This window comes from Roseimarinus sediminis (assembly GCF_050433125.1).
Classification (GTDB): Bacteria; Bacteroidota; Bacteroidia; order Bacteroidales; family Prolixibacteraceae; genus Roseimarinus; species Roseimarinus sediminis.
Window position 1 is genome coordinate 385,223 of record NZ_JBNPXV010000002.1, and the last position, 45,154, is coordinate 430,376.

The 45,154-nt window shown below is 44.3% G+C and carries 37 protein-coding genes (1 of these 37 only partly in view); 11 read left to right on the top strand and 26 right to left on the bottom strand.

What is annotated here, in order from left to right; genetic code table 11:
- The 9 genes from FHS86_RS04415 to FHS86_RS04455 form a co-directional block, all read left to right on the top strand.
- Positions 1 to 558: the end of a DUF4249 domain-containing protein gene (locus FHS86_RS04415; protein WP_429411552.1), read on the top strand. It extends 606 nt beyond the left edge of the window; only the last 558 of its 1,164 coding nucleotides appear in the window; the start codon falls outside the window, past its left edge; the stop codon is at positions 556 to 558.
- 103 nt (positions 559 to 661) lie between these two features.
- A complete protein-coding gene (locus FHS86_RS04420; protein ID WP_429411554.1) occupies positions 662 to 2,239 on the top strand; it encodes a hypothetical protein in 1,578 nt (525 codons plus the stop codon).
- A 353-nt stretch (positions 2,240 to 2,592) separates the two neighbouring features.
- Positions 2,593 to 5,181: an ATP-dependent chaperone ClpB gene (gene clpB / locus FHS86_RS04425; RefSeq protein ID WP_429411556.1), complete on the top strand. Its 2,589-nt coding sequence runs from the start codon at positions 2,593 to 2,595 to the stop codon at positions 5,179 to 5,181.
- Between the two features lie 88 nt (positions 5,182 to 5,269).
- Complete coding sequence (locus FHS86_RS04430) at positions 5,270 to 5,521, top strand: hypothetical protein (RefSeq protein WP_429411558.1); 252 nt, start codon at positions 5,270 to 5,272, stop codon at positions 5,519 to 5,521.
- 236 nt (positions 5,522 to 5,757) lie between these two features.
- On the top strand, positions 5,758 to 6,990 hold the full coding sequence (locus FHS86_RS04435; RefSeq protein WP_429411560.1) for a PAS domain S-box protein: 1,233 nt from the start codon (positions 5,758 to 5,760) through the stop codon (positions 6,988 to 6,990).
- 33 nt (positions 6,991 to 7,023) lie between these two features.
- The gene (locus tag FHS86_RS04440) at positions 7,024 to 7,698 is read left to right on the top strand and encodes a sensor histidine kinase (protein ID WP_429411625.1); all 675 of its coding nucleotides are present in this window, start codon (positions 7,024 to 7,026) and stop codon (positions 7,696 to 7,698) included.
- 96 nt (positions 7,699 to 7,794) lie between these two features.
- Positions 7,795 to 9,276 (top strand): Gfo/Idh/MocA family oxidoreductase, encoded by a 1,482-nt coding sequence (locus FHS86_RS04445; RefSeq protein WP_429411563.1) that lies wholly within the window; start codon positions 7,795 to 7,797, stop codon positions 9,274 to 9,276.
- 71 nt (positions 9,277 to 9,347) lie between these two features.
- The gene (locus tag FHS86_RS04450) at positions 9,348 to 10,379 is read left to right on the top strand and encodes a DHH family phosphoesterase (protein ID WP_429411565.1); all 1,032 of its coding nucleotides are present in this window, start codon (positions 9,348 to 9,350) and stop codon (positions 10,377 to 10,379) included.
- A 9-nt stretch (positions 10,380 to 10,388) separates the two neighbouring features.
- On the top strand, positions 10,389 to 11,471 hold the full coding sequence (locus tag FHS86_RS04455) for a septation protein IspZ (RefSeq protein WP_429411567.1): 1,083 nt from the start codon (positions 10,389 to 10,391) through the stop codon (positions 11,469 to 11,471).
- Between the two features lie 208 nt (positions 11,472 to 11,679).
- Here FHS86_RS04455 and FHS86_RS04460 read toward each other — a convergent pair whose 3' ends face one another.
- Positions 11,680 to 12,399 carry an SAM-dependent methyltransferase gene (locus FHS86_RS04460; RefSeq protein ID WP_429411569.1) on the bottom strand — a complete coding sequence of 240 codons (720 nt, stop codon included), beginning with the start codon at positions 12,397 to 12,399 and terminating at the stop codon, positions 11,680 to 11,682.
- 10 nt (positions 12,400 to 12,409) lie between these two features.
- Complete coding sequence (locus FHS86_RS04465; protein ID WP_429411571.1) at positions 12,410 to 12,598, bottom strand: hypothetical protein; 189 nt, start codon at positions 12,596 to 12,598, stop codon at positions 12,410 to 12,412.
- A gap of 102 nt (positions 12,599 to 12,700) precedes the next feature.
- Between FHS86_RS04465 and FHS86_RS04470 the strand changes: the two genes are divergently transcribed.
- The gene (locus FHS86_RS04470) at positions 12,701 to 13,468 is read left to right on the top strand and encodes an MBL fold metallo-hydrolase (protein WP_429411573.1); all 768 of its coding nucleotides are present in this window, start codon (positions 12,701 to 12,703) and stop codon (positions 13,466 to 13,468) included.
- Here FHS86_RS04470 and FHS86_RS04475 read toward each other — a convergent pair.
- From FHS86_RS04475 to FHS86_RS04565, 19 genes are all read right to left on the bottom strand, one after another.
- Complete coding sequence (locus tag FHS86_RS04475) at positions 13,435 to 14,622, bottom strand: MFS transporter (RefSeq protein WP_429411575.1); 1,188 nt, start codon at positions 14,620 to 14,622, stop codon at positions 13,435 to 13,437. The genes FHS86_RS04470 and FHS86_RS04475 overlap by 34 nt on opposite strands.
- A gap of 1,695 nt (positions 14,623 to 16,317) precedes the next feature.
- On the bottom strand, positions 16,318 to 18,486 hold the full coding sequence (locus tag FHS86_RS04480) for a peptidase domain-containing ABC transporter (protein WP_429411577.1): 2,169 nt from the start codon (positions 18,484 to 18,486) through the stop codon (positions 16,318 to 16,320).
- Between the two features lie 61 nt (positions 18,487 to 18,547).
- On the bottom strand, positions 18,548 to 19,753 hold the full coding sequence (locus FHS86_RS04485; RefSeq protein ID WP_429411580.1) for an HlyD family efflux transporter periplasmic adaptor subunit: 1,206 nt from the start codon (positions 19,751 to 19,753) through the stop codon (positions 18,548 to 18,550).
- 384 nt (positions 19,754 to 20,137) lie between these two features.
- Positions 20,138 to 20,317 carry a hypothetical protein gene (locus FHS86_RS04490; protein WP_429411583.1) on the bottom strand — a complete coding sequence of 60 codons (180 nt, stop codon included), beginning with the start codon at positions 20,315 to 20,317 and terminating at the stop codon, positions 20,138 to 20,140.
- Positions 20,318 to 20,325: 8 nt separating this feature from the next.
- The gene (locus tag FHS86_RS04495; RefSeq protein WP_429411585.1) at positions 20,326 to 20,502 is read right to left on the bottom strand and encodes a hypothetical protein; all 177 of its coding nucleotides are present in this window, start codon (positions 20,500 to 20,502) and stop codon (positions 20,326 to 20,328) included.
- A 270-nt stretch (positions 20,503 to 20,772) separates the two neighbouring features.
- Entirely contained in the window at positions 20,773 to 21,108 is a 336-nt protein-coding gene (locus FHS86_RS04500; RefSeq protein WP_429411587.1) for a hypothetical protein, read from the bottom strand.
- A 336-nt stretch (positions 21,109 to 21,444) separates the two neighbouring features.
- Complete coding sequence (locus FHS86_RS04505; protein WP_429411589.1) at positions 21,445 to 23,619, bottom strand: peptidase domain-containing ABC transporter; 2,175 nt, start codon at positions 23,617 to 23,619, stop codon at positions 21,445 to 21,447.
- 23 nt (positions 23,620 to 23,642) lie between these two features.
- Entirely contained in the window at positions 23,643 to 24,056 is a 414-nt protein-coding gene (locus FHS86_RS04510; RefSeq protein ID WP_429411590.1) for a peroxiredoxin family protein, read from the bottom strand.
- Between the two features lie 122 nt (positions 24,057 to 24,178).
- Positions 24,179 to 24,811, bottom strand: a complete 633-nt coding sequence (locus tag FHS86_RS04515) for a hypothetical protein (RefSeq protein WP_429411592.1) — start codon at positions 24,809 to 24,811, stop codon at positions 24,179 to 24,181.
- Positions 24,812 to 25,322: 511 nt separating this feature from the next.
- Complete coding sequence (locus FHS86_RS04520) at positions 25,323 to 25,523, bottom strand: hypothetical protein (RefSeq protein WP_429411594.1); 201 nt, start codon at positions 25,521 to 25,523, stop codon at positions 25,323 to 25,325.
- A 902-nt stretch (positions 25,524 to 26,425) separates the two neighbouring features.
- A complete protein-coding gene (locus FHS86_RS04525) occupies positions 26,426 to 26,821 on the bottom strand; it encodes a hypothetical protein (protein ID WP_429411596.1) in 396 nt (131 codons plus the stop codon).
- A gap of 19 nt (positions 26,822 to 26,840) precedes the next feature.
- Positions 26,841 to 27,035: a hypothetical protein gene (locus tag FHS86_RS04530; protein WP_429411598.1), complete on the bottom strand. Its 195-nt coding sequence runs from the start codon at positions 27,033 to 27,035 to the stop codon at positions 26,841 to 26,843.
- Positions 27,036 to 27,566: 531 nt separating this feature from the next.
- A complete protein-coding gene (locus tag FHS86_RS04535; protein WP_429411599.1) occupies positions 27,567 to 27,782 on the bottom strand; it encodes a hypothetical protein in 216 nt (71 codons plus the stop codon).
- 32 nt (positions 27,783 to 27,814) lie between these two features.
- On the bottom strand, positions 27,815 to 28,819 hold the full coding sequence (locus FHS86_RS04540) for an efflux RND transporter periplasmic adaptor subunit (RefSeq protein WP_429411601.1): 1,005 nt from the start codon (positions 28,817 to 28,819) through the stop codon (positions 27,815 to 27,817).
- A gap of 102 nt (positions 28,820 to 28,921) precedes the next feature.
- Positions 28,922 to 30,166 (bottom strand): ABC transporter permease, encoded by a 1,245-nt coding sequence (locus FHS86_RS04545; protein ID WP_429411603.1) that lies wholly within the window; start codon positions 30,164 to 30,166, stop codon positions 28,922 to 28,924.
- A gap of 289 nt (positions 30,167 to 30,455) precedes the next feature.
- Positions 30,456 to 30,791 carry a hypothetical protein gene (locus FHS86_RS04550; RefSeq protein WP_429411605.1) on the bottom strand — a complete coding sequence of 112 codons (336 nt, stop codon included), beginning with the start codon at positions 30,789 to 30,791 and terminating at the stop codon, positions 30,456 to 30,458.
- Positions 30,792 to 31,120: 329 nt separating this feature from the next.
- Complete coding sequence (locus FHS86_RS04555; RefSeq protein WP_429411607.1) at positions 31,121 to 32,497, bottom strand: capsule assembly Wzi family protein; 1,377 nt, start codon at positions 32,495 to 32,497, stop codon at positions 31,121 to 31,123.
- 66 nt (positions 32,498 to 32,563) lie between these two features.
- Entirely contained in the window at positions 32,564 to 33,688 is a 1,125-nt protein-coding gene (locus FHS86_RS04560; protein ID WP_429411609.1) for a glycosyltransferase family 4 protein, read from the bottom strand.
- Positions 33,689 to 34,121: 433 nt separating this feature from the next.
- Positions 34,122 to 34,340 (bottom strand): YgaP family membrane protein, encoded by a 219-nt coding sequence (locus FHS86_RS04565; protein ID WP_429411612.1) that lies wholly within the window; start codon positions 34,338 to 34,340, stop codon positions 34,122 to 34,124.
- 213 nt (positions 34,341 to 34,553) lie between these two features.
- Here FHS86_RS04565 and FHS86_RS04570 point away from each other — a divergent pair, with 213 nt between their 5' ends.
- On the top strand, positions 34,554 to 36,947 hold the full coding sequence (locus FHS86_RS04570) for a glucan 1,4-alpha-glucosidase (protein WP_429411614.1): 2,394 nt from the start codon (positions 34,554 to 34,556) through the stop codon (positions 36,945 to 36,947).
- An 8-nt stretch (positions 36,948 to 36,955) separates the two neighbouring features.
- Here FHS86_RS04570 and FHS86_RS04575 read toward each other — a convergent pair whose 3' ends face one another.
- The 5 genes from FHS86_RS04575 to FHS86_RS04595 form a co-directional block, all read right to left on the bottom strand.
- Positions 36,956 to 37,717, bottom strand: coding sequence for a LytR/AlgR family response regulator transcription factor (locus tag FHS86_RS04575; RefSeq protein ID WP_429411616.1), 762 nt, complete (start codon positions 37,715 to 37,717; stop codon positions 36,956 to 36,958).
- A 26-nt stretch (positions 37,718 to 37,743) separates the two neighbouring features.
- Positions 37,744 to 38,781, bottom strand: coding sequence for a sensor histidine kinase (locus tag FHS86_RS04580; protein ID WP_429411618.1), 1,038 nt, complete (start codon positions 38,779 to 38,781; stop codon positions 37,744 to 37,746).
- 139 nt (positions 38,782 to 38,920) lie between these two features.
- Positions 38,921 to 40,324 carry a TolC family protein gene (locus FHS86_RS04585; protein ID WP_429411619.1) on the bottom strand — a complete coding sequence of 468 codons (1,404 nt, stop codon included), beginning with the start codon at positions 40,322 to 40,324 and terminating at the stop codon, positions 38,921 to 38,923.
- A 26-nt stretch (positions 40,325 to 40,350) separates the two neighbouring features.
- A complete protein-coding gene (locus tag FHS86_RS04590) occupies positions 40,351 to 43,500 on the bottom strand; it encodes an efflux RND transporter permease subunit (RefSeq protein WP_429411621.1) in 3,150 nt (1,049 codons plus the stop codon).
- On the bottom strand, positions 43,500 to 44,564 hold the full coding sequence (locus FHS86_RS04595) for an efflux RND transporter periplasmic adaptor subunit (protein WP_429411623.1): 1,065 nt from the start codon (positions 44,562 to 44,564) through the stop codon (positions 43,500 to 43,502). Before FHS86_RS04595 ends, FHS86_RS04590 begins: the two co-directional genes overlap by 1 nt.
- Between the last annotated feature and the right edge of the window lie 590 nt (positions 44,565 to 45,154).

Genomic DNA, 45,154 nt, shown 5'->3' on the forward strand with positions numbered 1-45,154 from the left:
TATTCTACCTATACCTGTTATAAAACCAATACGGTGGATGAACTGTTTACCCTTTCGACCGAAGCTCTGAGTGATAAGATTTACCGCAAAAAGCCGCTGCATTTTGTGAGCGACTATACCCAGCGCCTGATGTACAATTACAGCATTCTGGTGCGGCAACAGTCGCTGAGCAAAGCAGCTTATCAATATTGGGAAAACATACGAAAAAACAACAAGGAGGCCGACGGCCTTTTTACCACCCAGCCGGCCATGGTAAGGGGAAATATACGGAACGAAAGCGATTCTTCCGAAATCGTTTTAGGTTACTTTGGTGTAGCTTCGGAAGCTACCCGACGATTGACCATCAAAGGCGGTTTCAGCAATTTCGAATACCTGAATGTTCGGTATTGTAATCCCATTATCATCGAGATGGTCATTCCTTCGGAACCCCGTCCGCTTTACCTGATTGAAGTGGACGATCCAAGCGGTATAGGCAAGGCCTGGGCCTGGGCACCCACCGAGTGCTTCGATTGCACCCTGACCGGCGGCGTACTCGAAAAACCCGATTTTTTTGAATGAGGCAACAAGAAGAAGTATGAAAGCGTTTCAAATCTTATTAATTATCCTGTTTGGCTGTGGCTGCTTTTGGGCAGAGGGGCAAAATTCCGCTTCAGCGCTTGAAATGAAAGAAGCATGTCTTGTTGTATCCGATCGTTCGGTCTACATGGTCAATGAAACAATTCATTTCAGGGTTTATAATACAAGCAGGCTGCACGTGAAAAATACCGGCCTGAGCAAGGTGGTTTATGTTGAATTGGTAAGTCCCGATGGTCAGTCGCTGAGTCGTGGTAAATACGCTTTTAACGAACAGGGTGCAGCCGGAAGTATCCAACTGCCCGCACACCTGCTTAGCGGAAACTATTACCTGAGAGCCTATACCCGCTGGATGCGCAACTGGTCGCCATTGCCCGCTTCGTACCGCCTGATCACCGTAATTAATCCCTTTGTTGAAGAACAACTGGGATCTTCCGGAGCAGGAAGCGACAGCGCGCGTTTGCAGTCAATTGAAACAAAGCCACTGCTCCGGATAAGTACACTTCCGGCAACAGTAAAAACGAACAGTTCCTTTGTTTTTGATATGGAGAATGAGCGTGATGAAGAAATCGATGTGAGTGTTTCGCTGGTAAAAAGTGGCAGTGCCAATGGCAGGCGGATGTTTTATCCCGATGCAATGATGAAGCCCGATACGCTGCGTTTTATTCCCGAAACACGGGGGGTAAGTATTTCGGGAAAGGTAATCAGCAAAGACGATGCACAGCCCCTGGCTTATTCAAAGGTGTGGATGACCATGATGGACGGGGAAAGAACATCGGCCGAAGTTTTAAGCAGGGAAGATGGTGCCTTCTATATTGATCTGGGAAACAAAAGTGGAGTAGCTGATTTGTTTCTCGATGTGAGCTCCCGGGATTATCTTCAAACAGCAGGCTTACTGATCGATAACGATTTTGAACATCGTCCTTTGAATCTGCCCTTTGTTCCCCTTGATCTTTCGGCCGACACGCTTGCCTGGTACAACGACCTGATCATGAGGGCACAGCTCCAATCGATTTACTATAGCGATACAGCCGCAGTGAATGCGACCGAAGCAGTGCAAGACAGCAGTTTCTTTTACGGCACTCCGGCTTATGTTAAAAGTTTTGACGATTTTATTGAACTGCCACGCATTATCGATTACATTGAAGAATTATTGCCGAATGTCAGGGTTCGGAATACAAGCAAGGGACCTGAACTGTCGGTTTACAGTAACTACACCGAAATGCAAAGCTACGAAGCCCTGGTGATGATCGACGGGGTGAAAGTGAGCGATGTGGGCAGTCTGCTCAAAGTGAATCCGCGAAAGATCAGCCGGGTGGAAGTGCTCGATCTGCCTTATTACCGGGGCAACATGCTTTATGGCGGAGTGGTGCATTTCATTTCCAAAGCAAACGACATGGGAGAGATGACCTTCCCCGACGAAAGTATTTTTCTTTCCTATCAGCTCCTCGGAAAAGAGGAACAAGCACCCTTTTCTTCAGCACAACAGCAGGCGCCTGCCAACTGCCTGTACTGGAATCCGTCGCTGGTACTCGAAGCCGGAAAGCCTGTGACACTGACACTGAATAGCGGTATTGAACCCGGCAGCTACGATCTGAAAATTGAAGGCCCCGATCAGGATGGAAGCCCTTTTGTGATCCTTCGTACCATTGTCGTACAACGCTGATCTGTCTTTTCCAATAACAGATTTTTTTAAGCTCCTCCAAAGCTTACAGTCTTTCATTGCTGGTTTTCTGTTGTCCGGTAAAAATAATTAAGATTGGGATAAATCCCTTGTAATAGAAGGTTTTCAATAGCCCCGGGCTTCAGCCCGGGCTAACTGATCGTGATTGATGAATTTGGGCTTCAGCCCAATCTGGTAATTCAAAAAGTAAAGTTCTGTTTCTGCCGAAATGCCAGTTTTTCAGCTGCTTTGCTGAAATTATGGCGCTTGTCGGCTGCTGCTGGCTGACTAATTTTCAGTTTTTACCCATTGGAAACATTTTTGAAGCCGGCACGGTTGAATATAAAAACTGAAACATGAACTTAAATAATTTTACCATAAAAGGGCGCGATACCATCAATCAGGCAGCCCAGATTGCCGCGTCGAAAGGACAACAGGCCATCGAAACAGCTCATATACTGAAGGCACTGCAGCAGGTGGCCGACAATGTGAGCAACTATCTTTTCAACAAAACGGGCATCAACACGCAAAACATGAACATGGTGCTCGATCAGCTCATCGATCGTTATCCCAAAGTGAGCGGCGGACAGCCCTTTTTGTCGAACGCGGCCAACAAGGCCGTACAAAAAGCCATTCAACATGCTTCCGACATGGGCGACCAATATGTGTCGGTGGAGCACCTCTTACTGGGACTGCTCGAAGCCGGCGACGAAGTGGCCCGCATGATGAAGGACAGTGGTTTTGCGGTGAAGGAATTAAAGGCAGCCATCGATGAGTTGCGCAAAGGAGCCAAAGTAGACAGCGAATCGGCCGAAGACCAATTCAATTCGCTGGGACGTTTTGCCATCAACCTGGTTGAGCAGGCCCGGCAGGGAAAACTCGACCCGGTAATCGGGCGCGATGACGAAATAAGGCGTTTGCTGCAAATCCTGTCGAGGCGAACCAAAAACAACCCCATATTGATTGGTGAACCCGGTACCGGAAAAACGGCCATTGCCGAAGGACTGGCCCAGCGAATTTTCAAGGGCGATGTGCCCGAGAACCTGAAATCGAAGCTGATTTTCTCACTCGACATGGGAGCGCTGATTGCCGGTGCCAAATACAAGGGTGAATTCGAAGAACGGTTAAAATCGGTCGTCAACGAAGTGGTGAAAGCCAATGGCGAGATCATCCTTTTTATCGATGAAATACATACCCTGGTGGGGGCCGGCAAAAGCGAGGGTGCCATGGATGCCGCCAACATACTGAAACCTGCTCTGGCAAGGGGCGACTTGCGTGCCATTGGTGCCACCACCCTGAATGAATACCAGAAGTATTTCGAAAAGGACAAAGCCCTCGAACGCCGCTTTCAGCATGTAATGGTCGATGAGCCCGATACGCTGAGTGCCATTGCCATCTTGCGCGGTTTGAAGGAGCGCTATGAAAACCACCACAAGGTGCGCATCAAGGATGAAGCCCTGATCACGGCGGTTGAACTTTCGCAGCGCTACATTACCGAACGCTTTTTGCCCGACAAGGCCATCGACCTGATCGATGAGGCCGCCTCGAAACTGCGCCTCGAAATGGATTCGGTGCCTCAGCAGCTCGACGAAATTGAACGCCGCATCATGCAGCTCGAAATCGAACGCGAGGCCATTAAGCGTGAAAATGATCATTCGAAATTAAAGGAACTCGAAGAACAATTGGCCAATCTGCAGGAAGAACGCAGCCGTTACCGTGCCGAATGGGAAAGCGAAAAGGAACTGATCGATGGCATTCAGAAAATGAAACAGCACATCGAAGAATACCGCATTCAGGCCGAACAGGCCGAAAGAAGCGGCGACTATGGCAAGGTGGCTGAAATAAGGTACGGACTCATCAAAAATGCTGAAGAAGAAATTGTACGGCAGGAGCAGGAACTCGAAAAGAAGCAGAAGAAGAGCTCGCTGATTAAACAGGAGGTCGATGCCGACGACATTGCCGGTGTGGTGAGCCGTTGGACCGGCATTCCCGTATCAAAAATGATGGAAAGTGAACGGGTGAAACTGCTTCAGCTCGATGAAGAACTGGCTAAAAGGGTGGTGGGACAGAAGGAAGCCATCCATGCCGTGGCCGATGCTGTTCGGCGCAGTCGGGCGGGTATCCAGGATGAAAAACGTCCCATCGGTTCTTTCATTTTCATGGGAACCACCGGAGTGGGAAAAACCGAGCTGGCCAAAGCGCTGGCCGAATACCTTTTCGACGACGAAAACATGATCACCCGCATCGACATGAGCGAGTACCAGGAGAAATTCTCGGTAACCCGCCTCATTGGATCTCCTCCGGGATATGTGGGCTACGACGAAGGAGGCCAGCTCACCGAGGCGGTGCGACGCAAACCTTATTCGGTAGTGCTCTTCGATGAGATTGAAAAGGCACACCCCGACGTGTTCAACGTACTGCTGCAAGTGCTCGACGATGGCCGTCTGACCGATAACAAAGGGCGTTTGGTCAATTTCACCAACACCATCATTATCATGACTTCAAACATCGGTTCTCAGCTGATTCAGAAAAGCTTTGAAGGAATCAACGAAGAAAACCGCTATGAGAAATACGAGCAGGCACGCATGCAGGTATTCGATTTGCTGAAGAAAACCATAAGGCCTGAGTTCCTGAACCGCATCGACGACACCATTATGTTCCTGCCATTGGGAAGGAAGGAGATTCGAAACATTGTGCAGCTTCAGTTTGAGCGCATTGCCGGCCGCATGAAGAAGCAGGGCATACAAATTGAGATAAGCGAACAGGCCATCGACTGGATGGCAGCGCTTGGCTTCGATCCACAATACGGTGCACGCCCCGTAAAAAGGGTACTGCAGCAACATGTGCTCAACGATCTTTCGAAGCAAATCCTGGGCGGAACCATCAACAGGGAGCAGCCGGTAGTGGTCGATGTTGTTGATCAGGAGCTGGTATTTCGAAATTAAAAATTCAGGATATAATATTGAAAAAGGCGCAAACTATTAAATGGCTTGCGCCTTTATTCTTATTTATGGAGAACGCAATAGCCGCCGAATGAGGGCTTATCATCGCCTCGATCTGGGTCTAAGGAAAGAAACACTTACCAAAAAAGGTCGGCGGACACAATGGAATTTTTCGGTTTATAATGCTTACAACCGAAAAAATCCAAGTGCCATATATTATAGTACCGATCCCAACGATATTGAAGTAAACAAAGCAGGTGAAGCCTACGAAGCACTTCAACTTTACCAGCTTAGTTTTTTCCCTTTGATACCAACTGCTTCGTACAAAGTCTTTTTTGAATAAGTCCATCGAAGTGCTTGTTTGATTTCCATCTCTCAAAGGAGAATATCAAGCTGTATTTTCTATTTAACAATCAAGGGCCGAACACTACATTTTTATAGTTTTCACCGGTCAATAATGAATTTTCAGCTACTTATTGTGCCCCGTACTGGATTTGCAACGAAATATACCCTAATTTGATGCACCTCAATGGGCGAAGGTCATATAAACGAGAAATCATCATTTAAACAGAAAAGACATTGAACGTATTATCAGGCAAAATCAAGGGGGTAATTTATGGACTGGGCAGTTTAATTTTGCTCTTGCTTCTGTTTGAATCGCTGATTTATCTTTGGAAACAAAAGCTTGTTACCCGGGAGCAAAATCTGGCTGCCGAAGTGGCAAAGGAAATGACCATCAGTTTTGAGCGGGAACTGAGCTCGCTGATTTATTTGAATTCGGGTCTTGAAGCTTATCTGAAACTTCATCAGCATCAAATCGATTCCCTCGAGGTGCAGGAGTTGCTGCGGCACCTGCATGCCCAAAGCATCGGGCATATCCGCAATCTGGCTGTTGCCCGGGGAACGCGCATTGCCTGGATTTATCTCGTCGAAGGCAATGAAGCGGCTCTGGGACACGACTATCGCGATGTACCCGATCAATGGCCCAGTGTACAAAAGGGAATCGAAAGCGGTGAAATTGTGATGGACGGTCCGCTGGAGCTGATCCAGGGCGGAATTGCCCTTATTTTTCGCAAACCGGTTTTCTTCGATTCGCTCTACTGGGGCATGCTAAGTACCGTGATCGATGTCGACAGTCTGATGCAGTCGACCTTTGGCCACATCCCCTCCCGGAATTTTAACGAGGCCGTGGTTGTTGTACGCTCAGGACAGGTCGATTGCCTTTATGGTGACCCTGCCATCCTGGAAAAGCCCGGCAGCCATCGTTTCAACATGAGGGTTTATGGTAGCGAGTGGCTGTATGTTCTTGAGCCCGCTGCCGGCGATGAGCGGGGAGCTTTACTGCGCTTGCTGATCTGGGCCGGCCGGCTGCTGATGGTGCTGCTCAGTGTGGGGGCCGGCTATTTCTTCATTGTGCGCAGCCGCTCCATTGAGCTGGGGAAAAAGTATCGCCTGTTTTTCGAGGTGGTGGAGCAAAGCCCCGTCAGCATCATGATCACCACACTCGATGGAAGCATTGACTATGTGAACCCGGCCTGCCAGCTCACTACCGGATACAAGTCGCACGAACTGCTGGGACGTCATCCCAACATGCTTAAGAGTACGCATAATCCCGATCCCGACGACGAAGAACTGTGGCAAAACATTCAAAAGGGCGAAAAATGGCAGGGTGTTTTTGAGAATCAGAAAAAAGACGGAAGCCTGTTTTGGGAGCGGGCGATCGTTTTTCCCATGCTGAATCGCCGGGGCGAAGCCATCAAGTACATTGCCATCAAAGAAGATATCACCGAAAAAATTGAAACCGAAGCGTAACTTCGAAAACTCAATGCCGATAAAGACCGTTTCATTTCCATTCTGGCACACGATCTGCGAAGCCCCTTCAATGGCTTGTTGGGTATGCTGGGTTTAATGGACAACGAGCCGGAGCAGTATACTGCTGAGCAGCAAAAAGAAATGCTGGACAATATCAAACGTTCAGCCCTGTCGATCTTCAACCTGCTGAACGATTTGCTGGCCTGGTCGAAAGCTCAGGCCGGTCAATTGGTTCCCAATCCTGAAACCATCGACTTGTGTGTCAGCATTCATGAGGTGCTGACTTTGTTCGAATCGCTGGCAGCTTCCAAACAAATAGAGCTCCGACTCATCGCTCCTGATGTATGTAGTGCTTATGCCGATCAGTATTTTGTGCAAACGGTACTGCGCAATTTGCTGGCCAATGCCCTGAAATTTACACCGAAAAACGGAACCGTAAAGGTAGAAATGCTTCGAATGCCCGGCAACATTGTGCTCCGGGTAAGCGATAACGGCATTGGCATCGATACCGATAAAATCAAACTACTCTGGGACCAGTCGTCGAATTATTCAACACGCGGCACCGATGGAGAAGCAGGTACCGGAATGGGTTTACAGCTCTGCCGCGAAATGGTCAGCTCGTGGGGAGGCGAAATAGGGGTCGACAGTGTTGAAGGGCAGGGCAGCACCTTTTATTTCACCATTCCAAATGAAACCGCGCATTCCTGAAATGAATGAATAAAGCTTAAGGAATGCTAAAATCATCACCAGGCAGAAGTTTTGTTCCGATAATTTATATTTTAGTTGGCTAAATTCATATCAACTATGTCGAAGAGCCCGAAAGCGACAACACGTCGTGATTTTCTGAAAACATCGGCTGCCGGTCTGGCTGCTTTAAGTATCATTCCCTCGCATGTGCTTGCACGTTCGGCTTATCAGGCACCCGGCGACAAGCTCAATATTGCTGCCATTGGAGTAGGAGGGGCCGGTTACACCAATTTATTGCATCTCGAAAAGGAAAACATTGTGGCCCTTTGCGATGTGGATGAAGCTTATGCGCGAAAAGCGGTCAGGCGCTGGAGCAATGCAGCGTACTATACCGATTTCAGAAGAATGCTTGAAAACGAAAAGCAGATCGATGCGGTACTGATTGCCACGCCCGATCATACGCATTCGGTGGCCGCCATGGCTGCCATGCAACTTCAGAAGCATGTTTTTGTACAAACACCCATGGCGCACGCAATTTTTGAAGCCCGCCGAATGACGGAGACGGCCCGCGTGTACAATGTAGTGGCACAGGAGGGAAATCAGCATGCCTCGACCGACCAGCTGCGGGCCATCTGTGAAATATTGTGGGCCGGGAGCATTGGTGAAATTGAAAAAGTACACGTAGCCAGCCCGCAGCCACACTGGCAGCAGGGGGGCTACTATCCCGATAAAAAGATGAGGGTGCCCAAAACACTGAACTGGGATTTGTTTGTAGGGCCGGCGCCCATGATCGATTACAACGACACCTATACTCCTTTTGGCTGGCGGGCCTGGTGGAATTTTGGAAACGGAGCACTGGCAGCTGCGGGTCCCCGCCTGCTTGCACCGGTATTCAGTGCCCTGAAACTCGAAGCTCCCGTAAAAGTGCAGGCCAGTTCCAGCGAGGTGAACCTGCAGTCGGCACCCGAGGCCGAAAAAATTGTGTTTGAATTTGCCCGTCGCGACAACCTGCCGCGCCTGGCCATGCCTCCCGTAAAACTTTATTGGTATGATGGCGGAATTGAACCGGAAATCCCTGCTCAGCTTCCTGCCGGTTTGCCCATGGGCAACGACGATGGCTATGTAATTTTTGAAGGAAGCGAAGGACTGCTGGTTTGCGGATCGGGAGGCGAAAATTATGCCGTATTAAAAAATGGCGAACTGGTGGAACCAAGGCTTCAAAAGCAGCTGCCCCGCATCATGAACCCGCTCGATGGCGGGCATGAACTCGACTGGGTAAGGGCCTGCAAGGAAAACCCGCAAAACCGACTGGCCCCATCGGCCAGCTTCGATCAACAGGCGGCCTTAAACGAAACCATTCTTTTGGGAACCATTGCCGTTCGTATTCAGTCGCTGGGAAAAAATCTGGAGTGGGACAGTGCCCAGCTGCGTTTTACCAATGTGAGTCCTTACGAAGAGTTTGAGATTGTCAACTACCAACCACTTTACATACAAAACGGAATTCCGCGGCTCGACAAGGAAGTAGAAAAGCACAATGTTGTCCATTTTGTGAATCAGCTGGTTCGGCCGGTGTACCGAAACGGCTGGGAACAGATTTGATGAATCGCTTCGCTTTCATGGGCTGCTTTCCACATCGAAATCTTATCTTTGCCTGATAAAACAGTAAGCCAATGAATACAAGCATCGATCCAAAGCAGGTCAGCCGTTTTAAACAGTTGATCGGAGAAAGTCAGAAAGCAGTCATTGTACCTCACATCAATCCCGATGGCGATGCCATTGGTTCATGCCTTGCATGCCGACACCTCTTAACAGCCATGGGTAAAACCGCCACGGTGGTAATTCCCAATGAATATCCCGACTTTTTGCAGTGGATTGACGGGAGCAGTGAAGTAATCGACTTCGAACGCGAAACACAACGCGCCCAAGCGGTAATGAAAGCAGTCGATACCCTGTTTGTGCTCGATTTCAATAATTTTGAACGCAGCGAAGGCATGGCTGATGAGCTGAATGGATTTGAAGGCCGAAGCATTCTGATTGACCACCATCCAGGCCCGGTGGCCGTATGCGATTTGCTCATTTCGTATCCCGAAGTGAATTCAACCTGCGAATTGTTTTTCCGCCTTGTTGAGGCTGCCGGTTTTCTGGCTTACATCGGGCGCAATGCCGCCGAAGCCATCTTCACCGGCATGATGACCGATACCGGTAATTTCAGCTACAACGCCTCCGACCCCGAAACCTACCGCATCATTGCCAAATTGCTGGAAAAAGGCATCGACAAGGATCAGGTTCATTCCAATGTTTACCATACTTTTTCCGAAGACCGCTGGCGCCTGATTGGCCATAGTCTGAAAGACAAGATGGTGATACTGCCTGAGTACCGGACCGGCTACATCAGTCTGAGCCGGGAGGAAATGGAGCGCTTCAACTACCAGCCCGGCGATACCGAAGGCCTGGTCAATTATCCCCTGATGGTGAAGGACATTGTATTTTGCATTTTCTTTTATGAGAAGGACGATGTGGTGAAGGTTTCTCTTCGTTCAAAAGGCGCTTTTTCGGTCAATCAGTTTTCGCGCGAGCACTTTAATGGAGGCGGGCACAACAATGCTGCCGGTGGTCGCAGCGAACTGTCGCTCAACGAGGCCATCGACTATTTTCTGAAAGTGCTGCCCGCCTATCGCGATCAACTGCTTGCTTCCTCTTAAAGCTGTTTCATGAACCGTTCTGATCTGATTAAAAAGTTATTGCCCGGTTTCATCCCGCTCTTTGTTTTTATTGCGGCCGACGAAATATGGGGAACCCGTATCGGGCTCATTGTTGCCCTGGCGGTGGGGCTGGCCGAACTGGCCTACACCTATTTCCGCGACAAACGTTTCGACCGTTTTATCCTGCTCGACACGGCCCTGCTGATGGCCCTGGGGGGAATTTCCATCCTGCTTGAAAATGATATCTTTTTCAAAATTAAGCCGGCCATCATCGAAGGTATCATGGTGCTGATGCTGGGGCTTTCGGCCTTTACCCGTTTCGATTTGGTGGGGGGCATGTCGAAACGTTACATGAAAGGCATTGAGCTGAATGAGGCGGTTCAGCAAAAATTCAGACAAACCCTGAAAGTCATGTTCTGGATTTTTTCGGTCCACACCCTGCTGGTACTCTACGCTGCCTTTTTTCTCTCGCGCGAAGCCTGGGCCTTTATCAGCGGCGGTTTGTTTTACATCCTCTTTGCTGTTTATTTCCTCTACGAATGGATGAAGCAGAAGCGGGCAGGCCGAAAGATGGCTGCAGCCCCGGTCGACGATGAAGAATGGCTGCCCGCGGTGGATGAAGAAGGAAAGATCATAGGAAAAGTACTGCGCTCGAAGGTACACAACGGCTCCCGGATCTTGCACCCCGTAGTGCACCTGCATGTGATGAATCACCGCAAACATTTGTACCTGCAAAAACGCCCCGATAACAAACTGATCCAGCCCGGCAAATGGGATACGGCCGTGGGCGGACACATTGCCTTTGGCGAGGATGTCAAAACCTCATTGCAGCGCGAAGCCTGGGAAGAAATCGGCTTGAAGGAATTTTCAGCCAAACCCATTGGTAGCTACCTTTTCGAGAGTGAAATCGAACGGGAACTGGTTTATTCCTTTCTGACTTACGATTTCAAGGGCATCCACCTGCATTCCGACGAAGTGCAGGAAGGCCGTTTCTGGACCCAAAAACAAATTGAGCAAAACCTGGGTAAAGGCGTCTTTACACCCAACTTTGAACTGGAGTACAGGCAACAGCTGAAGGGGAAGATTTTCTGAGGACAGGGGAGGTTGAGGTTAAGGTTGAGGTTGAGGTTGAGGTTTGCCAACGGCTTTTGTTGTAATTGTTGTAATTGTTGATTGATAATGGACAGTTGACAATGGCTCCGCTTATTTAAGCTGTTAAAAAGCGTATGGTTCTAAATCGTCGGTTTATTCAACTGGGTAAACTTAGGACTTAGGACTCAATTACCAATGACGCTTTGACTTACTTTCCTATCAGAAAGATGGCTGGTCGTTTGTGCAGGTCGGGAAGGGCTTTCTTCCATTCCCTGATGGTCAGTGTTTTGATGTATTCCGTTTCGAGGGTCAGATCGCAGGCCACGCACAGGCGGGTATTGTTGTTCAGCGTTTTTACCAGTTCTTCGAGCAGTGAATTGTTACGGTAGGGGGTTTCGATAAATAGCTGGGTTTGATCGTACTTAACGGCTTGCTGCTCCATAAAGTGCAGTGTTTTTCCCCTCGATGGATGCTTGATGGGAACATAGCCCACAAAAGTGAAACTCTGGCCATTCATTCCCGAGGCCATCAGGGAAAGCAGAATGGACGAAGGTCCAACCAGTGGTCTTACGGTAATGTCCTTTTGATGGGCCGTTTTTACCACTTCGGCACCGGGATCGGCCACACCAGGGCAGCCGGCTTCCGAGATCACGCCCATGTCGTTCCCTTCGGCAGCATGTTGCAGAAACAACACCATGTCGTCGTGGCGTGTCCGCTTGTTGATTTCCATAAAGGTCAGCCCGTCGATGTTAATGTCGGGATCGATCTTCTTCAGAAACCTGCGGGCTGTGCGTGTATTTTCAACAAAATAGAAACTGATTTTCTGTATCAACGGTAGTATATCGGCCGTTAGGACCTTATATGGATTTTCATCACCCAGGGTATTGGGGATCAAATAGAGTGTTCCGCTCATCTTTTTTTTTTGCAAAGGTAGAATTTTATCCCACATTAACTGAATCGATGTACGACCAGTCGAACTGCTTCTTTCGTGCCAGCCTGCTGATTAAAATTACAAGCAGGCCGTAAATGCCGGCAAGCATCAGGGGGTAAAGAAAGTTATTTTCACTCAGATACTGATGCAGAAAGCCCGGAGGAATGGCAGGCATCAGCACCGAAAATAGCTTCAAAGCCGTTTTTCCTCCCTGAACGATTGTTTTTTCCTGTGAATACTGAAGAAATGGACCTGAATTTGATATTTTTGGAAGACCAAAGCCAAAAGAAGAAGCGTTTTGAAAATCACATTTTTAGGAACAGGAACTTCACAGGGAGTACCCATTATTGCCTGTAATTGTAAGGTTTGCCAGTCGACCAACTCAAAGGATCAGCGTTTGCGTTCGTCGATCATGATTGAAAGCGACGGCGGCTGCATCGTAATTGATGCCGGACCCGACTTTCGGCAGCAGTTGTTGCGGGCCGGTGTAATGAAGCTGGATGCCATTCTGCTTACCCACGAGCATTACGATCACATTGCCGGGCTCGACGACATCAGGGCCTTCAACTGGGTTCAGAAGCGCCCAACCGACATCTATGCCGAGCACCGGGTACAGCAATCGGTGAAGCGTATTTTTCATTATGTATTTGCCAGCAAAAAGTATCCGGGCATTCCCCAGATGAAACTGCACGATATCAAGAACCGCCCATTCGAAATCAATGGTCTTCGCATTGTTCCCATCAGGGGGCATCATTACAAGTTGCCCGTGTTTGGTTTCCGCATTGCCGACTTTGCCTACCTTACCGACATGAAGACGCTTCCCGAAGAAGAACTGGAAAAATTGCAGGGGCTTGAGGTTCTGGTCATCAACGCCCTGCGCTTCGAAGAACACCTTTCGCACATGAATGTTGAACAGGCACTGGCTTTAATTGCTGAATTGAAGCCGCAGAAAGCCTACCTGACGCATTTGAGCCACCAGCTGGGACTGCACGACGAGGTGAATCAACTGCTGCCCGAAGGGGTCGGGCTGGCCTACGACGGGCTGGTTCTTTTCCCTGAAAAGTAAGTGAAATAATAGAGCACACTGCCCGAAAGCAGAAAGAAAATGCCGGCTGCTACCAGTCCGGTGCCAAGGGAATACTCGTCGGTAACCCAGCCCAGGATGGGGCCAATCATGGCAAAATTGATGCGAATGAACATGTTGCGCAGCGAGAGCACGGTAGCCCTCACATCCGAATCGATCAGCAGATGGATGTAGTCTTTCAGCACCGGTGTGGCAATTCCCCGCACCATGTAAAACAGAAAAAGCAGGGGCAGGGCCCATACCGAAATAAACAAGCCGGTAAAGATGAACCCGCCTGCCACCGACAGGAAAATAATGCCGGTGCTTTGCCGCTGACTGAAGCGGTGCTCAACGCGGTGGGCCATCATCGACGAAAAACCAACGGTGAGGTTGAGGGCAGTCCAGATCACACCGAACAGGGCCAGCGGCCAGTCGATTTCCTGCAGGTAGGGCTGTATAAACCAGGCATAGGTGAGTGTTGCCGTGCCTATGAGCGATGAAAAGAGAATGAAATAGCGCAGCTTTACGTGTTCGACCATGGCAAAGCGCACCACATGCAGGATATCGCGAAAACCGGCGACCCTTTTTTCCTTGTCAATGGGCGGTTCAACGAGGCTGATGGCCGCCGGAATGGCCGCTGCTGCAATCAGGGTTTGAAAGTAGAAGGGGGTACGCAGGCTGATGGTGGCCAGCAAGGCCCCCAGTATGCCGGCAAAGGCTTCCGAGAAGTTCCCCACCGAGGTCACGCGCCCTTCATATTTCAGATACTCCCCCTCACGTCGCTGGCTTTTCATGCTATCGTACAACATGGCCGAATCGGAACCCGAAATAAAGCTTTGTCCCATGCCCAGCACCAGTTCGGCCAGCATAAACTGCCAGAAAGCAAAGGAGAAGGTATAGAATGAAAAGCCGACGGTGGTAAGCAGGGCCCCCACAATGAGCGTTTTGCGCCGGCCCCACACATCGCCAAAATAACCCGAAGGTATCTCCAGCACCAGCATCCCCACCGAATACACTGCCTTCAGCAGAAAGATGTCGGTCATGCTAAGGCCATTGTCTTCGAAGAACAGCACAATAATGGGCATGATCAGCGAAAACCATTTCGCAATTTTGATGATGTACAACTTGTAGAGGTTGTTTGCAATTGTTCGGGCCATCGGACAAAAATATAAAAGAGTTTCTTCCCGCCATAGCGATTTCTGCTTACTCAATAAAAACGATCATTCACTCAATATTTCCGGCCATGTACTCAATTTATTTTTAACAGCGCATAAAAGTAGTTGATGGCTTACAGCCTTTTTTTTCGTCCCGTTAGGGACCGGATATTGGTAGAAACAGTGGCGTAAATAAAATGGAAGTCCCGTTAGGGACGAAATAAAAAACCTGACAACGAGGCAAATGTTGAAAGAATTTGAGATCGAATATGATGACCGGTGCGTATTTAAACCAGTGGATATTGATTATAGCGTAGCTGACGGCACTTACTTAAATGCAGGATTCAAACGATCTACCAATATAAAGTCCCTAACGGGACGATCGCTTGATTGCGATGTTGGTGATAATATTTTTATTAATCCGGTTGGGATGGTATATTGGTAGTTGATCGCTTACAGCCTTTTTTTTCGTCCCGTTCGGGACCGGATATTGGTAGAAACAGTGGCGTAAATAAAATGGAAGTCCCGTTAGGGACGAAATAAAAAACCTGACAACGAGGCAAATATTGAAAGAATTTGAGATCGAATAGGATGACCGGTGCGTATTTAAAACGGTTGATATTGATAATACCGTACCTGACGGCACTTACTGAAATGCAGGATTCAATTGTCTACCAATATAAAGTCCCTAACGGGACGATGGCTTGATCGTGAAGTTGGTGATAACATTTTTATTAATCCGGTTGGGATGGTATATTGGTAGTTGATCGCTTACAGCCTTTTTTTTCGTCCCGTTCGGGACCGGATATTGGTAGAAGCAGTGGCGTAAATAAAATGGAAGTCCCGTTAGGGACGAAATAAAAAACCTGACAACGAGGCAAATGTTGAAAGAATTTGAGATCGAATATGATGACCGGTGCGTATTTAAAACGGTTGATATTGATAATACCGTACCTGACGGCACTTACTGAAATGCAGGATTCAATTGTCTACCAATATAAAGTCCCTGACGGGACGATCGCTTGATCGCGATGTTGGTGATAATATTTTTGGTTAATCTCGTTAGAGTTGGAATATTGGTAGTTGATAATATTTTTTTGGTCCCGTAAGGGACCGTATATTGGTAGAAACAAATGAGTAAAAAAATGGAAGTCCCGTTAGGGACGAAATAAAACCTGCCAACAAGGCAAATGTTGAAAGAATTTGAGATCGAATAGGATGACCGGTACGTATTTAAACCAGTGGATATTGATTATAGCGTACCTGACGGCACTTACTTAAATGCAGGATTCAAACGATCTACCAATATAAAGTCCCTGACGGGACGATCGCTTGATTGCGATGTTGGTGATAATATTTTCGTTAATCTCGTTAGAGTTGGAATATTGGTAGTTGATAACATTTTTTTTGGTCCCGTAAGGGACCGTATATTGGTAGAAACAAATGAGTAAAGAAAATGGAAGTCCCGTTAGGGACGAAATAAAACCTGCCAACAAGGCAAATGTTGAAAGAATTTGAAATCGAATAAGATGACCATTACGTATTTAACCCTGTTGATATTGATAATACCGTAGCTGACGGCACTTACTGAAATGCAGGATTCAATTGTCTGTCAATATAAAGTCCCTGACGGGACGATCGCTTGATCGTGAAGTTGGGTTGCAGTGAGATTACTGACTGTGATTGAAGGTAAAGTGTTTAGTTGATAAAGTCTTGAATTTGCACTGGCAATTGTTTTTGCCACATTTGATAATAAGTTCCTCTTTTTTGAAATAGGTCATTATGGGTTCCTTGTTCAATAAGATGGCCATTTTCAAGGACTACAATCTGATCAGCACCAATAATTGTACTTAGCCGATGGGCAATAATAATGATCGTTTTACCTTCATTTTTTAATTCCTGGATTGTTTTCTGAACATAAAACTCTGATTTTGAATCTAACGAAGATGTTGCTTCGTCAAGGATGATTATTTCGGGATTTCGGTATAAGGCTCTGGCAATAGCAATTCGTTGTTTTTGACCTCCTGAAAGTTGGGCTCCGTTTTCACCCAAATAAGTATTTAAGCCGGCAGGAAGTTGTTCAATAAATTCATTTAGACCTAATGATCTGCAGATCGTTAATATTCGTTCGACATCAGGTTCTACTACACCTAGTGCTATGTTTTCAATTATATTTCCTGCAAAAAGTTCCAGTTGTTGAGGAACACCGGAGACCATTTTACGTAGCGAATCAGAATCGAAATAAGCGATATCATAATTACCTATTATAATGGAGCCTTTGTTTAATTTGTAAAGTTTTTGCAGAAGAACAGCGAGCGTTGTTTTCCCGGAACCACTTTCACCAATAATGGCAGTTATTTCGCCTTTTTTAATAATCAGATTAAGATCCTCAAAAACATCAACCCGGGTTCCATAGCTAAAATGTACGTGTTGAAAGTAGATATCTCCAAGAAGTTCTTGCTTTAGTTCTATCTTATTTTCATCGCTCTCACGCTTCAAGTCCATGATTTCAAATAAGCGGTCGGCAGCAATTAAGGCATTCTGAATGGTTTTATTCATTCCTATCAGGTTCGCTGCAGGTCCGGTGAAGTAGCCAATAATTGCATAGAAGCCTAAAAGCTCTCCAGGTGTAATGGAACGATCAATTACGAAACCTGCACCCACCCAAAGCAATATAATGGTAAAGGCTCTGCTTGAGAATTCTGAAGATGTTCCTGAAAATATTGAATTGAGGCCTGATTTATACACCGTTTTTAGCAATCCAATAAAGCGTGTTTCAGTTTTTGTGTTAGCAAAATCTTCAATTCCAAATTGTTTGATGGTTTTTACCGAGTTAAGCGATTCTACTAACTGACTCTCCAGTTCTGCAGCATGTTCCATTAATTTTCTTTCCTGCTTACGGTTTAGACGATTCACAAAAAAATAGGTAGTTGTATAGAGAGGTACAACCAGCGACATGATTAATGCTAATTTCCAGCTATATATGAACATCAGGGCAAATGAAAAAAGAACTATAAATACGTTAACGATCAAAGTTATGGTGGTGTCGTTTATAAAGAGACGAATTTTAACAGCATCGTTAATACGTGAAATAATTTCGCCTACGCGCATTGTGTCGAAAAAGCGTTGAGGGAGTTTGAGCAGGTGTTTGTAATAGCCCAGTATTAAGCGGGCATCTATTTGTTGCCCTGTGCGAAGCATGAATACACTTTTACTTGCACCAATGAAAATTTGAATAAGTAGCAGGATCAACATAACAATACTTAACAGGTTCAATAAATTCCTGTTATTTCCAACCAGTACAAAGTCAGTTATTTTTTGAATGTAGATCGAGGTTGATAATCCCAAAACGGTATAAACGATCGCCCCCCAAAGTGATTGGGTTAAGATACTTCTGTGCGGACGAAGCAGAAAAATAAAGCGTCGGAAATTGGAAATCTTCCTGTTTCCCGTTTCAAAATTTTCGGCTGGCGCAAACAAGACTATAACGCCTGTCCACATTTCTTCAAATTCAGATAAGGTGATTTTATGCAACTGACCATCGACCGGATCCATATATTTCAATAGATTTTTCTTCACCCGATAAAGCACCACATAATGGTGTAAAATCTCATTTACCACAACATGAGCAATGGCCGGGAGGGGAATTTTAGGCAGGGCATCAATACCACCCTTTACACCTTTGGCAGTGAAGCCTAGTTTTTCAGCTGCCTTTATCAAGCCTAAAACATTGGTTCCTTTTTTATCAGTTCCGGCCATTTGGCGGATGCGCGCAACAGGGAGCCTTAGATGATAGTGGGACGAAATGGATGCCAAACATGCCGCACCGCAATCGGTAATATCTCTTTGTTTAACTTTGATGTTCATCCGGTAGTTTTTAAGTAGCTTAGTCAGAATGGTACTCCTGTCGATAAATGCCTTGTAATTATTACTGTTGGTCTGCTAGCTTTGGATTCAACCAATTGTCAACCTTATCTAAAAATAGTTGGGATAGCGTGCGTTCAGTTAAAGTAAAGCGGCCAGTCAGCGTCATTCCTTTAATGAGTTCGCCTTTGTAACCATTCTTTAATTGAAGATAGTTGGTGTTTAAGGTACAACGTACTTTAAAAACAGGCTGGTTGTTTATAGTTAAGATATCGCCCGATATTTCATTAACTATTCCATTCGCTGTTCCCCATTGGTTATAATTAAAGGCATCGAGTTGAAAATCCACGTTCATTCCCTTATTGAAAAAGCCAATATCAGATGGCGATACGTAACATTCAACCAGCAATTCACTTTCGGGTGAAATCTGAGCTAATATCTGGTTAGGGGAGATGAAGCTCCCGGTTTGAACTCCGGAACATTGTATGATTTTTCCGTCGATTGGCGAGATGATCAGATATTTCTTTTTTTCTTCATTAATTTGAGTAATTCCAGCTTCCAGTTCTGCATTTTCTTGTTGCAGGAGCACCAGCGAAGCATTCCATTGTCGATGGTATTGGTCGTGAATTAGTTTCTCCTTTTTTAATGAGATTTCATAATTGTTCACTATTCTGTTGTGGTCCATTGCAGTTTCAACTGCCTTATGAAACAGTTCATCTGAAACCTTTTTTTCGGTAGAATAATACTCACTTTGTATTTTTTGTTGGTTGAGTTGTGTTAAATATTCATTGTACTCACTCAGGTATTTGGGTGTTTTTACAAGTTCAGGGTGATAATGCAAAACCATCTGCAGATCATGAATAAATGCCTTATTCCTTTCTATTTTTTCCCGGTGGGTATTTATTTGTCCTTCCAGTGATTGGGAATTTAAAATCACCAGTGTATCTCCGGTGAAAACTTTTTTGTTTTCTGCGAGATTAATCCATATGATTTGACCATAAACCAATGATTGCAGACTACTATTTTCATTGGCCGATCGGATGATTCCTCTGCTTTGGGAACTTATTTCTACTTTGATAAATGGAGTTGCCCCGAGGGCCGCCAACAAGCTCAGCAAAATAACGATATAGATGGTTTGTCTGACTTTTGAATGCCTGGCAAAATGGCTTTCTGCACTGTTATCTATTATTTCAGGAGGAAAAAGGTTCATTTTATCATTTGATAAACTTGTATCATTATGATTACAATTAGATAAATCAATAAAATCCAATAGGTGATTTTCAAGGTTCTTAACTTTTTAAGTTTCCTTGCATCTTCCATTTGAATATCGATATTATATACTCCTAGTAAGCAATCGATAAAGAACTGGTGTTATCAAGTTTTAGATTTTTTATCAAAAGCTCAAAACTAAGTAAGTGCATTGTATAGCATAATAATAACAGATATAATAACGTAAATTAAAAGTATCAAATTGACTTTTTTAAGCTTCTTAATTTGTCGTTCATTTTTTTCTATTTTCATAATGGTAGTAAAAGTTTTACTTCAATAAATTATAATATCGTAAATAAATGCTTGCCTTGGATTATGAGAAGATATTGGCAAGCATTTATATTTTAATTGTCTGGAAAAGAGAACTAAATGCTTAAGTTATAGTTTATATTTTACACCTATAAACATCTTCAGCCTGAGCAGCAACAAAATCGTCTACAGCATTATCTATTGCTGCTGCGATTTTACCAATTGCTCTTCCTAAGTGGAACATAAATTTGTCTCCACCATTGATTACCAACAACTCCTCGATTGATAATTCTTTTAAATTTATTAATTCTTTCATAGTTTTAATTATTTTCTTGTTTCGTTATAACCTTCTTTAACACCGGCGACCAAGTCATCCCAATTATTATAAACATAAATGCAAGCACCTGCAATTGCTATTGCCAAAGCAATACTTCCACCATTTCCATTTCTCATTTCAACAGCATCCAGTTCCCGGACACCCATTAATTCTAAATTTTTCATGATACACAAAATTTAATTTAATTTTATGCCGGCTGTTAAAGCTGGCTTGCCCGGTAGCTGTTCTGTTCGCGAAAAGTGGATTGGCTGCCGGGCTTGATCTTTTGAGAATTCTCAGATGCTAAGTTAGGTGAGTACCGTCCAGAAAAAAGAACGGAACTAAAATTTTTAGGAATATTTTCTTGCTATTGGATTAAGGAGCATCCGTGTTGCCATCAGCTGCCAGCAAAAAAGGGAAGAAAGCTGCTTATTCCTTCAAAGATCTGATTTACTTTATCTTTTAAGTGTTAAAACCAATTGTTTAAAGTTTAGAGCTGACGTCGCATTCTTCTTGTTTGAGCCCCCTTTAATTTTTAACGTGGTATTCCGATCAACTACAAGAATGGGGGCTTGCGTGATGATACGTTTATTGCCGGTGTAAACAAACGAGTGCTTACTTCTACTGTATTTTATGTCTACATTGAATGCTTTCAGATCGTCGAGTTCAATAAATAACTGACTTCTCGAGATGCCTAATTTTTCTGCAAATTCTTCCGCATTTCCTGTCTTTTCGATTTCAATCAATTTGGACATTTTTTCAATTACATATATTTTTTTGTCCAGTTTCATGATTACTAGTTTTTTTGGGCATTAGTTTATTCCTTTTTTCGAAAAAAGGTTACCCAGTTTTTACGAAAAGTTGATGAAATACGTTATAGCGGTGGTGAAGTGTAATGTCTTGTAGAAGAATATCTTAGTGTACTGAGGGGCATTCAAAACACTTGTGAATTTGCTATTAAGCTGTTTATGGTGAGTGAACCTAAAGTCTGTGATTAGATTGAAGAGCAACAAAAACTATTAATATTATTTTCTGTTTTTGGATCTTGTTATAAACAAACTGTTAGCAACAGGCATATGGCTACATAAATCAGAGGTACTGAAATAGTGCAAATAGCTATTGCTGGGCTATCCATGGCTCATAAGTTCACGAAATGAAGCACTGTACAAATTGTTAGATCCCATTAATTCCAAATGGTTGCCATATGAATGAATTTGTCCCTTCTCAAGAATGTAAATACGATCTGAAAAACGTGTAATTTTAATCCGATGGGTAACTAGTAAGATGCAAATATCAGTTTTTAGTTTGTTGAGAAGATTCATAACAAAATTTTCAGTATTTCTATCCATGGCCGAAGTGGGTTCGTCGAGAATTAGTAAACTGGGTTTTGACCATAAGGCCCTGGCCAGGCCAACCAGTTGTTTTTGACCACCGGAAATATTGATCCCCTGTTCGCCAAGCAGTGTTCCATAATTTTGTGGGAACTCAGTAAAAAACTGATGGAAACCGGTTTGCATACAGAAATCAACACATTTTTGTATTTCTTCCTGTGTTGCACCCAAGCATATATTCTCGATTAGTGTTCCGTTAAACATCTTTACCTCTTGCGGCACTATGCCGATTTGTTTACGCCATGCAGGGATGGAGATTTCATTTATTGTGTGTTCGTTTACGAATATTTCACCTTCCTCCGGGGCATAAAAACGTTGAAGAATGTTAAGAAAAGTGGTTTTTCCGCAACCGCTTTCACCAAGTAACGCGATAATCTCACCTTTTGATACCTGCAACGATACCCCCTTTAGTAATTGTTTTCTGCCTGGAAAACGGAATGAAACATTTTTAACTTCAACTTTGTCGATATCCGTCAACCTTGCTTTATAATCTTCCAACTCTTCTTCAAATTCGGGGGGAATTGATGAGAATTCATACATACGGTCGAACGCTACTTTTGCACCCTGCAGGGTGATATTTGCAAACGACAAACTTACAATGGCAGGGAAAACGCTGCCGCTAATACCAAGTAAGGCCATAAGCGATCCAATGGTGAGTTTCTCTTTGATGACCATCCATGAGCCAACCGTAACGAGGGTGATGGTAATAAATACAGAAGCTATTTCGGCCGTTAACTGAAGCGAAATACCAACCTTTCCTAAGCTGAAGATTTTATCCTGGTAAATACCGTAAATAACCTGGTTGAGTTTTGAAAACTGTTCTTCTTTATTTCCGCCTTTTATTGCATCAATGCCCTGAATGGAATTCACATAATTGCCCGATTTATGGGCATTGGAGGCCATGACTTCTTGCTGGCTTGTTACTATTCGTTTGTGATATCGCCACGAAATAAAACCGAAAAGTGGGAATGCAACCATTGAAAGCATTCCAATTGTAGGCGAATAGATAAACAATATGACCTCGCCAGTAATTACCAACAAAAAGTTTTTGAGTAAATCACCAAAAACAGCTGTTATGGTGTTTTGTATGCGGGAAGTATCGTTCATGCGTTCGACCAATTCGCCGGTATGGCGGGTATCGAAAAACGATTTGGGTAAATGCAATAAATTGTTAAAAAAACGGCCAATTAAGCGGTTATTAAATCCCTTGCCTTGTATGATGCCAAAAAATCCGGCAATATAACCAATGCCTCCGCGGGCAGCCAGCAGAATGGCAACCAGCACTAAGCTGACAGCCAGCTTTTCAACATCTCCTGAGGGTAAAATGTCATCAATCAGTTTTTGAGAAAAAATGGCCATGACCATACCGAGTATGGCTAAAACAAGGCTTACTATGAAAATAATAGTAAGCAGGCTGATGTCTTCGCGAAGTAGCAACCTGAACCAATTCCATTTCCCTTTTTTGATTTCACCTGCTTGTTCAATTCTTTCGGTTGGCAAAAGTTCCAATAGTGATCTTGTCTGCCATATAGCTGACAGTTCTGGTTCGGTGTATTCCATTATACCTCTGCCCGGGTCGCCAATAATGTATTTGCCGTTTTCAAAGCCATAGCAAACCACGTAATGCAGTAAGCGTTTGTCGATGATGACATGTTGAATGACTGGGTGTTCTAATTCTTGTAAATATTCAAAATTCCCCTCGTATCCTTCTACTTCAAAGCCCAGTTTTTGTGCTGCCTGATAAAGACCAAGCAGGGTGGTGCCTTGTTTTGATGTGCCGCTGATTTCGCGCAGGTTTTCTAAACTTTTATTTCCTCCATGGTATTTTAATATAGATAATAAACAGGCAACACCACAATCGGACTGATCGAGCTGTTTGGTAAAAGTTTTATCGATTAAGTTTCTTCTCATAGACGATTTTATTCATCTTTTGTTTAGTCATTTACCTGCCCTGTTTGAACCACCTGTAGTAAGTCATCGATACGGGTAGCCCCATTGAAACGCTTTACGAGTTTGTTGTTTGTGCCGTAAACGAAAGTGCTTGGCGCGGCCAATTGTCCAAAGTATTTTTGAAGGGAATCGAAAGGACAATGGTAAACACCTACGTTGGGTAAAACATGCAAACCAAGAGTTTGGCCTAGATGCTTAATTGTATCAATGGGTTCGGCTGAAACCAATATAATTTCAGTATTCTCAAATTCAGGTATGCGTTTAGAAAGCTCTTCCAACTCGTACCTGCAAAAATCGCAATGGGTATTGAAGAAAAATAGAAGTTTAATCTCGTCATAAGAAAAATCAGTGAGGTAAATTATCTCATTTTGAGAAGAAAGCAATTCTATTTTGGGCATGAACGCAATTTTACAGTACGCTTCTTTTTTAATGGAAACTTTATTGAACGACAAATACCATAAACTACCTATCAGTAATGCGATCAATACAAAAAATATGTGGCGATGCGGTTTTCTCATGCTTAGGTTGTAAAGTTTAGCGTTATAAACACTACAATGCTCACCCAAATAAGTAAGCCAATACCATAAGTTTTGGCAATAAAACCAATGCGGTTCCATATATTACCTGATATTAATTGTTTTAATAGCAGGGCAAGTACAATCCAATAAATAGCTTCTGGAATACTAATTAATGACAACGGGTAATGAACGTACTCGGGAATGTTGTTTATATCAAGAAGGCTGAATAAGGTAAATGGTTGAAATTGGCCGATTTCAATTAAAGTTTGAAAATTGTAATAATACAAGCCACCAGTTCGGATAAAAGAGAAGAATACAAAAACCAATTCTGCCATAATAACTACTCTTAAATATTCTTTATATTCTAATTTTGAATTGTTCATAAAAGAGCCAACCCATAAAAAAGCAGCAATTAGTCCAGTTTTAAGGATTAGTATAACTGGAATTAAAATATAGTTAATCCATTGATATTTACTTTTAAATGCTAGTATCTTTGCAATCATTTCTGTCGACAATTGCCCCGAATAGGTGTTAACATAAATATCATCAGAAAGAATAGCATTTACAATGATTATGTTTATAAAAGAGATTAGGATAATCAGCCCATATATTTTCCAAGTTTCAATTTTTCCCATTTTGTATTAAATCCTTTCTGCTTTCTCATCTTTAACATTAAAATTGACTGCTTCTGTTTTCAGTATTTTCATCCATCCAATAAATAATTAATTGCTTTAGTGATTCAATATTTCAATAGAATACGTTGTATTTGCAATAATGAATACAATATTTGTTGATCGTCATACATTTTTACTTTTATGTTTCTTTTTAATCAAGCCCCAGTGAGCTAAAGCAACTGAAGTAATTACACTTATTATTACAAGAAATGGAGAAAATGAAAATTCATTAATAATGAGATACCTAAGTGTAAAAAATACCACAGCGATTCCTAAAGTGTACATTAGTCTTAAAAAAAGAATTCGATATCTCATTTATATCTTTAGATTTATGGTTTATTATCTAAATATCAAAATTTTCAATAAAAGGATGTTCATAAATTTCTGTGAAAAAGTAGAATGCATTTCGTTTAAAATTTATATGCATAATTGTTAAATAGGTTTTAAAAATTATGAACATCCCTTAAACACATTACTCAGAGATTATACAATCTTTGACAAACGCATACGAGGCAAGTAGATGGCTACCACCCCAAATCATTGCTGCAATCGCACCTGCTGGCATTGTTAAGAATGCAGCTACAGATAATCCCACCGCAGCTAGTGCCCTAGCGCAATCCCAAGAAATTCCACCTTCAATATTTTCTAATTGTTCTATTTTTAATTGTTTCATGATATTATAATTTAAAAATGTTTATTAATATCCTGTCCTTACTCAACCAACTATTCAATTTGCCCATTAGGCCCAAGCCTTATTTTGGCTCATTTGCATAGCATCTTGAGTTAACAAGAGTGTTTTAGTAATCAGCTTTTTACCTATGGCTTTCGAAAAAGCTGATCAGTTCTTTTACGTCACCGTGGGCAAAATGCTTTTTTTTAAGAGACACCATTTTTGGTGAGGTTTTTTACTTTTTTTAGAATACCTCAGTTTTGAGGCTGCTCCAATCGGAGTTATGAACACCCGGCCTTGTAATCCTCAGCTGGGTTAGGATCTGCTCGTACATTGTGTTGTACGTTTCGCTCGAGTCGTAAATGTTTAAAACCTTTCAAGATTTTTGTCGTTATTACTTTGTGCATTTACACAAAAGAGGGCCAATAGCATGCCTGACAAAAAGCTTATAGATACGTATCTCATCTGAGAAGGTTTTATTTCACTACAAATTAATAGCATCTGAGTGCAACTCACTTGCACTCAGAAGAAATTCTACAACCCCAAATACCAAATATTTAAGAATTTAATCGGCTATAACACGTTGAATTCTGCGCAAAGACGAGCTATTACTTGCATTACAATCGAATGCTGAAGCCAACTTCTCAAAACCAAACGCTTGTACTTTGCAGAGTATACTGATCATTAAAACAAAGAACTTAAAACGTGCCAAATTCCAACCTGATTGTCAATGGAAAATGGGAACGAAATCGCTAATTTTTATCCTCAACTCTGGATGTCATGACTCTTACTTCGAATGGTGGTAATTTCTTGTAGGATGTGGATATATTGAATCATAATCAGGTTTTTGCATAGTTATTTAGCTGATAATAAGATGTTATTATTTTATCATGTAGTAAGTATTATTACATATAATCCACTTTAAAGTAGTATTTTTTTTTAATAAAATATGAATACATGATAGGTGTAAAATATGTAACAAGATATATGCTTAAAATCAGAATGTTAAGATCAAAAACAATAGAAAGCAAAGCTAAGGTAATACAAACTGAACCGCCAATTATATAAAACCAATCACTTAGATAATGTTTAATAACTATGGTTAAGTCTTCATTTTTGTTAATTAGAATTTGATGTTTTGCTTTCCAAAAATCCATTTTGAAGTAAACATCATATAGTCCTTGATTTATTATAACTTCCTTTGTTTGATTCCCTTTTAATAACAGAACTTTATCTGCAATTGTGATTTTCAATTTGCGAAGAGGAAATATTCCTCTTCGCATAATTTTCAGTTTGCTCATACCAAGTTATCTTTTCAGTTTATTCAGCATATGCACAAACCACACCTGCGACTGACATTGCAAGAGCAGTTGGTCCAAAAATCAATGCCCCAATTGGGCCAAAAAGGCTACCTACACCAGCTGCCGCACCAATAACTGCAATTGCTTTAACCGCCTTGTCGCTACATGCTCCACCTTCAATATTTTCTAATTGTTCAATTTCTAATTGTTTCATGATATTATCATTTATATATTTTTTTTAATACCCAATTCTCACTCAACCAGTATTTAACTTGCCCATCAGGTTAATGCCCCATTGTTGGCTAAATTGCATGGCTTCCTGTGATAAGAGGGTTGTTTTAGTAACCAGCTTTTGCCTATGGGCTTTCGAAAAAGCTGATCAGTTCTTTTACGTCACCGTGGGCAAAATGCTTTTTTTTAAGAGACACCATTTTTGGTGAGGTTTTTTACTTTTTTTAGAATACCTCAGTTTTGAGGCTGCTCCAAACGGAGTTATGAACACCCGGCCTTGTAATCCTCAGCTGGGTTAGGATCTGCTCGTACATTGTGTTGTACGTTTCGCTCGAGTCGTAAATGTTTAAAACCTTTCAAGATTTTTGTCGTAATTACTTTGTGCATTTACACAAAAGAGGGCCAATAGCATGCCTGACAAAAAGCTTATAGATACGTATCTCATTTGAGAAGGTTTTATGTCACTACAAATTAATAGCATTTGAGTGCAAGTGAGTTGCACTCTTAAATAAAATTAAACTTTTTCTGGTTTTTCCTCAAAAAAATAGGTACGCCTGTATTTACAATACTTAATTTCGTATCCTTCACATCTTAGAATTTCAAGGTAGTTAAAGAGTGTTCGACGTGAAAAACACAGTTTCTCTGCTACCTCTTCGGCAGTTCCGGTATGTTCAAGGTCGATTAAGGCTTTCAACCTTTCCTTTCGGGTTAAGAATTCAATGTAGTTCATTGTGCGTTCATTTGGTGAAACATATTTTTTTATTATTCCCATTCGATGGGCAGAATCTTATCGTTAATGGTTAAGCCAGATTTAACTTCGGTTATTGTACCATTCGATATACCGGTTACAATAAGATTCTTGTTCTTATTATTCATTGAATCAATGGTTTCAATAAAAATTGAATCATTCTTATAGTTAATATATTTTTCTTCTACACAGAGTACGTTGTCGGCGTTGTCGGTTATATATTCTGCCACCACAGTGAGCCCGGTTTTAACATCAAAAGAATCGTAAGGAAAATCAATAGAAGCTTCAAAGTTAAACTGAATTGTATTTTGTTCTTCATTGGCATGGGGATCTATACGGATAACTTTTCCATTGCACTTTAGCTCACGATAGGCTCCAATGGTATAATATAACATTTGTCCTGTTTTCAGACTAACGATGTCATATTCGTTTAATTTGCCTTTAAATATTAATTTATCCATAGCTGACACAATTGCTATGGTAGAACCTTCACTTTGCGTGTGTCGTTTCATAATCGACTGGCCATTTTTAACGGGAAGTTTGGTTATTACACCGTTAGCGGTCGATGTAATTACATTATTCTCTTTCTGGTCTTCATCAAGATAGCCTTCGAGTAGTAACAACAAATGCTTTTGAGCAGCCTTATATTCCAATTCCTGTATTTCCAACCGGCATTTGGCTTCTTCAATCTGGGATGTTGATATGCCTCCTTTTTCAACAAGATTGAATTGCCTGTTGAAGTCGTTTTTGCTTATTTCGTATTCTATTTGAGCCCTTTTAAGGTTTTTTCTGGCATCTTCAATTTCTAATGGTTCAGGGGCTGGTTTTACTTTGGCAATGGGCGAATCAACATTAACAGTATCACCCACTTCAATAAACACCTCTTCTATTATCCCCGAAACGCTCGATTTTATTTCAATTACTTCGGCAGATATCAGGACGCCTGCTATCTTATTCCGTACTTCAATGTTTCCAATGAATGGTTTTCCAAGAATAGAATCCGGGATGTTACTATCCATTTGTTTTGTTTGCCATACTATTAACACTATAACACATACCAGCAACAGTACAAATACAATATTTAGCCAATTTCTTTTTATCATCATTTCTAAATCAATAATTTATTCATACCGTATGGCATCGATAGTGCTTATCTCGGTCGCTTTTTTTGCAGGTAATAAACCTGCTATAATACCGCACATTACCAGCAAAATGAATGCAACAATAATTGTTAGCCAATTAGTACTGATGTCTTTTATTAAAAAGTCATCGTTAACCAAAACATTTAGAATATATTTAAGTGCAAAAATTACAATGCTGCCAAGCATTGCACCAATAATTCCTGCCAACAATGTTATGGTAACTGTTTCGGTAAGAATCATTGATAAAATTTGGTTCGTGGTAGCCCCTACTGCTTTTCGTATGCCAATTTCGTTAGTACGTTCATGTACTACCACAAACATGATGTTGGTAATCCCTATCATGCCGGTTATTAACAAACAAAAGCCAATGAACCACAAGAATATATTCAACCCGGTAAATATTTTTTGAAATGATTTGATTTGTTTATCGAAATTGAAAATGTATAAAGCATCTTTATCAGAAGTGTCAAACCCTAAATGCCTTCCCAAGTAGGTTTTTAGATAATTTTCTGCCTTTTCGGTATCTTTTGTTTTTAATGACATTCCAAGAACATTAAATTCCCAGCCTGTGTTAAAGCATGTGTTTACAGTTTGCAAGGGCATGAAAATGATATTTTGTTCTGCCTGGTCAAAAAGTGATCCCTCTTTTAGTGTGCCAACTACTAAATAAAGATAGTTGTCAATAATCAGATATTCTCCAATAGCTTCACTTTTATTAAATAGTTGTTCTTTTATTCTTTTACCAATAACAACTACTTTTCCTTTTCTAAAAACATCACCTTCGTTTAAAAGCCTTCCCTTATCAGTTTCTAATTTTTTCAATTGAAAAAAGTCAGGGTAAATTCCTTTTATTGATACACTCGTTATTTTACTTTTGTAAGCCACCTGTTTTTGAAATTGAAACTCCGGGCTAATTGCTTTTATTAAGCCTGAAGAGTTGTTTTCCAAAAGGTTTAGCGTTTGAGTGTCAAAATAAATAGCTTTGGAATACTTGTTATTTCCGCGTTCTATAGATGTATAACCACCATAAATCCATACACTTTTCTCAACAAAACCACTTAACAACTGTACAACACCTTTTTCTAAGCCATTACTAACACCAAGCAGTATTATAAGGATAAATATTCCCCATGCAACACCAAAGCCGGTAAGTAATGCACGTAGTTTCTTGTGCTTTAATGAGTGAAGTATTTCTGGTATTGTATTTAATATTGTTGTTGGCATAGGATAATGACATACAAATTCAAAGTTGTTAAATATTAAGATTTATTTTGTGCCGGCTGTTAAAGCTGGCTTGCCCGGTGGCTGTTCTGTTCGCGAAAAGTGGATTGGCTGCCGGGCTTGATCTTTTGAGAATTCTCAGATGCTAAGTTAGGTGAGTACCGTCCAGAAAAAAGAACGGAACTAAAATATTTAGGTTTTTAACCATTGGATTAAGAAGCATCCATGTTACCATCAGCCGCCAGTTTCAAAGGGAAGAAAGCTATCTATTCCTACACAGATCTGATTTGCCTTATCTTTTAAGTGTTAAAACCCATTGTTTATAGTTCAGAGCTGACGTCGCATTCTTCTTGTTTGAGCCACCATTGATTTTTAACGTGGTATTCCGATCAACCACAAGAATGGGGGGTTGTGTGATGATTCGTTTATTGCCGGTGTAAACAAACGAGTGCTTACTTCTACTGTATTTTATGTCTACATTGAACGTTTTCAGATCGTCAAGTTCAATAAATAACTGACTTCTGGAGATGCCTAATTTTTCTGCAAATTCTTCCGCATTTCCTGTCTTTTCGATTTCAATCAATTTGGACATTTTTTCAATTACATAGATTTTTTTGTCCAGTTTCATGACTACTAGTTTTTTTGGGCATTAGTTTATTCCTTTTTTCGAAAAAAGGTTACCCTGTATTTTCGAAAAGTTGATGAAATACGTTATAGCGGTGGTGAAGTGTAATGTTTTGTAGATGAGTCGTATTACTTGTTGTAGGGCAAGCCCATGCTTCCATCCTCCGAAGCTTTATCGGAAATAGTTGAAGATGACAGGGGCGCTTGATTGGGCACGGAGTGGCCCGGCCATTTACAGTAGAAAAAGCAGGGATGATACTTTCCCAAATATCCAAGGGCCATGTTAAAAGCCCATGTTCAATCATCTTTGCACACAGGCTGGCACGATGCAGCTCATTCAGCGCCCCAGCGCTTGCTGATGCTTAGCATGGCGCCCCAGCGCGTTTCGTATAGTTGGCCGTAATCGGCAGCCAGTGCAGCCGAAATCTCAAAGGGCAGGCGGGGAGTGTTGGCCTTGAGTCGAACTAGTCCTGAGAACTGGTTGCGTTGTGGGTCGTAAGGCACATTAAAGGTGCCAAAATTTTTGGAGTAAGTGAGATAAGCCATCCAGCCCAACCAGGGTTTAATGTTGCCCCTGGCACCCAGATGGTGCATTTTAATGCGGGTATTCAGAATGGCGTTTTTTCCGGGTTCACTGATCACCGGGGCAAACAGGGGCGAGCTCATGGCCATGCCTTCATAAGTATGCCCTGTGCGGTAAACACCGTGGTTATAATAGTTGTCTCTTCCGGTCATTACTCCAATAATGTGCAAATGACCACTTTGGTCGGTGCTAAACAGGTACTCCCAGATGAGCTGTTGCAGCCATCCGTCATCGCTGATTTCGACAAACAAACCATAAAGGTTGTCTTCCCAGTTGAAGAGTTCCATGCCCGAATGATCTTCAAAGGGATGGTTAATGTAGAAGGTGGCCTGTTTGCCGGCAAGGGGAAATTGTGTTTCGATGCGGTACGAGCCGTACTGATTCCCGGCCACATTCAACTGGTCGGTCATGGGAAAGTTGGAAGTACCCATGCCGCCGGTCACATAGGTCAGGTAATCGCGGAAGCTGTCGGGCAACTGTCCGTAATCGGGTGAGTTGCCGCCCCACATCACAAAGTGATCGAGGCCCAGCATGAATGACCAGCGGGGGGCCAGCTGTGCTTTGAGGTACAGCGACTTGTGATGCAGGCGGGTGTTTTCGACGGTGCGCACATCGTTGAGCAGGCCTTCATCGTATTCGGCCTTGAAGCGGAACCAGTTTTTCCAGAACAGAAAGGGGATGAACTCCTGGGTTCCAAAGCGGATGCGGGGATGGGGGCGGGCATTGTTGCTGCGGTCGATGTGGCCGTTGGTGGAGGAAATGCCGCCAAAGAATTCCTTTTCGGCAAAGCGGCCACCTTCGAGCTGCCAGTTCCATAATTTGAAGCGCAGGTAGGCCTGGTTGAAGTGGTAGTCGAATTGGTCGGAATGGCGGGCGATGGCCAGCGCTCCTGCTTCGAGTTGCAGGGGACTGCCTCCTAGTCGCTGGTTTTGATATTGTCCGTTAAGCAATAGCAGCTGATTACTGCGGCTGTGAATGTTGTACAGGCCATTCTGATTATGCCCCAGCCAGAAAGGCAGGCTTTCGGCTGTTGAAGCCAGCACCTGTGCACTGCCACCAATCTGAAACTGGGCATGCATGCTTGTTGACATGACCAGCAATAAAAGAACTACTAAGGTGTATCTCATAAACTGCTTGTATGCTACAGGGCCAGACTCCTTTGTTTTTTCGCCAATGGAGCCTGGCCTGCCTCGTTAAAGATAGGCTTTAATGAGTTGTTTGGGAAGAAAAAGTCGTTGGTGTTCATCGTCGGGACTGATTTTGCGGTTAAAGAGGATGACCAGTTCGAGGATGGTTGACATTACCAGGGCTGTTACAAAGATGAGACCTGTAAGTGCCAATACGCCAAAGTATTGTTGTAGAATAAGACTTCCGGCAATGAATATGGTATTCACAAAGAAAATCAGCGCCGTGGCCTGCAGGTGGGTAAAACCAAGCGTAAGCAGACGGTGGTGAATGTGGTTTTTGTCGGGCTTAAAGGGCGACTTTTTGATGATCATTACGCGCAGCACAAAAACCCGCAACACATCGAACAGGGGATAGGCCATAAAGCCGATGAGCACGGCCGGTACCGATTTGATGAGGTAACTGCCGGTGTAAATGGCATTGAACTCATTGAATTTGGCAGCCAGCACAAAGATCATGGTTCCCACCAGCAGGGAGCCGGTATCGCCCATGAAAATCTTGTTTTTGTTTCCAAATACGTTGAACATGAAAAAGGCCAGGCTGGCACCTGCCAGCGAAAAGGAGATCAGTGCATATTCGGGCAGGTCGATGAGCGAAAACCAGATGCCCATTACTGTTGAAATTTGAACTGCCAGTGAGGATGCCAATCCGTCGATGCCGTCGATGAGGTTGAAGGCATTGATGATGACGATGCCTACAAAGAAGGTCAGGATGGTACCGGGTACCATGCCAATGTTATTCAATCCGAATACGCCATAGAGGTGTTCGAATCGGAGGTTGACAAAGAAGGCAATGATGAAAATGCTGAAAGTGAGTGCCAGTAGTTTGGCATTGGGTGAAATTCCTACCAGGTCGTCTTTGATGCCTGCAAAGAAGGTAACCAGCAGGGCTGCAAAGATGAATTTCAGATCGTAGAAGGGAAAACCGTCACCACCAAGGGTAACGCCGAGTGTCATCCCAATAAAAATGGCAATGCCTCCCAGGGTGGGAACGACTCTTTTAGCTACTTTTCGGGGATCGGGTTTGTCAAACAGGTCTTTTACCTGTGCTACCTTAACAATCTGAGGGATGCTGATGGCTGTAAATGTAAAGGCTATTACTGCAACCAAAATAAAATAGATCAAATTTTCCATAGGTTTACTGCTGTATCAAGTATTTTGTTTGCGTTGGGTTAGGACATTTTAAACGTGATCAAAACAAGCTGACCCTGCTTTTGTTCATGCCCTGTATCGCTTTAAATGTCATGTAGACTGCATGTTTGTCTTAATTGATAAACGATGGGGTCTGGCTGACCTTTGTTTGCCGGCACCTGGTTCTTACTTACCCGGGAGGAATTATTCAGATTCCTTAAAACCTTGATGCCTTTTGACAGAAACAAAGCTAAGACAAATTGGATAAAATGTAAAGTAAATTGTGTGAATGATAGCAATTATTGAGTGAATGGCAACTTTTGGTTAGCAAATGGAAAAAAATGCCGGGTACAAAAGCCAATAATCAGCTGGCAGATGGCAAGAATCAGGACAGAAAAAAACGAAGGATGGTCACCCCGGTGCCATCCCTTGTTTTTTAGATCTTTTTCCCCTCCTGTTTATTACGGGTTGAGAAGCCAATGAAGAAGTAGAGCGGACTGATGCCTGATATACTGGTCAATATCAATACAATTGCGTAAAAAACCATCACCGGTCCGAGTGTGCCCGAAAGTTCACCTAGTAAATAGAGAAGCAGGAGCACTGCAGCAATCACCAGTCTGACTGCCTTGTCGAGATTACCCATGTTCTGTCTCATCTTTCAATACTAACAGGTACGTAATATTAAACAGTGCTCACTAATAAAAGGTTTCTTTTAAGGCATTTCGGAAAACTGCTGTAAAACATCTTTTCCGAAAACGTTTGCGATATCGTTTGCGTGGTTTTTTTCACCTGGGTCCCCTTGCAAAGCCAATCATTTACGCTCATTTTTTCCTTTATTTGCCGAAAGCACAATAATTAAACTGTCAACATGATGAACTGGAATGTTTGTAGAAATAAAATCGTTTTTTCGCTTTTAGCCCTCTTCCTTCTGCAGGGATGCAAGCCCTGGCCGGTCGATGAAAACTCGGTGGCACCCGGTGCACCCGGTGAAGCACCTGTTTGGGCCTATGCGGGCAAAACCGGAATTGGCACCTCGTACGAGGCCTATGTCGACGGGCAATACGCCGAGAATGAAACGACAGGCACAGTTTCAAAAGTTTGGTTCTCACTGGCCAAAGGCATTTTAACTGAAACCATGTACGGCCTGATACACGAGGCGCAAATCAAGGAGCTCCAGTTTGTTGTCAGTGGAAAGGGTTTTGTCGATTTTGAAAAGGATGCGACCGAAAGTACCATCGAATACCTGTATACCGATGAGGCCGGCAGGCCTTTGTCGCTGGCTTACCGGGTTATTACCCGCGATAAGGAAGGAAAGTATGAAATTGAAAAACATCTGTTTACTCATCCCGACAGGCAGGCTTTGTTTGTGCGCACCTACTTCAGGGCCTTCGACGAAACGGTCGTTCCCTACCTCTATCTGAATCCGCATGTAAACAATACCGGGAGCGACGACAAGGCCCGGGTAAGCAGGAAAACACTGGTGGCATCGGAAGGAAATGTTAGTCTGACCTTATTGAGCAGTCGTGCATTTGAGTCGGCTTCGGCTGGTTTTGTGGGGCATTCCGATGGATTGAATGAACTGAAAGCCAATGGCCATTTGAGTCAGCTGTATGCTTCAACAGGCGATACCACCGGCAATGTGGCCATGATTGCCCGCCTGGATGAAGTGAATAACAGCGAAGTTCAATACGATTTTGTAATCGGCTTTGGTGAGAACGATGACGCAAGTTATACAGAAGCTGCTGCCACCCTGAAAGAAGGTTACGACAAGGTACTTGCGAAATACAACGGCACAGGCACATTTACCGGTTGGAGCGATTATCTGGCTGGTTTGGATCAACTGGAAAAGCTGAGCACGATGTCGACCGACGGAGGAAAGCTTTTGTATGCCAGTGCCTTGGTGCTCAAGGCTCAGGAAGATAAAACCCATGCCGGAGCGCTGATTGCCTCCTTGTCGAATCCCTGGGGTGAAACGGCTTCGGCTGCCGAGCCTGCTACAGGATACAAAGGCGTTTGGCCCCGCGATTTCTATCAGTGTGCCATGGCGTTCATGGCCATGGGCGATGAGGCAAGCCCGCGGGTGGCCTTTGAATACCTGAAAAAAGTACAGGTGAATGAAAACACACCCGGCAACAAGGGCGTTGGTGGCTGGTTCATGCAGAAAACCCACGTCGATGGCGAAATGGAATGGATCAGTATTCAGCTCGATCAAACGGCCATGCCCATCATGCTGGGGTGGAAACTTTGGAAGAAAGGTATTTTGGATGATGAGCGCGCCATTTACTGGTACAACAACATGTTACGCGATGCCGCCGTATTTTTGGTCGATGGTGGTGAGGTGGACCTCGACTGGAACAATACCATTATCACGCCGCCCGTAACCCAGCAGGAGCGTTGGGAAGAACAAGCCGGCTATTCTCCTTCGACCATGGCAGCCGTCATTTCTGGTTTGGTGTGTGCTGCCGACCTGGCCGATCTGGCCGGCGATCAGGCACAGTCGGCACGTTATCTGAAGGCTGCCGATGCCTATGAACAGCTCATCGAGGAAGTGCTGTTTACCAAAACCGGTGTTTTCAATCAGGGGGCTGCCAACGGGGAGTATTTCATCAGGCTGAGCCGCAACGACAATCCCGACGACCACGAGCCACTGGCTGCCAACAATGGCAAAGCGGGGCTCGACGAAACCATGATCCTCGATGCCGGTTTTCTCGAACTGGTGCGCTACGGCGTGCGCAGTGCCACGGCTCCTTCCATCGTGGAATCGCTGCCTGAACTCGACAGCCAGGAGCTGGAAGAGAATCTGAAAGTGAAATACTACTTTACTTTTGGCAACGACAGCACGCTTTATCCCGGTTGGCGACGCTATGGTAACGATGGTTACGGTGAGGATGTGACCAATGGAGCCAATTATGGCCTGATGACTCCGGGACAGCGGGGCCGGGTTTGGCCCTTCTTTACCGGCGAGCGGGCTCATTACGAACTGGCCAAATCGCTGAAAAGCAATGAGTCGCCTGCAATCGATCAGCTTAGGACGACCTATGTGAAAGCCATGGAGTATTTTGCCAACGAAGGGCTCATGTTGCCCGAGCAGGTTTGGGACGGGGTAGGCGTGGCTCCTGAAGGATATCAAAAAGGGGAAGGAACCAATTCGGCTACTCCGCTGGCATGGACCCATGCCGAGTATGTTAAGCTCTTGCGTTCACTCAGCGATGAACAGGTGTGGGACCGCTATCCGAATGTTGAAAGCCGGTATGTGAAATAGTACGCCGCTTATTTTCCCATCCATAATTTGAAGGCCGAAGCTTTTAGCCGGCTTACGGTGATTTTCTGACCAAAGGGTGCTTTCAGCTTTACCACCAGTTTGCCTCCGAAGAAATCTTCGAAACGGGCAATGCTGTTGATGTTGATCAGGTGTTTCCGGTCGGTACGAAAAAAGCTGTCGGGATGAAGCTGTTCTTCTAAGGACTCGAGGGTGAAATCGACAATGTGAAATTTATTGTCGAAGGTGACGGCTGTGGTGATCTTGTTTTCACTGAAAAAGTAAGCCACTTCAAGGGTGTCAATTTTGTAATAATGCTTTCCGGTCGAAATCATAAAACGTTGGCGGTATTCTTTTTTTCCTTCTTTGATAGCAGCCAGCAATTTGTTATAGTCGGGAATTGTTTGGGCGGCTTCCTTCTTCATGCGGGCTTCAAATTTCTGCAGGGCATCTGCCAGTTCTTCTTCCTTAATGGGCTTCAGCAGGTAATCGATACTGTTCACCTTGAAGGCGCGAATGGCATACTGATCGTAGGCCGTGGTGAAAATAACGGCACTCTCAAGTTGCAGCTGCTCAAAAATTGAAAAGCAAATGCCATCCGAGAGCTGAATGTCCATCAGAATCAGATCGGGCACTTCCAGTTTGAGCTGCTCAACGCTTTCGTTGACACTTTCATAAATTCCTGTAATCGTCCATTGTGGGCGGATTTCCTCAATCATGCCCTGGAGCAGGCGCTGATTGTAGGGTTCGTCTTCTATGATTACCAGTTTCATTCGTTTTGGTTCGTATTGGTTAAAGCTTAAAGAAGCGGTATTTCAACGCTGAATTGCTCGTCGTTTTGTTTGATCACCACCTGTTGTTCGCTAATCAAAGCATAGCGTGACACGAGGTTCTTCAATCCATTGTGACTTGAATAGGTCGATTCTTTAGGCTGTAAGTTATTTTCGATCACCAGGCTGCGTTTCTGTGTGAAAATTCGGATGTTCAGTGCTTTGTTTTTACCGACGATGTTGTGTTTGATCGCATTTTCGACCAGTAATTGCAACGACAGGGGGGGGATGGCACTGTTAAGCAGCTCCTTATCGATGTCGATCTCCACCTGTAAACCACTGCCTAAGCGTTCTTTGTGCAGGCTGATATAGGCTTTGATGAATTCCAGTTCGTCTTTTAACTGAACAGTTGTTTTGTCTTTGCATTGAAGAACATAGCGATAGCTGTCGGTAAAATTCTGAGTGAACGCAACAGCGGCCTGCGTGTCGTACTGTATCATCGATTTCAGTACGCTCAGATTGTTGAACAGAAAATGGGGGTTGAGCTGGTCCTGCAGGGCGTTGTAATCGTTCATCAGCTGAACCTGCCGCAGGGCTTCCACTTCCTTTTGTGCCGAAATCCAGCGTGCCGTAATACGCAAACTGATGGCGATTACAATGAGAATGAAAATAAAAACAAAACCAAAAGCAAACATCAGCCAGGTAATGGGCTGGTTAATCACATCCACTGCTTTAAGCTGATGCTGAAAATAGACAATCGCCAGAAAGCCGATCAAAAGGCTGAGCAGTAAATGCAGCAGGGCCCGTAACACCACCTTTGAGGGAATGGGGAAATAACGTTCGGCAAGGTTGTCGGTCAGCACATTAATTTCGCTGATAATATTAAAAATGATGACCACCTTAATGTATTGTGCCAATGGGATTGTCATGGTATCTCCCCCCACAATGGTGTCGGCAATGAACATAAAGAGCAGGGCCACAAGCGATACCGTAACCAGCCTGAACAAGATGCTTTTAGGCTGGTAAGACGAAAGCTGGCTGATGAATTGCAGTTGCTTGTTTTCCATGCTGTTGATACTTTGCGTGTAAAGATCGTAAAATTCTTCGAGGCAAATACTTTCTCCTCAAAAGCTTCGCGGTAAAGCAGCGCAGGTTCTTTCACAAATATTTATAATGAGCTGCTCCCCATGGGGCGTGCTTTTGGCTTTACTGCTTTAAATTGCCTGTGGCTTTTAACCAGGCACTTTCTTTCATTTTGTAGTCGGTTTTTGAATCGATTAATTCATTGTGGGCGCTTTGCCACTGAGCCTGTGCTTCGAGCAAATTGGGCAGAATTTCAAGCCCTGTTTCATAATTGTCTTTGCTGATGCGCAGGTTTTCGTCGGCCTGCTTCTGTGCTTCTGTGGCCATTTCGACCCTTAAGGCGGCATCGCGAAGATTAAGCCTGGCCTGTTCGCTTTCAAGCTGCATGAGCCGGCTGTTTCGTTCCAGCTCGAGGGCTTTGATGGCCTGTTCGCTTTTGGCCGATTGTATTTTTTTCATGCCTTCACCCCAGTGGAAAAGCGGGATTTTAACCGAAGCCATCACACTCATGCTTCCATTGGTATATGCTTCGCTGTTGACCTCGATACCGCCCAGGTAGTTGTAACCCACACTTACCCCGGCTGTTGGCAGAAAATCGGCCCGGGTGAGTTTTACCTGTTGTTCGGCCATTTCGAGCTGCTTCTTTAGCAGAAAGAATTCAGGTCGTTGGCTGACTGCCGATTCATGATTTTCTTCTATGAAAGGTGTTATACTGATCACACTGTCGGTGGCAATGATTGCAGTGTGGTAATCGAGCCCGGTGATGCGACACAAGGCCATGCGGGTGAGTTCGTGTCCGCTGCGGGCTTTTTGCAGCTGTAGTTTGGCCTCATTCAGTTTTACCTGTGCTTTCAGTACCTCGTTGCGTGTTGTCATGCCGGTTTCGTAAGCATCGTTAATGGTGGCTACCAGCTCTTCGAGCAGCTTTGTATACACTTCGGCCAACTTTACCTTTTCCTTCACCGATACATAAATCCAGTAGGCCTGATCGGCTTCGTACAGGGCATTCATCTTTTGCAGACTTCTGTTTTCACCAGCCATCTCAAGCCCCAGCGAGGCCATCTTGTTGCCTGTAACGATTTTACCTCCCGTAAACAATGGCTGTTCGAGTGAGATGCCCGCTATGTAGGCGCCCTGCAGACTTATTTCGAGCGGGAGCCAGGCATACATATTGAAAACCGGATTTCCGTCGGCTCCAACTACAGGTTCGCCCGTAGCCGGGTTGATCATGATGTTGGGCTGAAGTTCGCCTGAGGACATGTCGGGTACCGCTGTTGGCATGTACAACTCCTGTTCAAACGATTCGTTGAGGTAGATGCCGGTGGCCGAGCCCGAAAGCGAAGGCAGGAAGTTGGTTCTTACAGCTGCCTTTTCTGCTTTTGCCTTTTCTACCTGCAGGTCGGCAATTTTGAGCAGTTCACTTTGCTGTAAGGCCAGTGTACGGCAACTGTCGAGCGACAGTTTTTGCTGGGCTGGCAGTCCTGGCGAGAGGATGAGCAATAGGATGAATGGAAATATCTTGTTCATTTTTTTCTCTTTTAAATGTTAATCAATCAAAGCCTTTCAATTTTGCCTTTGTATTCGCTTCGGTCCACCTTAAACAATACGGCATACAAAATGGGGACAAAAACGAGGGTGATGAGCGTACCCACTAACAGACCGCTGATTACTGCCACTGCCATGCTGCTGTACATCGGATCGCGAAACAGGGGAAGCATGCCCAGCATGGTGGTTAAGGAAGCAAGAATTACAGGGCGCGTACGGGCGATGGTTGCATTGATTACCGCGCTGAAACGGTCACTTCCCTCCACAATTTGTTTTTCGATTTCATCGAGCAGAACGATCGAGTTTTTAATCAGCATACCCATTAAACCAAAGGTGCCAATAATGGCAATGAAAGTGAAGGGCGATCCGGCCAGAATCATTCCCGGAACAATACCAATGGCAGCCAGTGGTATACAGGCCAGCACAATGAAGGGCTTGCGCAAATCGTTGAACAGGAGAATCAGGATCAGAATGATGAGCATGATGGCGATGGGCATGTAGCTGAAGATGTTGGTCAAGGCATCCTTCTGAAGATCGTACTCGCCGAGCCATTTCATCTGGTATCCATCGGGCAGCTCGATGGCCTTCATTTCCTTCAGCATCGTTTTGCGTGTGAGTGCAGGACTGAACTGATCGGCCGGATCGCATTGTGCTTCAATCGAACGTTTCCCGTCGGTGCGGTGCACTACGCTTTCGTCCCATTCCATTTCAATGCCCCGGCTGATGGCACTCAAAGGCACCGGACTGACAATTTCCTTTGTTAATTCTTCCTGCGATTTTGAACCGTAAAACACCTCGGTAATGCTGTTGATGTCGACGGTGCCCAGGTTGGGTAGCATGTTCCATACCGGGATGTCGTCGAGCTGTTCGATGTTGGTGCCATCGCTATGCATGGTACGCAGTTTGATGGTGTAAGCGGTTTCGCCTTCGTAGTATTTTCCTACAGGAAGACCTTCACTTGCAGCCAGCAGTGCATTGCTTACATCCGAACGGCTGGTGCCTGTGCGGCGAGCCAGGGTCTGGTCGTATTTGGCTACCATCGATTTGGCCATGGGTTCCCAGTTGTCCGAAATGGTATACTTGTCGGTGTACGGATTGGCACGCATAATGGCCTGCGCCTGTTCACTCAGATTGCGCAGTACGGCCGGGTCGGGACCTGTAAATTCTACTTCAACCGTGTGCGACGATTTGATTGACAGGTTGTATTTACGGATGCGGATTTGAGCATCGGGGAAATTTTCGTGCAGATAGCGACTGATGACCGGCTTCATTTTGACCATGGTTTCGTAATCGTCGAAATTGACAATCAATTCACCATAACTGTCGGATGCCTCGCCCATGGCCCTTACCAGACTGTAGCGGGTGGGGGTCATGCCCTGACTGCTTACCACCATTTTCACTTCTTCGAGTTGAAGCAGATCATTGCTTATGAGCTGCAAATCCTCGTTCACCTTGGAGGGACTGGTCCCGTCGGGCATTTTGTATTCAACATACACCTGGTTGTAGTTGAAATCGGGGAAGAAGGTTTGTTTGATATTTTTGAAGTTGTAGATGCTTAGCGCCATCAGTACGGTGGTTGCAGCTACCGTGGCAATTTTGTGGGTCATCAAAAAGGCCAGAACGCTGCGTAAGGTGCGGTAAAGTCGACTGGTGTAAGGATCGGTATTCTGTTTGCTTTTTTTAATCTTCAAAAATTTCTCACTAAAAAGCGGCACCTGGGTAAGGGCCAGAATCCAGCTTACCAGCAGCGAAATGCACAAAACAATGAAAAGGTCGCGGGCATAGGTTCCTGCCGTATCTTTTGAAAGGTACACCGGAAGAAAGGCCGAAACTGCAATGAGTGTGGCTCCCAGCAGAGGAATGGCTGTTCGTTTGGCCGGGTTAATCAGTGCTTTTTTGCGTTTTACCCCTTTTTGCAGGTCCACAATGATCCCATCGAGGACTACAATGGCATTGTCGACCAGCATGCCCATGGCAACAATGAAGGCGCCAAGTGAAATGCGCTGCAGGGTTCCGTCGGCTGCCAGCAGAATGGGGAAGGTGGCCAGAATGGTGAGAATGAGTCCGGTACCAATAATGATCCCTCCGCGCAGTCCCATGGTCAGCATCAGTACCACAATAACAATTAGTACCGAGGCAATCAGGTTCCACATAAAACCATGAACCGAGTCGCGCACTTTATCGGGCTGGAAGAATATTTTCTGTGCTTCGAAGCCCGCAGGAAGCTCATGCAGCAGTTCGTTCATGCGTTCATCGACCCTTTCGCCCAGCTTGATGATGTTTTCACCACTTTCCATCGAAAGGGATAGTCCCAGGGCTTTTTCATTGTTCACAAACAGGGTATTGCGCAGGGGTTGACTGTAGCCTTTTTCGATGGTGGCAATGTCGCCCAGCCTGAACTGTTCTCCATCAATACCCTGGATGATCAGTTCCTGTAAATCGCCGATCGCTTTCAGCTGGTCGTTTACCTGAACGCGCAGCCTTTGATTGCCACTTTCGAGGGTGCCGGGATACACCATTTGGTTCTGCCCCGCAATGGCCGACATGATCTGGATCGGGAAGACGCCCAGCTCACCCATTTTTTCGACCGAGATCATGACATCCACAACGGGGGTTTGCTGGCCATAAATTTCTACACGTCTTACTCCCTCCACTTCGAGCAGTTCGCTTTTCAAAAGACGGGCGTAGTCATACATTTCCTGATAGGAATAACCATTGGCCGTAAGACCATAAAACATGCCGTACACATCGCCAAAATCGTCGATGACCATGGGGGGCTGAACCCCTTCGGGCAGTTTGGCCTGTGCTGCCTCTACCTTGCGCCGCATAAAGTCCCAGCGTTGCTGGATTTCCTTTTGAGGAACGGTCATTTTCAATTCTACGGTAATCATCGACACATTGGCAGCTGATTTCGACAGGATGGTATTGATGTCGGCCAGGGCACTTAACTCATTTTCGAGTACACTGGTGACCTGCATTTCGACATCGTGGGCCGAAGCTCCCGGGTAGATGGTGATGACCCGTGCCTGCATGATCTGTATTTCAGGATCTTCTAGTTTGCTGATCGAGTCGTAGGCCAGTACGCCCCCCACCACGATGCAAAACAGCAGGAAGTAAAACAGTGTTTTCTTTTTGAAAACCAAAGCTGACAGATGCATTATAACAGCCCTCCTATGTTTGTTTCAGAAGTTTTTTCCACTAAAGCAACCTTTTCTCCCTCGGTGAGGGCATTGACTCCTGCGGTCACGATCAGGTCGTTTTCACCGATTCCCGAAAGAATGCGTATGTTGCCCTTGCCTGTTAGTCCGTCGGTTTCGACCTGGCGGCGATGAACCGTTTTTGTTTTGGGTGTGTACAACCAAACACAGCTTTTTCCCTGGTAGTTAAATACCGCTTTCAAGGGAAGATTGAGCGGAAGCTCATGGTGGTTACGGTAGCTGATGTTGACCAAAGCACTCATGCCGGGAGTAAACTTAGAAGCTGCATCGGGCGACAGGCTGAAGCTGAAGGTGTACAGCTGGTTGTTGCTTGCTTTGCGGCTGTATCCGGTCAGAATTAAAGGACAGGCATCGGCCGCTATTGCTTCCTGTTGAAGGCTAAAGCCAGTGAAATGATTGCGTTGCAGGTACACTTCGAGGGGGACATCCACCTCGATTTGCAGGGCGCTGCTGTTGAGCAGGGTGGCCAGTGTCATTCCGGTGTTAACGAGTTCTTTTTCCTGGTATTTTACCGACTGAATGTAACCGGAAAAGGGAGCGAGCAGCCGGGTGTCGTTCAGCTGATCTTCGGCACGTTGAAGCTGCAAGCGGGTCAGTTTTTCACCTGCTACGGCCTTTTCGTAGTCGTTGGCAGCAACACTTTCGCGTTTTTTCAACTCACTCAGGCGGTCGTATTCAGCTTTAACCTGTTCGTATTGGGCTTTGGCCACGTCGTATTGCAGCTGGTAATCGCGCTGATCGATGGTGGCAATAAGCTGTCCTTTTATTACATAGTCGCCTTCATTTACATGAATTTTGTCAATGGGGCCGGCGACCCTGAAAGCCAGGTTCACTTCGGCTGCTTCTTCAATAATGCCAGAAAAGTTACGGCTTACAATGGTGTCGGCTTTGGCAGGTTTGCTTACTTTCACCTTCCTGACGATGGTTTCCTGTTCTTCAATTTTGGGGGCACAGGCTGCAACGATCAATACAGCCAGCAACATGAGGCTTTGTGTTATTTTCATTCGTTTATATTTCTTAAGTTGCTAATTATCTGTTGGATTAAGATTGTTTTCATTGAATTTTCCGGCTACCCGTATGGAACTTGCCATCCGTCAGCTGACGGAACATTTGTCTGTGAGTGAAATGTATTTCACATGGCTCGTTTCATCTTATTGTGTTTTCGGATAACTTTCCTTTTTTCCTGCAAAGAAATGACAGTGCACGAAGAAATGCTGCATTGATTTACCGAAGTGCTAAAAGTAGCGCGTGAAGTGTGGTGGAATGATGAATGATGAATGATAAATTGTGAATTGTTAATTGTGAATGGTGAAGGATGAATGGTGAATTGTGAATGGTGGCATGTGACTTCTTCGACCGTTGGCTGACGGACGGATCGTCTCCGGAGGCTGCGCTGGGAATAGAAGTTAGATATAAGATGTAAGATGTAAGACAATAGATGTAAGACAATAGATAATAGATAATAGACAATAGATATTAGACTATAGACTATAGATAATTGTACTTCCCTAAATAGAGTTGACCTTTTTTGTTATTAATCTTATTCATTTCAGGTCATATTACTATCGGACAATTATGAGCCTGAGGTTCTTTT

Bases quoted from the DNA above. Each gene is read 5' to 3' on its own strand.
- FHS86_RS04420 (WP_429411554.1), top strand. From the start codon at position 662: ATGAAAGAAGCATGTCTTGTTGTATCCGATCGTTCGGTCTACATGGTC.
- clpB (WP_429411556.1), top strand. From the start codon at position 2,593: ATGAACTTAAATAATTTTACCATAAAAGGGCGCGATACCATCAATCAG.
- FHS86_RS04430 (WP_429411558.1), top strand. From the start codon at position 5,270: ATGAGGGCTTATCATCGCCTCGATCTGGGTCTAAGGAAAGAAACACTT.
- FHS86_RS04445 (WP_429411563.1), top strand. From the start codon at position 7,795: ATGTCGAAGAGCCCGAAAGCGACAACACGTCGTGATTTTCTGAAAACA.
- FHS86_RS04450 (WP_429411565.1), top strand. From the start codon at position 9,348: ATGAATACAAGCATCGATCCAAAGCAGGTCAGCCGTTTTAAACAGTTG.
- FHS86_RS04455 (WP_429411567.1), top strand. From the start codon at position 10,389: ATGAACCGTTCTGATCTGATTAAAAAGTTATTGCCCGGTTTCATCCCG.
- FHS86_RS04475 (WP_429411575.1), bottom strand. From the start codon at position 14,622: ATGGCCCGAACAATTGCAAACAACCTCTACAAGTTGTACATCATCAAA.
- FHS86_RS04480 (WP_429411577.1), bottom strand. From the start codon at position 18,486: ATGAACATCAAAGTTAAACAAAGAGATATTACCGATTGCGGTGCGGCA.
- FHS86_RS04490 (WP_429411583.1), bottom strand. From the start codon at position 20,317: ATGAAAGAATTAATAAATTTAAAAGAATTATCAATCGAGGAGTTGTTG.
- FHS86_RS04495 (WP_429411585.1), bottom strand. From the start codon at position 20,502: ATGAAAAATTTAGAATTAATGGGTGTCCGGGAACTGGATGCTGTTGAA.
- FHS86_RS04500 (WP_429411587.1), bottom strand. From the start codon at position 21,108: ATGAAACTGGACAAAAAAATATATGTAATTGAAAAAATGTCCAAATTG.
- FHS86_RS04505 (WP_429411589.1), bottom strand. From the start codon at position 23,619: ATGAGAAGAAACTTAATCGATAAAACTTTTACCAAACAGCTCGATCAG.
- FHS86_RS04510 (WP_429411590.1), bottom strand. From the start codon at position 24,056: ATGCCCAAAATAGAATTGCTTTCTTCTCAAAATGAGATAATTTACCTC.
- FHS86_RS04515 (WP_429411592.1), bottom strand. From the start codon at position 24,811: ATGGGAAAAATTGAAACTTGGAAAATATATGGGCTGATTATCCTAATC.
- FHS86_RS04520 (WP_429411594.1), bottom strand. From the start codon at position 25,523: ATGAAACAATTAAAAATAGAACAATTAGAAAATATTGAAGGTGGAATT.
- FHS86_RS04525 (WP_429411596.1), bottom strand. From the start codon at position 26,821: ATGAGCAAACTGAAAATTATGCGAAGAGGAATATTTCCTCTTCGCAAA.
- FHS86_RS04530 (WP_429411598.1), bottom strand. From the start codon at position 27,035: ATGAAACAATTAGAAATTGAACAATTAGAAAATATTGAAGGTGGAGCA.
- FHS86_RS04535 (WP_429411599.1), bottom strand. From the start codon at position 27,782: ATGAACTACATTGAATTCTTAACCCGAAAGGAAAGGTTGAAAGCCTTA.
- FHS86_RS04540 (WP_429411601.1), bottom strand. From the start codon at position 28,819: ATGGATAGTAACATCCCGGATTCTATTCTTGGAAAACCATTCATTGGA.
- FHS86_RS04545 (WP_429411603.1), bottom strand. From the start codon at position 30,166: ATGCCAACAACAATATTAAATACAATACCAGAAATACTTCACTCATTA.
- FHS86_RS04550 (WP_429411605.1), bottom strand. From the start codon at position 30,791: ATGAAACTGGACAAAAAAATCTATGTAATTGAAAAAATGTCCAAATTG.
- FHS86_RS04555 (WP_429411607.1), bottom strand. From the start codon at position 32,497: ATGAGATACACCTTAGTAGTTCTTTTATTGCTGGTCATGTCAACAAGC.
- FHS86_RS04560 (WP_429411609.1), bottom strand. From the start codon at position 33,688: ATGGAAAATTTGATCTATTTTATTTTGGTTGCAGTAATAGCCTTTACA.
- FHS86_RS04565 (WP_429411612.1), bottom strand. From the start codon at position 34,340: ATGAGACAGAACATGGGTAATCTCGACAAGGCAGTCAGACTGGTGATT.
- FHS86_RS04570 (WP_429411614.1), top strand. From the start codon at position 34,554: ATGATGAACTGGAATGTTTGTAGAAATAAAATCGTTTTTTCGCTTTTA.
- FHS86_RS04575 (WP_429411616.1), bottom strand. From the start codon at position 37,717: ATGAAACTGGTAATCATAGAAGACGAACCCTACAATCAGCGCCTGCTC.
- FHS86_RS04580 (WP_429411618.1), bottom strand. From the start codon at position 38,781: ATGGAAAACAAGCAACTGCAATTCATCAGCCAGCTTTCGTCTTACCAG.
- FHS86_RS04585 (WP_429411619.1), bottom strand. From the start codon at position 40,324: ATGAACAAGATATTTCCATTCATCCTATTGCTCATCCTCTCGCCAGGA.
- FHS86_RS04590 (WP_429411621.1), bottom strand. From the start codon at position 43,500: ATGCATCTGTCAGCTTTGGTTTTCAAAAAGAAAACACTGTTTTACTTC.
- FHS86_RS04595 (WP_429411623.1), bottom strand. From the start codon at position 44,564: ATGAAAATAACACAAAGCCTCATGTTGCTGGCTGTATTGATCGTTGCA.